This window comes from Saccharothrix ecbatanensis, from assembly GCF_014205015.1.
Lineage (GTDB): Bacteria > Actinomycetota > Actinomycetes > Mycobacteriales > Pseudonocardiaceae > Actinosynnema > Actinosynnema ecbatanense.
On sequence record NZ_JACHMO010000001.1, the window covers coordinates 6946569 to 7002355 of the forward strand.

Annotated in this window: 61 protein-coding genes and 1 pseudogene (2 of these 62 cut by a window edge); 13 read left to right on the forward strand and 49 right to left on the reverse strand. The window is 70.5% G+C overall.

The genetic code is table 11. From position 1 onward, the window contains the following. The 12 genes from nuoH to F4560_RS29945 form a co-directional block, all read right to left on the reverse strand. Positions 1–646: the 5' portion of an NADH-quinone oxidoreductase subunit NuoH gene (gene nuoH / locus F4560_RS29890; RefSeq protein ID WP_184925682.1), read on the reverse strand. The gene continues 680 nt to the left of window position 1, outside the view; only the first 646 of its 1326 coding nucleotides appear in the window; its start codon is at positions 644–646; its stop codon lies off the left edge, out of view. Next, entirely contained in the window at positions 643–3132 is a 2490-nt protein-coding gene (locus F4560_RS29895) for an NADH-quinone oxidoreductase subunit G (protein WP_184925685.1), read from the reverse strand. Before F4560_RS29895 ends, nuoH begins: the two co-directional genes overlap by 4 nt. Next, positions 3129–4448, reverse strand: coding sequence for an NADH-quinone oxidoreductase subunit NuoF (gene nuoF / locus F4560_RS29900; RefSeq protein ID WP_184925688.1), 1320 nt, complete (start codon positions 4446–4448; stop codon positions 3129–3131). The genes F4560_RS29895 and nuoF overlap by 4 nt, the downstream gene beginning before the upstream one ends. A 14-nt stretch (positions 4449–4462) precedes the next feature. Next, the gene (gene nuoE, locus F4560_RS29905) at positions 4463–5248 is read right to left on the reverse strand and encodes an NADH-quinone oxidoreductase subunit NuoE (protein ID WP_184925690.1); all 786 of its coding nucleotides are present in this window, start codon (positions 5246–5248) and stop codon (positions 4463–4465) included. Next, positions 5245–6615, reverse strand: coding sequence for an NADH-quinone oxidoreductase subunit D (locus F4560_RS29910; RefSeq protein ID WP_184925693.1), 1371 nt, complete (start codon positions 6613–6615; stop codon positions 5245–5247). Before F4560_RS29910 ends, nuoE begins: the two co-directional genes overlap by 4 nt. Beyond that, entirely contained in the window at positions 6612–7352 is a 741-nt protein-coding gene (locus tag F4560_RS29915; protein ID WP_184925696.1) for an NADH-quinone oxidoreductase subunit C, read from the reverse strand. The genes F4560_RS29910 and F4560_RS29915 overlap by 4 nt, the downstream gene beginning before the upstream one ends. A 7-nt stretch (positions 7353–7359) precedes the next feature. After that, positions 7360–7908 (reverse strand): NuoB/complex I 20 kDa subunit family protein, encoded by a 549-nt coding sequence (locus tag F4560_RS29920; protein ID WP_033436649.1) that lies wholly within the window; start codon positions 7906–7908, stop codon positions 7360–7362. Between the two features lie 14 nt (positions 7909–7922). Then, positions 7923–8288 (reverse strand): NADH-quinone oxidoreductase subunit A, encoded by a 366-nt coding sequence (locus tag F4560_RS29925; protein ID WP_033436648.1) that lies wholly within the window; start codon positions 8286–8288, stop codon positions 7923–7925. Between the two features lie 378 nt (positions 8289–8666). After that, positions 8667–9944, reverse strand: coding sequence for a geranylgeranyl reductase family protein (locus F4560_RS29930; RefSeq protein WP_184925700.1), 1278 nt, complete (start codon positions 9942–9944; stop codon positions 8667–8669). A gap of 121 nt (positions 9945–10065) precedes the next feature. Then, complete coding sequence (locus tag F4560_RS29935; RefSeq protein ID WP_184925705.1) at positions 10066–10815, reverse strand: demethylmenaquinone methyltransferase; 750 nt, start codon at positions 10813–10815, stop codon at positions 10066–10068. 280 nt (positions 10816–11095) lie between these two features. Further along, positions 11096–12205 carry a glycosyltransferase gene (locus tag F4560_RS29940; protein ID WP_184925708.1) on the reverse strand — a complete coding sequence of 370 codons (1110 nt, stop codon included), beginning with the start codon at positions 12203–12205 and terminating at the stop codon, positions 11096–11098. A 31-nt stretch (positions 12206–12236) separates the two neighbouring features. Next, entirely contained in the window at positions 12237–13367 is a 1131-nt protein-coding gene (locus F4560_RS29945; RefSeq protein ID WP_312869557.1) for a glycosyltransferase family 4 protein, read from the reverse strand. 116 nt (positions 13368–13483) lie between these two features. On the opposite strand from F4560_RS29945, the gene F4560_RS29950 reads away from it, so the two are divergent. Then, complete coding sequence (locus tag F4560_RS29950; RefSeq protein WP_184925711.1) at positions 13484–14308, forward strand: inositol monophosphatase family protein; 825 nt, start codon at positions 13484–13486, stop codon at positions 14306–14308. 271 nt (positions 14309–14579) lie between these two features. Here F4560_RS29950 and F4560_RS29955 read toward each other — a convergent pair whose 3' ends face one another. The 8 genes from F4560_RS29955 to F4560_RS29990 all read right to left on the reverse strand — a co-directional run bounded on the left by F4560_RS29955 (position 14580) and on the right by F4560_RS29990 (position 19967). After that, on the reverse strand, positions 14580–15104 hold the full coding sequence (locus F4560_RS29955; RefSeq protein ID WP_184925713.1) for a hypothetical protein: 525 nt from the start codon (positions 15102–15104) through the stop codon (positions 14580–14582). A gap of 42 nt (positions 15105–15146) precedes the next feature. Beyond that, positions 15147–15767 (reverse strand): hypothetical protein, encoded by a 621-nt coding sequence (locus tag F4560_RS29960; RefSeq protein WP_184925716.1) that lies wholly within the window; start codon positions 15765–15767, stop codon positions 15147–15149. 18 nt (positions 15768–15785) lie between these two features. Continuing rightward, positions 15786–16820 carry a 1,2-phenylacetyl-CoA epoxidase subunit PaaE gene (gene paaE / locus F4560_RS29965; protein WP_184925719.1) on the reverse strand — a complete coding sequence of 345 codons (1035 nt, stop codon included), beginning with the start codon at positions 16818–16820 and terminating at the stop codon, positions 15786–15788. Further along, positions 16820–17311 (reverse strand): 1,2-phenylacetyl-CoA epoxidase subunit PaaD, encoded by a 492-nt coding sequence (gene paaD, locus F4560_RS29970; RefSeq protein WP_184925721.1) that lies wholly within the window; start codon positions 17309–17311, stop codon positions 16820–16822. The genes paaE and paaD overlap by 1 nt, the downstream gene beginning before the upstream one ends. Further along, positions 17305–18192 carry a 1,2-phenylacetyl-CoA epoxidase subunit PaaC gene (gene paaC, locus F4560_RS29975; protein WP_184925730.1) on the reverse strand — a complete coding sequence of 296 codons (888 nt, stop codon included), beginning with the start codon at positions 18190–18192 and terminating at the stop codon, positions 17305–17307. Before paaC ends, paaD begins: the two co-directional genes overlap by 7 nt. Further along, complete coding sequence (gene paaB / locus F4560_RS29980) at positions 18189–18473, reverse strand: 1,2-phenylacetyl-CoA epoxidase subunit PaaB (RefSeq protein WP_184925733.1); 285 nt, start codon at positions 18471–18473, stop codon at positions 18189–18191. The genes paaC and paaB overlap by 4 nt, the downstream gene beginning before the upstream one ends. Positions 18474–18546: 73 nt before the next feature. Further along, complete coding sequence (gene paaA, locus F4560_RS29985; protein WP_184925736.1) at positions 18547–19479, reverse strand: 1,2-phenylacetyl-CoA epoxidase subunit PaaA; 933 nt, start codon at positions 19477–19479, stop codon at positions 18547–18549. 41 nt (positions 19480–19520) lie between these two features. Continuing rightward, on the reverse strand, positions 19521–19967 hold the full coding sequence (locus F4560_RS29990) for a DUF3592 domain-containing protein (protein ID WP_376775358.1): 447 nt from the start codon (positions 19965–19967) through the stop codon (positions 19521–19523). 63 nt (positions 19968–20030) lie between these two features. On the opposite strand from F4560_RS29990, the gene F4560_RS29995 reads away from it, so the two are divergent. Then, a complete protein-coding gene (locus F4560_RS29995; RefSeq protein WP_184925742.1) occupies positions 20031–21260 on the forward strand; it encodes an isochorismate synthase in 1230 nt (409 codons plus the stop codon). A 69-nt stretch (positions 21261–21329) separates the two neighbouring features. On the opposite strand, the gene F4560_RS30000 is transcribed toward F4560_RS29995, so the two are convergent. Next, positions 21330–22826, reverse strand: a complete 1497-nt coding sequence (locus F4560_RS30000; RefSeq protein ID WP_184925745.1) for a M1 family metallopeptidase — start codon at positions 22824–22826, stop codon at positions 21330–21332. A 59-nt stretch (positions 22827–22885) separates the two neighbouring features. Next, positions 22886–24508 carry a 2-succinyl-5-enolpyruvyl-6-hydroxy-3-cyclohexene-1-carboxylic-acid synthase gene (gene menD / locus F4560_RS30005; RefSeq protein ID WP_184925748.1) on the reverse strand — a complete coding sequence of 541 codons (1623 nt, stop codon included), beginning with the start codon at positions 24506–24508 and terminating at the stop codon, positions 22886–22888. Positions 24509–24670: 162 nt separating this feature from the next. Here menD and F4560_RS30010 point away from each other — a divergent pair, with 162 nt between their 5' ends. From F4560_RS30010 to F4560_RS30025, 4 genes are all read left to right on the forward strand, one after another. Continuing rightward, a complete protein-coding gene (locus F4560_RS30010) occupies positions 24671–25582 on the forward strand; it encodes a 1,4-dihydroxy-2-naphthoyl-CoA synthase (RefSeq protein WP_184925751.1) in 912 nt (303 codons plus the stop codon). A gap of 5 nt (positions 25583–25587) precedes the next feature. Beyond that, the gene (gene menE, locus F4560_RS30015) at positions 25588–26652 is read left to right on the forward strand and encodes an o-succinylbenzoate--CoA ligase (RefSeq protein ID WP_184925753.1); all 1065 of its coding nucleotides are present in this window, start codon (positions 25588–25590) and stop codon (positions 26650–26652) included. Positions 26653–26779: 127 nt separating this feature from the next. Further along, positions 26780–27976 carry a DUF8814 domain-containing protein gene (locus F4560_RS30020; RefSeq protein WP_184925755.1) on the forward strand — a complete coding sequence of 399 codons (1197 nt, stop codon included), beginning with the start codon at positions 26780–26782 and terminating at the stop codon, positions 27974–27976. Positions 27977–28042: 66 nt separating this feature from the next. Continuing rightward, entirely contained in the window at positions 28043–28915 is an 873-nt protein-coding gene (locus F4560_RS30025) for a 1,4-dihydroxy-2-naphthoate polyprenyltransferase (protein WP_184925757.1), read from the forward strand. Between the two features lie 3 nt (positions 28916–28918). Here the strand turns inward: F4560_RS30025 and F4560_RS30030 are convergent, their stop codons facing one another. Further along, positions 28919–29866, reverse strand: a complete 948-nt coding sequence (locus tag F4560_RS30030; protein WP_184925759.1) for an NAD-dependent epimerase/dehydratase family protein — start codon at positions 29864–29866, stop codon at positions 28919–28921. 70 nt (positions 29867–29936) lie between these two features. On the opposite strand from F4560_RS30030, the gene F4560_RS45010 reads away from it, so the two are divergent. Further along, positions 29937–30380 carry a MarR family winged helix-turn-helix transcriptional regulator gene (locus F4560_RS45010; protein WP_221483687.1) on the forward strand — a complete coding sequence of 148 codons (444 nt, stop codon included), beginning with the start codon at positions 29937–29939 and terminating at the stop codon, positions 30378–30380. A gap of 7 nt (positions 30381–30387) precedes the next feature. Here F4560_RS45010 and F4560_RS30040 read toward each other — a convergent pair whose 3' ends face one another. Both F4560_RS30040 and cds1 read right to left on the reverse strand, forming a co-directional pair. Next, a complete protein-coding gene (locus tag F4560_RS30040) occupies positions 30388–30786 on the reverse strand; it encodes a hypothetical protein (protein ID WP_184925761.1) in 399 nt (132 codons plus the stop codon). 72 nt (positions 30787–30858) lie between these two features. Then, entirely contained in the window at positions 30859–31908 is a 1050-nt protein-coding gene (cds1, locus tag F4560_RS30045; RefSeq protein WP_312869562.1) for an L-cysteine desulfhydrase Cds1, read from the reverse strand. Between the two features lie 68 nt (positions 31909–31976). Between cds1 and F4560_RS30050 the strand changes: the two genes are divergently transcribed. The 3 genes from F4560_RS30050 to F4560_RS30060 all read left to right on the forward strand — a co-directional run bounded on the left by F4560_RS30050 (position 31977) and on the right by F4560_RS30060 (position 33637). Further along, the gene (locus tag F4560_RS30050; protein ID WP_184925765.1) at positions 31977–32969 is read left to right on the forward strand and encodes an ADP-ribosylglycohydrolase family protein; all 993 of its coding nucleotides are present in this window, start codon (positions 31977–31979) and stop codon (positions 32967–32969) included. Positions 32970–33032: 63 nt separating this feature from the next. Further along, complete coding sequence (locus F4560_RS30055) at positions 33033–33341, forward strand: PadR family transcriptional regulator (RefSeq protein ID WP_184925768.1); 309 nt, start codon at positions 33033–33035, stop codon at positions 33339–33341. Beyond that, on the forward strand, positions 33338–33637 hold the full coding sequence (locus F4560_RS30060) for a hypothetical protein (protein ID WP_184925771.1): 300 nt from the start codon (positions 33338–33340) through the stop codon (positions 33635–33637). Before F4560_RS30055 ends, F4560_RS30060 begins: the two co-directional genes overlap by 4 nt. Before the next feature lie 116 nt (positions 33638–33753). Here F4560_RS30060 and F4560_RS30065 read toward each other — a convergent pair whose 3' ends face one another. Beyond that, positions 33754–34014 carry a DUF4229 domain-containing protein gene (locus tag F4560_RS30065; RefSeq protein ID WP_312869563.1) on the reverse strand — a complete coding sequence of 87 codons (261 nt, stop codon included), beginning with the start codon at positions 34012–34014 and terminating at the stop codon, positions 33754–33756. Positions 34015–34025: 11 nt separating this feature from the next. Further along, entirely contained in the window at positions 34026–34493 is a 468-nt protein-coding gene (locus F4560_RS30070; protein ID WP_184925774.1) for an Lrp/AsnC family transcriptional regulator, read from the reverse strand. A 169-nt stretch (positions 34494–34662) separates the two neighbouring features. Here F4560_RS30070 and F4560_RS30075 point away from each other — a divergent pair, with 169 nt between their 5' ends. Together F4560_RS30075 and F4560_RS30080 are read left to right on the forward strand one after the other, a co-directional pair. Beyond that, entirely contained in the window at positions 34663–34881 is a 219-nt protein-coding gene (locus F4560_RS30075) for a BldC family transcriptional regulator (RefSeq protein ID WP_376775359.1), read from the forward strand. Positions 34882–34933: 52 nt separating this feature from the next. Next, on the forward strand, positions 34934–35116 hold the full coding sequence (locus tag F4560_RS30080; protein WP_184925776.1) for a hypothetical protein: 183 nt from the start codon (positions 34934–34936) through the stop codon (positions 35114–35116). 63 nt (positions 35117–35179) lie between these two features. On the opposite strand, the gene F4560_RS46315 is transcribed toward F4560_RS30080, so the two are convergent. The 4 genes from F4560_RS46315 to F4560_RS30100 all read right to left on the reverse strand — a co-directional run bounded on the left by F4560_RS46315 (position 35180) and on the right by F4560_RS30100 (position 40085). Next, entirely contained in the window at positions 35180–36652 is a 1473-nt protein-coding gene (locus tag F4560_RS46315; protein ID WP_184925779.1) for a nucleotide-binding protein, read from the reverse strand. Between the two features lie 147 nt (positions 36653–36799). Next, the gene (gene ccsB / locus F4560_RS30090; RefSeq protein ID WP_184925781.1) at positions 36800–37756 is read right to left on the reverse strand and encodes a c-type cytochrome biogenesis protein CcsB; all 957 of its coding nucleotides are present in this window, start codon (positions 37754–37756) and stop codon (positions 36800–36802) included. Further along, the gene (gene resB, locus F4560_RS30095; RefSeq protein WP_184929476.1) at positions 37756–39249 is read right to left on the reverse strand and encodes a cytochrome c biogenesis protein ResB; all 1494 of its coding nucleotides are present in this window, start codon (positions 39247–39249) and stop codon (positions 37756–37758) included. The genes ccsB and resB overlap by 1 nt, the downstream gene beginning before the upstream one ends. A 50-nt stretch (positions 39250–39299) precedes the next feature. After that, positions 39300–40085, reverse strand: coding sequence for a cytochrome c biogenesis CcdA family protein (locus F4560_RS30100; protein ID WP_184929477.1), 786 nt, complete (start codon positions 40083–40085; stop codon positions 39300–39302). A 248-nt stretch (positions 40086–40333) separates the two neighbouring features. Between F4560_RS30100 and F4560_RS30105 the strand changes: the two are divergent. Further along, positions 40334–41278 (forward strand): annotated as a pseudogene (locus F4560_RS30105) (M64 family metallopeptidase); the annotation flags it as partial. Positions 41279–41331: 53 nt separating this feature from the next. Here F4560_RS30105 and F4560_RS30110 read toward each other — a convergent pair. From F4560_RS30110 to F4560_RS30195, 18 genes are all read right to left on the reverse strand, one after another. Beyond that, the gene (locus tag F4560_RS30110; protein WP_184925784.1) at positions 41332–41910 is read right to left on the reverse strand and encodes a TlpA disulfide reductase family protein; all 579 of its coding nucleotides are present in this window, start codon (positions 41908–41910) and stop codon (positions 41332–41334) included. Continuing rightward, positions 41907–42515, reverse strand: a complete 609-nt coding sequence (locus F4560_RS30115) for a histidine phosphatase family protein (protein WP_184929478.1) — start codon at positions 42513–42515, stop codon at positions 41907–41909. The genes F4560_RS30110 and F4560_RS30115 overlap by 4 nt, the downstream gene beginning before the upstream one ends. 17 nt (positions 42516–42532) lie before the next feature. Then, positions 42533–43822, reverse strand: a complete 1290-nt coding sequence (gene hemL / locus F4560_RS30120; protein ID WP_184925786.1) for a glutamate-1-semialdehyde 2,1-aminomutase — start codon at positions 43820–43822, stop codon at positions 42533–42535. 11 nt (positions 43823–43833) lie between these two features. Continuing rightward, positions 43834–44493, reverse strand: a complete 660-nt coding sequence (locus tag F4560_RS30125) for a hypothetical protein (protein WP_184925790.1) — start codon at positions 44491–44493, stop codon at positions 43834–43836. Beyond that, positions 44490–44939 carry a transport-regulating membrane protein Mce1N gene (gene mce1N / locus F4560_RS30130; RefSeq protein WP_184925793.1) on the reverse strand — a complete coding sequence of 150 codons (450 nt, stop codon included), beginning with the start codon at positions 44937–44939 and terminating at the stop codon, positions 44490–44492. Before mce1N ends, F4560_RS30125 begins: the two co-directional genes overlap by 4 nt. Then, positions 44939–45520: a hypothetical protein gene (locus tag F4560_RS30135; protein ID WP_184925795.1), complete on the reverse strand. Its 582-nt coding sequence runs from the start codon at positions 45518–45520 to the stop codon at positions 44939–44941. Before F4560_RS30135 ends, mce1N begins: the two co-directional genes overlap by 1 nt. Positions 45521–45598: 78 nt before the next feature. Continuing rightward, the gene (locus tag F4560_RS30140) at positions 45599–46000 is read right to left on the reverse strand and encodes a hypothetical protein (protein WP_184925798.1); all 402 of its coding nucleotides are present in this window, start codon (positions 45998–46000) and stop codon (positions 45599–45601) included. Further along, the gene (locus F4560_RS30145; protein ID WP_184925800.1) at positions 45997–46497 is read right to left on the reverse strand and encodes a hypothetical protein; all 501 of its coding nucleotides are present in this window, start codon (positions 46495–46497) and stop codon (positions 45997–45999) included. Before F4560_RS30145 ends, F4560_RS30140 begins: the two co-directional genes overlap by 4 nt. 75 nt (positions 46498–46572) lie before the next feature. After that, positions 46573–47190, reverse strand: a complete 618-nt coding sequence (locus F4560_RS30150) for a hypothetical protein (RefSeq protein ID WP_184925803.1) — start codon at positions 47188–47190, stop codon at positions 46573–46575. A gap of 43 nt (positions 47191–47233) precedes the next feature. After that, positions 47234–47800: a hypothetical protein gene (locus F4560_RS30155; RefSeq protein WP_184925806.1), complete on the reverse strand. Its 567-nt coding sequence runs from the start codon at positions 47798–47800 to the stop codon at positions 47234–47236. Next, positions 47797–48774, reverse strand: coding sequence for a porphobilinogen synthase (hemB, locus tag F4560_RS30160; RefSeq protein ID WP_184925809.1), 978 nt, complete (start codon positions 48772–48774; stop codon positions 47797–47799). Before hemB ends, F4560_RS30155 begins: the two co-directional genes overlap by 4 nt. Positions 48775–48838: 64 nt before the next feature. Next, positions 48839–50371, reverse strand: a complete 1533-nt coding sequence (locus F4560_RS30165; RefSeq protein ID WP_184925811.1) for a bifunctional uroporphyrinogen-III C-methyltransferase/uroporphyrinogen-III synthase — start codon at positions 50369–50371, stop codon at positions 48839–48841. A gap of 14 nt (positions 50372–50385) precedes the next feature. Beyond that, positions 50386–51339: a hydroxymethylbilane synthase gene (gene hemC / locus F4560_RS30170; RefSeq protein WP_184925814.1), complete on the reverse strand. Its 954-nt coding sequence runs from the start codon at positions 51337–51339 to the stop codon at positions 50386–50388. Next, the gene (locus tag F4560_RS30175; protein ID WP_184925817.1) at positions 51336–52658 is read right to left on the reverse strand and encodes a glutamyl-tRNA reductase; all 1323 of its coding nucleotides are present in this window, start codon (positions 52656–52658) and stop codon (positions 51336–51338) included. The genes hemC and F4560_RS30175 overlap by 4 nt, the downstream gene beginning before the upstream one ends. A gap of 34 nt (positions 52659–52692) precedes the next feature. Further along, positions 52693–53478: a redox-sensing transcriptional repressor Rex gene (locus F4560_RS30180; protein WP_312869564.1), complete on the reverse strand. Its 786-nt coding sequence runs from the start codon at positions 53476–53478 to the stop codon at positions 52693–52695. A 247-nt stretch (positions 53479–53725) separates the two neighbouring features. Further along, entirely contained in the window at positions 53726–55225 is a 1500-nt protein-coding gene (locus F4560_RS30185; RefSeq protein ID WP_184925820.1) for a molybdopterin-dependent oxidoreductase, read from the reverse strand. Positions 55226–55362: 137 nt separating this feature from the next. Next, positions 55363–55599 (reverse strand): glutaredoxin family protein, encoded by a 237-nt coding sequence (locus F4560_RS30190; RefSeq protein WP_184925823.1) that lies wholly within the window; start codon positions 55597–55599, stop codon positions 55363–55365. 5 nt (positions 55600–55604) lie between these two features. Continuing rightward, positions 55605–55787 carry the end of an AMP-binding protein gene (locus tag F4560_RS30195; protein WP_184925825.1) on the reverse strand. The gene runs 1308 nt beyond the window's last position, so only the last 183 of its 1491 coding nucleotides appear in the window; the start codon falls outside the window, past its right edge — the gene reads right to left on this strand; the stop codon is at positions 55605–55607.

Genomic DNA, 55787 nt, shown 5'->3' on the forward strand with positions numbered 1-55787 from the left:
CGCCGACCATCGCCACGACGAAGATCAGGAAGCTGACCGGCAGCAGGTAGAAGAACCAGCCGCCGCCCTGGGCGTCGACGATGGCCGCCGTCGACAGGGACTGCGAGTGCAGGATGACCGCGAGGATCGACAGGCCCATCGCGATCTCGTAGGAGATCACCTGGGCGGCGGCGCGCAGCGCGGCCAGCAGCGGGTACGGCGAGCCGGAGGCCCAGCCGGCCAGCACGATGCCGTAGACGCCGAGCGACGAGCAGGCCAGCACGACCAGCACGCCGACCGGCAGGTCGACCAGCTGGAGCGCGGTGCGCTCGCCGAAGATCGAGACCTCGCCGCCGAGCGGGATCACCGAGAAGGCGACGAACGCGGGGATGCAGGAGATCACCGGGGCGAGGAAGTACACCCACTTGTCCGCCAGGACCGGCCGGATGTCCTCCTTGAAGGCGAGCTTCAGGCCGTCGGCGAGCGACTGGAGCCAGCCGTTCGGGCCGGTCCGGTTGGGCCCGGGACGCTGCTGCATCCGGGCCACCACCTTGCGCTCCCAGTTGATCATGAACAAGGTCATGACCACGAGGAACCCGAAGATGCCGACGACCTTGAGGAGGATCAGCCAGAGCGGATCGTCCACGAGGAGTTCAGCGGTGCTCATGCCTTGCCTCCAGCAGGCGCTGTGATCTTCTCGGCGGAACCCGCGACGACCGGGGACACCGCCACCACGGAACCGTGGCCGGCGACCAGGTTGCGCCGCACGGTGACCGCGCCCGAGTTGCCGGGCAGCCACACGACGCCGTCGGGCAGGTCGGCCGCCTCGACCGGCAGCACCACCTCGCCCCGGTCGGTGGCGACGGTGATCTCACCGCCGAGTTCGACGCCGAGGTTTCGCGCGGTGGCCTCGGACAGCTTCGCCACCACCGGACGGGCGGTGCCGGCCAGGTTCGGCTCGAAGTCCTGCAGCGAGCCGTTGTCCAGCAGCCGCCGCCAAGTAGCGAGGACCGCTTGGCCCTGCTTGGGCTGCGGCAGCAGCGGCGCGGGCACGGTCGGCGCGGTGGCGCTCGCGGTCTGGACGCCGAGCCTGGCCAGGTCGGCCGCCGCGGCGGCCGGGGTCTGGGTGAACAGGTCCGCGTCCATCTCGACGGCCAGCGTGTCCAGCACCCGGCCGTCCGGCAGCGCGCCGGTGCCGTCGATCGTGGTGGTGAACGCGCGGGTGCGGCCTTCCCAGTTCAGGTAGCTGCCCGCCTTCTCGACCGCCGGGGCGATCGGGAGCACCACGTCGGCGTGCGCGGTGACCGCGCTGTGCCGCAGCTCCAGGCTGACCACGAAACCGGTGAAGTCCAACGCGCGTTCGGCCAGTTCCGGGTCCGGCAGGTCGTTCGGGTCGACACCGCCGACGACCAGCGCGTCCAGCCCACCGCTCGCGGCGGCGGTCAGGATGCCCGTGGTGTCGCGGCCGGCCGTCTCGGGCAGCGTGCCGGGCTCCAGGCCCCACACCCGCTCGACCTCGGCGCGGGCGGCGTCGTCGCCGACCAGGCGTCCACCCGGCAGCAACGTCGGCAGCAGGCCCGTCTCCAGGGCGCCCCGCTCGCCGGCGCGGCGCGGGATCCAGGCGACCTTCGCGCCGGTCCGCTCGGCCAGTGCGGCGACCGCGGAGAACAGGCCGGGCACCTCGGCGGCGCGTTCGCCGACCAGGATCACCGCGCCCGGCTTCGCCAGCTCGTCCACCACGTCGGCGGCGTGCTCGGGCAGCGCGTTCAACGCGGCGGGCTCGCCACCGGGCACGCACGCCAGCAGCACGCCGTTCGTCTTCTCCACCGCGGGCGAGGTGAACTGGCCCAGGTGGAAGACCTTGATCCGGTTCTTGCGGGCCGCCTTGCGCAGCCGCAGGAACACGATCGGCGATTCCTCTTCCGGCTCGAACGCGACCAGCAGCGCGGCCGGCGCGGCCTCGATGCCCGCGTACGTCACGCCGCCGTTGTCCGGGTTCGTGCCGAGGACCGAGCTGGTCAGGAACTCCAGCTCCTCGGCCGAGTGGGCGCGGGCGCGGAAGTCGACGTCGTTGGTGCGCAACGCGATCCGGGCGAACTTCGAGTACGCGTAGGCGTCCTCGACGGTGAGCCGGCCACCGGCCAGCACGCCGACGCCCTTGCCGTCACGCGCCTTCGCCAGGCCCTCGGCGGCGTACTGCAACGCCTCGGTCCACGACGACTCGCGCAGCTCGCCGGACTCCGGGTCGCGCACCAGCGGGCGGCGGATGCGGTCCTCGGCGGTGGCGTAGGCGAACGCGAAGCGGCCCTTGTCGCAGGTCCACTCCTCGTTGACCTCGGGCGCGTCGCCCGCGAGCCGCCGCTGCACCTTGCCGCGCCGCCAGTCGGTGCGGGTGGAGCAGCCCGACGAGCAGTGCTCGCACACGCCCGGCGTGGACATCAGGTCGAACGGCCGGGCGCGGAACCGGTACGCGGCGCTGGTCAGCGCGCCCACCGGGCAGATCTGGATGGTGTTGCCGGAGAAGTAGGACTGGAACGGCTTGTCCTGCGCCACACCGACCTGCTGCTGCGAACCGCGCTCCAGCAACTCGATGAACGGGTCGCCGGCGATCTGCGCGGAGAACCGCGTGCAGCGCTGGCACAGCACGCACCGCTCGCGGTCGAGCAGGACCTGCGTCGAGATCGGGATCGGCTTCGGGAACGTCCGCTTGTGCTCGTGGAACCGCGAGTCCGAGCGGCCGTGCGCCAGCGCCTGGTTCTGCAACGGGCACTCGCCGCCCTTGTCGCAGATCGGGCAGTCCAGCGGGTGGTTGATGAGCAGCAGCTCCATCACGCCCTGCTGCGCCTTGTCCGCCACCGGCGAGGTCAGCTGGGTCTTGACCACCATGCCGTCGGCGACCGTCATGGTGCAGGAGGCCTGCGGCTTCGGCATCGGCCGGCCGCCCATCTCCACCTCGACCAGGCACTGCCGGCACGCGCCCGCGGGTTCGAGCAGCGGGTGGTCGCAGAAGCGCGGGATGACCGTGCCCAGCCGCTCCGCGGTGCGGATCAGCAGCTCGCCCTTCGGCGCGACCACCTCCACGCCGTCGATCACGAGTTTGACGTGGCCCTCGGGGACCACGACCTCGGTGCTCTTCTCAGGCGCCATCGTCATGCGCTTGCTCCAGCCAAGACCTGAGAGTTCTTGTCGCAGAGAGCGAGGAACTCGTGCTTGAAGTACTTGATGCCGCTGGTGATGGGCGCCACCGCGCCGTCGCCGAGCGCGCAGAACGAGCGGCCCAGGATGTTGTCGCAGACGTCCAGCAGCGTGTCGATGTCACTGGCCGTGCCCTCGCCGCGCACCATCCGCTGGAGGATCTGCACCAGCCAGTAGGTGCCCTCACGGCACGGCGTGCACTTGCCGCACGACTCGTGCTTGTAGAACTCGGTCCACTTCATGACCGCCCACGGCACGGACACCGTCTCGTTGAAGATCTGCAACGCGGTGGTGCCGAGCAGCGAGCCCGCCTCGGCCGCGCCCTCGAAGTCCAGCGGGACGTCCAGGTGGTCGGCGGTGAACAGCGGGGTGGACGAGCCGCCCGGCGTCCAGAACTTCAGCGGGACGCCGTCCTTCATGCCGCCCGCGAGGTCCAGCAGTTCGCGCAGCGTGATGCCCATCGGCGCCTCGTACTGGCCGGGGCGCTCGACGTGGCCGGAGAGCGAGAAGATCTTCGGGCCGGGCGACCGCTCGCGGCCCATGCCGCGGAACCAGTCCGCGCCGCCGTTGACGATGTACGGCACGCTGGCGATCGTCTCGACGTTGTTCACCACGGTCGGCGACGAGTACAGGCCGGAGGTCGCCGGGAACGGCGGCTTGAGCCGGGGCTGGCCGCGCTTGCCCTCCAGCGAGTCCAGCAGCGCCGTCTCCTCGCCGCAGATGTACGCGCCGGCGCCGGAGTGCACCACGACGTCGAGGTCGAAGCCCGAGCCGAGGATGTCCTTGCCCAGGTAGCCCGCCTCGTACGCCTCGCGCACCGCCGCGTGCAGCCGGCGGATCACGTGCAGCACCTCGCCGCGCACGTAGATCGCGGCGAAGTTCGCCCGGATCGCGTACGAGGTGATGATGACGCCCTCGATCAGCGAGTGCGGGTCCGCCATCATCAGCGGGATGTCCTTGCAGGTGCCGGGCTCGCCCTCGTCGGCGTTGATGACGAGGTAGTGCGGCTTGCCGTCGCCCTGCGGGATGAAGCCCCACTTCATGCCGGTGGGGAAGCCCGCGCCGCCGCGACCGCGCAGCCCGGAGTCCTTGCACTGCTGGATCAGCTGGTCCGGGTGGGCGGTCAGCGCCTTGCGCAGCGCCGTGTACCCCTCCAGCTGCTCGTACGTCTTCAGCGTCCACGAACGCGGGGACAGCCAACGCTTCGTGAGGACGGGGGTCAGGGGTGCCGACGTGCTCGTACCGGCGGAGGCACCATTGGTTACAGCGGCCATGTCAGCTCCCCTACCTACTTCTTCTCCGGCAACGGCGGGAACTCCGCGTGCTCCGGCATGGCCGGCGCGGTCCACCCGCGGTCCGCGGCGATCTTGGCTCCGCGCACGGTCTCCGGCGCGGCCGACGGGCCGTCCAGGTCCGCGTCCCGGCCCTCGAAGAACCCGGCGAGCTGGAGCTCGGCCTGGCGGAAGTCGGTCAACGGGGCGCCGCGGGTCGGGTGCGGCTTCTCCCCCGACTGCAAGGACTTCACCAGGTCCAGCGCGCCGTCCGGCGTCTGGTTGTCGAAGTACTCGTAGTTGACCTGGAGCACCGGGCCGAGGTCGCACGCGGCCAGGCACTCGGCGTGCTCCAGCGTGATCGAGCCCGGCGCGCCCGGCTCGCCCGCGGTCTCCTCGTGGCCGACGTCCAGGTGCTCCTTGAGCTTCGAGTAGATCGCGTCACCGCCGAGCACCGCGCACAGCGTGTTCGTGCAGACGCTCACCAGGTGCTCGCCGCACGGGCGGCGCTTGTACATGGTGTAGAACGTCGCGACCGCGCTGACCTCGGCGTTGGCCAGGTCGAGCTGGTCGGCGCAGAACGTGATGCCGGCCTGGCTGACGTACCCCTCGACCGACTGCACCAGGTGCAGCATCGGCAGCAGCGCCGAACGCGACTGCGGGTAGCGCGCGACGATCGCCTGCGCCTTGTCCACGATCGACTGGTCGAACACGCCGGTGTCGACCGGGTTGTCGCTCACCAGCCGCTGCGTCTCGACGGGGTCCAGCGCGGAGGCCGCGTAGACCTCTTCGGAAGTGCTCATCGGTCACAACCACCCATCACCGGGTCGATAGAGGCCACCGATGCGATGACGTCGGCAATCATGCCGCCCTCGCACATCGCGGGCATCGCCTGGAGGTTCACGAAGCTGGGTTCGCGCACGTGCACGCGCATCGGCCGGGTGCCGCCGTCGGACACGACGTGGTAGCCCAGCTCGCCGCGCGGCGACTCGATCGGCACGTACACCTGACCCGCCGGCACGGCGAAGCCCTCGGTGACCAGCTTGAAGTGGTGGATCAGGGACTCCATGGACTGGCCCATGATCTTGCGGACGTGCTCCAGCGAGTTGCCCATGCCGTCCGAGCCGATGGTCAGCTGCGCGGGCCAGGCGACCTTGGCGTCCTCCACCATGACCGGGCCCGGCGTCAGGTTGTCCACGGCCTGCCGGACGATCTTCAGCGACTGGTGGATCTCGTCCAGGCGCAGCAGGTACCGGGCGTACGAGTCGGCGGCGTTCGACGTGGGGACGTCGAACTCGTAGTTCTCGTAGCCGCAGTACGGCTCGACCTTGCGGATGTCCCAGGGCAGGCCGGCGGAACGCAGGACCGGGCCGGTGATGCCCAGCGCCAGGCACGCGTCCACCGGCAGGAAGCCGACGCCCGCGAGCCGGTTGCGCCAGATCGGCTGGCCGGTCAGCAGCTTGTCGTACTGCGGCAGCCGGGAGTCCATCACCTTGATGAAGTCCTTGATCTTCTGCTCGGCGCCCTCGGGCAGGTCCTGCGCCAGGCCGCCGGGCCGGATGAACGCGTGGTTCATCCGCAGACCGGTCAGGAACTCCAGCAGGTGCAGGACCTCTTCGCGCTCGCGGAAGCCCGAGGTCATGGCGGTCAGCGCGCCGAGCTCCATGCCGCCGGTGGCCAGCGCCACCAGGTGCGAGCTGATCCGGTTGAGCTCCATCAGGAGCACCCGGATCGTCTGCGCCCGCTGCGGGACGGTGATGCCGAGCAGCTTCTCCACGGCCATGCAGTACGCGGCCTCGTTGTGCAGCGGGGCCAGGTAGTCCATGCGCGTCACGAAGGTGACGCCCTGCGTCCAGTTGCGGTACTCGACGTTCTTCTCGATGCCGGTGTGCAGGTAGCCGATGACGCTGCGGGCCTGGGTGACCGACTCGCCCTCCAGCTCCAGCACCAGGCGGAGCACGCCGTGCGTGGAGGGGTGCTGCGGGCCCAGGTTCATGATGATGCGCTCGTCACCCGCGGCCTCGGCCAGCACCTCGTCCCAGTCGCCGCCGGTCACCGTGTAGACGGTGCCCTCGGTGGTCTGGCGCGAGCTGGCGTCGTACGGGTCGCTCTGCCGGCCCGTGGCACTGGTGTCGGTGCCCGTGGTCACGTCGGAAAGCCGTTCGGTCATGAGTAGGACCGCCTCTGGTCTGGCGGGGGGATCTCCGCGCCCTTGTACTCCACCGGGATGCCGCCGAGCGGGTAGTCCTTGCGCTGCGGGTGGCCGTCCCAGTCGTCCGGCATGAGGATCCGGGTCAACCCCGGGTGGCCGTCGTAGACGATGCCGAACATGTCCCAGGCCTCGCGCTCCTGCCAGTCCGCGGTCGGGTAGACCGCGACCACGCTGGGCACGTGCGCGTCGTCCACGTCGACCGAGACCTCCAGCCGGACGCGCCGGCGGTAGGTCATCGACGTCAGGTGGTAGACCGAGTGCAGCCGCTGCGGCGCGTCGACGCCGTAGTCGACGCCGGACACCGAGCTGCACAGCTCGAAGCGCAGCGCCGGGTCGTCGCGCAGGATGCGGCACACCTCGACCAGGTTCTCGCGGCGCAGGAAGAAGGTGATCTCGCCGCGGTCCACGGTGATCTGCTGGACCGTGTCGGCGGGCAGGCCCTTCTCCCGGATCGCGGCCAGCAGCTCGTCGGCGACCTCGTCGAACCAGCCGCCGTAGGGGCGCTCGGACTGCGCGGCCACGTGGGCGGGCAGCCGCAGGCCGCCGAAGCCCGACGTGTCGCCGGTGCCGGAGATGCCGAACATCCCCTTGCGGGCCTTGCCCGCGACGATCGGCGCCTTCTCGGCGGCGCCGTTCGGCTCCAGGCCTTCCACGGCGCGCTCGGCGCTGGAACCAATGTCCCCTGGCTCGGTCATCGGATGCTCACTTCTTCGCAAAGCGCTCGGAGGACGGGATCAGGTCCGTGGTGTGGCCCGACGCGGCCAGCACCGAGGCCCGGTTCGGCCCGAGCGGTTCGTCCATGATCTTCGCGTGGATCTTGAGGATCGCGTCGATCAACATCTCCGGCCGCGGCGGGCAGCCGGGCAGGTACATGTCGACCGGCACGACGTGGTCCACGCCCTGCACGACCGCGTAGTTGTTGAACATGCCGCCGCTTGAAGCGCACACGCCCATGGCCAGCACCCAGCGCGGCTCGGGCATCTGGTCGTAGATCTGGCGCAGCACCGGCGCCATCTTGTTGGTCACCCGGCCCGCGACGATCATCAGGTCGGCCTGGCGCGGCGAGGCGCGGAAGACCTCCATGCCGAACCGCGCGAGGTCGTAGCGCGGGCCGCCGGTGGTCATCATCTCGATGGCGCAGCAGGCAAGGCCGAAGGTCGCCGGCCAGAGCGAGGACTTGCGGGTCCAGTTGACCAGCTTCTCCACGCTGGCGAGCAGGATGCCGTTCGGGAGCTTCTCTTCGAGACCCACTTCGATCTTCCCCCTCAGTTCCAGTCGAGGCCGCCGCGACGCCACACGTAGGCGTACGCGAAGCCGACCGTCGCGACGAACAGTGCGATCTCCACCAGGCCGAACAGGCCGAGCCGGTCCGCGGAGACCGCGAAGGGGTAGAGGAACACCATTTCGATGTCGAACAGGATGAACAGCATCGCCGTGAGGTAGTAGGCGACCGGCATGCGGCCACCGCCCACCACCGGTTGCGGCGACGGCTCGATGCCGCACTCGTAGGCGTCGAGCTTCGCCCGGTTGTAGCGGCGGGGTCCGATGAACGGCGCGGCCGTCACCGAGAACAGCGCGAAGCCTGCGGCGAGGGCGAACATCAATACGAGGGGGAGGTAAGGGTCCAGCACTCTCCGTCGTCCTTTCCTCGCGTCGCGGTGGTGGTGCACCGCCGACCGTTGCGCACCCTAAAGGGTGTTCTTGCGGCCTCCGGAGGTTAGGCACGCCTAACAATCCGCAGGTCGCTTGTGAAACACTTCACAAGGCATCACAGCTGGTTGTGAACTGATTCACAAGACCTGAGGGTCAGTGTAGAACGTCACAGAGAGGCGTGACGGGCACCCCCGCCGTAGGCCCTGACCTGGTCTTTTACGGTGCAGTTCAACAGTTGGCCGACGGCTGTGTGAACGGCGGCACACCGAAAACGAAACAGCGCCGCCCCCTGAGGGCGGCGCTGCGTCGGCTAGAGGCGGCCAGAGGTCGGCTAGGGGGCTCCTGGAGGAAGTTCGTTAGGCCGTTGGGGCGAGTTTTGTCGCGGCCGTGATGATGCGGTCGAACGCGTCGCCGTCCTTGGGGTCGTAAAGGCCCGCGAGGAGCTTCAGAACGAGCTTCATCAGGGTCTTGCGCGGCAGCCCGTACTTGGTGGCGGTGCGCATGATGATCGGGTTGCCGATCAGTTTGCTGAAGATGTTGCCGAGGCGGTAGTAGCTGCCCATGGCCTGTTCGATGTGGACCGGGTAGCCGCGCAGGGCCCGCTCCCGGCTCGCGCCCTGGCGGGCCAGCGCCTGCACGACGGTCTCCGCCGCGATCCGCGCCGACTCCATGGCGTAGCCGATGCCCTCGCCGTTGAACGGGTTGACCATGCCGCCCGCGTCGCCGACGAGGAGCAGGCCGTCGCGGTAGTGCGGCTTGCGGTTCAGGCCCATCGGCAGGGCCGCGCCGCCGATCTTGCTGGTGGCGTTCTCCTCGCGGAAACCCCACTCCTCCGGGGTTCCGTCGAGCCAGCTCCTGAGCAGCGCGCGGTAGTCCGTGGTGCCGTAGGCCTTCGAGGTGCTGAGGATGCCGAGGCCGACGTTCACGGTGCCGTCGCCCATGCCGAAGATCCAGCCGTAGCCGGGCAGCAGCACGTTGTTCTCGCGGTCCCACAGCTCCAGGTGCGACTCCAGGTGGTCGTCCTTGGTGCGCGGGCTGGCGTAGTAGCGGCGGACCGCGACGCCCATCGGCTTGCGGTCGTCCTTCTGGATGCCGAGGCTGAGCGCGAGGCGTGCGCTCACGCCGTCGCAGGCCAGGACGAGCGGCGCGCGGTAGGTGACCGGGGTCTTTTCCGGGCCCTGCTTGGCCGTGACGCCGACGACGCGGCCGTGCTCCACGAGCGCGCCGGTGACGTTGGTCTGCTCGTGCATCCGGGCGCCCGCGTCGACGGCGGTGCGCGCCAGCATGTCGTCGAAGTCCTGCCGTGGCCGCACCACGCCGTAGGGCGGGAACGAGGCCAGGTCCGGCCAGTCGAGCTCGAGCGTGACGCCGCCGCCGACCACCCGCAGACCGCGGTTGTGCAGCCAGCCCGCCTCTTCACGCATGTCGATGCCCAGGTCGATGAGCTGCTTGACGCCGCGTGGGGTCAAGCCGTCGCCACAGACCTTCTCGCGCGGGAAGGTGCTCTTCTCCAGCAGCACCACGTCCAGGCCCGCGCGTGCCAGGTAGGTGGCCGCGGTAGAGCCCGCAGGGCCCGCCCCGACCACGATCACCTCGGCGTCCTCGCCTGCCTTGCGGCGGCTGGGAGTCGTCATCCCCGCTCCTTGTGCATATGTTCACAAAGTCCACGGCGAGTCTACTGGCGGGCACCTGAGAGTGACGCCGGAGCGGACGGCCTGGACTTTCAGGTTGGTTCGGTGCTTCGGGATCTCGGGATCAGGCCGGCTTGTCGGCGGTCTTGTCGGTCGGCTTCTCGGTCGACTTGGTGGCCGGATTGCCGGTCGGCTTGGTGGCGCGGTGCAGGGCGACCAGGCCGCCGGTGAGGTTCATCCAGGCGACGTCCTCCCAGCCGGCGCGGGCCACGATCTCGCCGAACTCGCGCTGGTCGGGCCAGGTGCGCATGGACTCGGCGAGGTACTTGTAGGCCTCCGGGTTGGAGGACACGAACCGGCTGATGAACGGCAGGATCCACAGCAGGTAGCGCTTGTAGACGAAGCGGAACGGCCGGAATGTCGGCGTGGACACCTCGCACACCACCACCCGGCCGCCGGGGCGTACCACCCGGGCCATTTCGCGGAGGGCGGCCTCGGGGTCGTGGAAGTTCCGGATCCCGAACGACACCGTGACCGCGTCGAACGAGTCGTCCGCGAACGGCAGGCGCATGGCGTCGGCGGCGACCTTCGGCACCTGCCGGTGCGCTCCGGTCTGGAGCATGCCGAGCGAGAAGTCGGCCGCCACGCACCACGCGCCAGTGGCCGCGTACTCGACCGTGGAGACGGCCGTGCCGGCTGCCAGGTCGAGCACCTTCTCACCGGGCCGGGCGTCCAGGACCCGCCTGCTCCACTCACGCCAACGCCGGTCGAACCCCATGGTCATGACGGAGTTCGTGCGGTCGTACCCCTTGGCCACGCCGTCGAACATCTCGGCGACCTCGCGGGGGTTCTTGTCCAAACCTGCACGCGACATGCCGGAAGCCTAAGTGACCGCCCGCAACCCCACACTCCTCCCTCCCCGAACCCTGAGAACCCGCGAGTCGAACCTCCAGGCCCCGCGTGTCGAACGCTCAGGCCCCGTGAGTCCTACGTTCAGGACCCGTGAGTCCTACGTTCGCGACCCCCGAGTTCAACGCTCAGTACAAGATCGTTTGTTCTGAGCGTTGAATTCGGGGGTCCTGAACGTAGGACACGGTGGTCCTGAAGGTACGACTCGCGCGTTCTGAACGTAGGACTCACGCGGAGGGGGTGGGTTAGTGGGCGCGGAGGGCGGTGAGCATGCCGTCCACGGCGGCCTGCCAGGGGTACTCCTCGGCGCGGGCACGGGCGGCGGTGCGGCGGGTCGGTTCCGGGTCGTCCAGGAGAGCGTTCACGGCGCCCGCGAACGCCGGGGCGTGGTCGGCCACCGCGGCACCACAGCCGGGGCGGACGATCTCCTTCAGAGCGGAGGAAGCCGACACGACCACAGGAGTGCCGGAGGCCAGAGCTTCCAACGCTGCCAAGCCGAACGTCTCGTGCGGGCCGGGGGCCAGTGAGACGTCCGCCGTGGCGAGCAGGTCGGCGACCTCGGTCCGCCGGCCGACGTAACCCAGGAACGTCACCGGCAGCCCGACCGCACGACGTTCCAACGCCTCACGCCGCGGCCCGTCACCCGCGATCACCAGCCGCACGTTGTGCCCGGCCGCGTGCAGCTCCGCCGCCGTGTCGACGCTGCGCTCGACGTGCTTCTCCGGCGAAAGCCGCCCGCAGTGCACGAGAAGCGCGTCGGCGCCCCGCGCCAGATCCGCCTTCAACGACCGGTCGTGCCGGGTCGGGGTGAAAGTCAGCAAGTCCACCCCGAGCGGCACGCGAGCCACGTTCCGCGCCCCGATCCGGTCGAACTCCTCCCGCGCGAACTCCGTCGTGCACACCACCGTGTCGTACGAGGCTGCCATCCGGGCGTTCGCCCAGTCCGCACCCCGCCGCGCGAAAGCCTTCGGCAGCAGGAACTGCTCCAGCAACCGGTCCAACCGCTCGTGCGAGATCACCACGCTCGGCACACCACGAGCCGCCGCCCACCGGCCCATGCCGCGCAACGTCAACCGGTCGGACACCTCCAGCCGGTCCGGTTCGAGGTGGTCCAGCAAAGTCCGCACCCGCCACGGGTCGACCGCCCGGTACCCGCCCGTCCCGGGGATGCGCGGCGCGGGCAACGTGATCCGCCGGACGCCAGGCGACAGCTCCTCGTCGGCATGCGCCGCCCCCGGCACGACGAGCGTCACGTGATGGCCGTTGGCCGCGTAACCGCCGCCGAGGTGGTGCAACGCCGTGCGCAGACCACCGGAACGCGGGCCGTAGAAGTTGGCCAGCTGCACGATCCTCATGCGTGCCTGATCCTCATGCGTGCCCGAATTCTCATGCCGCACGACGCTCCGGCAGGTCCAGCACCGCCGCGTAGTGGCCGAGCAGCTCGTCGCACACGGCGGACCATGTGCGTCCACGCACCCAACGCCGAGCCGCCTGGCCGAACTGCCGCCGTCGCAACGGATCACTCAGCTCCACCACGGCTTGCCGGAGCTGCGCGTCGTCCGCGAACAGGTAGCCGGTGTTCGGCTGCACGAGGTCACGCGGACCTCCCGCGTCCGGCGCGATCACCGGCACGCCGCTGGCCAACGCCTCCTGAACCGCCTGGCAGAACGTCTCGTGCGGCCCCGTGTGCACGAAAACGTCGAGGCTCGCGTAGGCGGAAGCCAAGTCCACGCCGCTCTTGAAGCCGAGGAACGCGGCGTCGGGCAGGAGCTGCCGAAGCTGCCCCTCCTCCGGCCCTTCCCCGACGACCACCACCCGCACACCGGGAAGATCGCCCAGCGCCGCCAGCCGGTCCACCCGCTTCTCCGGCGACAGCCGGCCGACGTACCCGACGAGCAGTTCACCGCCCGGCGCCAGTTCGGCACGCAACGCGTCGTCCCGCCGATCGGGGTTGAACAACTCGACGTCCACACCCCGCCCCCACCGGTGAACGCGCGGCACGCCGTGCTGCTGGAGCGCTTCCACGGCCGAACTCGACGGCGCGAGCGTGCGGTCGGCCTGGGCGTGCAGCCGACGTGTCCACCGCCAGGCGGCGCGGGCGGTGAGGCCGAGCCCGTAGTGACCGGCGAACCCGGCGATGTCCGTCTGGTAGACCGCGACGGTCGGGATGCCCAGCCGCCGTGCCGCCGACACACCCCGTGCGCCCAGCACGAACGGGCTCGCCAAGTGCACGACGTCCGGCGCGAAATCGGCCAACGCGGTCAGCACCTTGCGCGTCGGCACGCCGACCGGCAGCGAACTGAGCCTCGGCAGGTCCACGGCGGGCACGCGGACGACCGGCGTGCCGAGGTGCTGGTCAGCGCCCGCGCCCGGTGCGACCACCAATGCCTGGTGACCGTGCGCTCTGAGGTGCTCCAGGACGCGGAGAACGGAGTTGGTCACCCCGTTGACCTGGGGTAGGAAGCTCTCGGTGACGATCGCGACGCGCACCAGGTCACCCTGCGGTGCGAAGGACACGCCGGCGTGACAGCTCAGCGAACGCCTGCCGAACTCCTCGCGTCGGGGTTGACGTTGGCCCTGGCTTCACCTTGTGTACGCATCATGGTCACTCAGTGCGGTGACACTAGGTCGGCATGACCGTCTTGTCGTCCCGACCCGCGCAGCCCGTCGATCCCGGCCTGGTGTCGATCGCGCTGGAGATAGCGGGGCGACTCGCCAACGACGCGTCCGACGTCATCATGGCAACGGCCGGACGTGGTGCGCGACCCGACGACGAAACGTCGCCGTTCGACTGGGTGACGGACACCGATCGGACGTTGGAGCGGCACACGCGGCGGGTGCTGATGGCCGAGTTCCCGGACATCCCGGTGTTCTGCGAGGACGTGGACGAGGACGTGGCCAGCGACGCCGAGTACCGCTGGGTGGTCGACCCGGTCGACGGGACGGCGAACTACGTGGCCGGTGTGCCGTGGTGCGCGTACAGCCTGGCGTTGGTGGACCGGTGGGGGCCGGTCGTCGGTGTGGTCGCCGATCCGTACCGGGCGCAGATCTACGCGGCGGCGCGCGGTCGTGGGATGCGGGCGAACGGCACGCCGGTGAAGCTGGGTGACCAGGCGGTGAGCTCGATCGTGTGCACGGAGATGACGCGGACGGGTCCGTGGCCGGGGATGGGCGAGTTCATCTCGCGGGCGGCGCTGGCGGGCACCGGTGTTCGCGTCCTGGGTTCGAAGGCGCTGGCCGTGGCGCAGGTGGCCTTGGGCCACGCCGCCGCAGCGGTCCTGCACAGCTACCACGAGTGGGACGTGGCGGGCGCGGTCGCGCTGGCGGTCGAGTCCGGCGCGGCAGTGCTGGACCGAAGAGGCGAGGACGACCCGTTGCCGGTGGACGGCCTGCTCGTGGCGATGCCGGAGGTAGCCGAAGAAGTCCTGGCCTGGTGGCAATCCTCCACCGCCCGTTAACCCGTTTGCCGGGTACTTGTTACGCGCAATCGAGTAGCCACCGCCGGGCCCAATAGGACCCGGAAGTGAACCCGGTTCACCGTCCGGACGGTCGGTTGCCGGGTTTCGCGCTGTTCAGGGCCGTTCTGAACGATGTCGGATCAGCGACGACCCACTAGTCCGTTTGCCCGATCCGATCACCTGCGGTAGAGTCACTTTTGCCAGGCCCAATAGGGCCTGGAAGTGAACCCGGTTCACCTCCCGGACGGTGGGTTGCCGGGTTTCGCGCTGTCTAGGGGACTTTCAGCTGGTGCGCCTCCTCCAGCAAACCCGCGACCCGACGTCGCCACTCCCCACCCGCGCCGTAGCTCCACGCGATGGCGTCACTGGCCCACAGCATCGGGTCTTCGTGGGCGCGGAAGTGCTCGTAGGTCAATTCGAAGATCTTGCGCTTCACCAAGGCCAAGGTGTGCCGGTCGTGGGCGTCCTGGTGCCCGCAGCTCTCCAGCACGAGCCTTGCCGCACTGATGTTGATCAAGTGGCGACCAGCGGCGGTAAGACAGGCGTGTCGGGCATCCCGGTCGTTCGCACCCTCGCACGCGAAGACCCGCGCCCGAACCCCGAGGTGGTGCAGGAGCGCGAGCACCTCCTTCCGCCGCGAGACGCTCTCCCTCTGGAAGTGCAGGCGGCGTTGACCGGGCTTCACCTTGCCGCGCAAGGCTGTGCGAACGCGGTCGAGGTCGCGGGGCAGTGCGATGACGACGGCGACCAGGTAGGTCGAGCCACGACGGGACTCGTCGAGGAATGCGTGCCACATGGCGAGATGATCTCAAGGAACTAGCGGACTACTGCATTTGGGCTAACTTGCGCCCAGGTGTGGGAGCTGTTGTTCGAGGACTTCGAGGTGGGAGCGCACCGCGTCCAGTGAGGTCTGGTCGAGCATTTGGAGAGCTACTCGGCCTACCTCGTCTTCGAACGACGTGAAGTCGCGGACGGCGGCGGACAGTCGTTGGGATGCCGGGTGGTTCTGGTCGGCACCGAGCGCGCGCGCCAGGTCGGCGATCCGGCGGACGGCCGTCAACTCGCCACCGAACTGTCCCGCGATCCGCTCCAGCCAATCCCGAGCCGGTGACGCGGGCACGGTCGCCACCGCCGCGTGAGCCCGCCGCACGGCCAACTCGCACCGGCCCACCATCGCGGCCCACCGGTCGTTCGGCGGGGGCGGCGGCGGGAGGGGTGGGGGTGGCGGGACGAACAACGGGAGGGCGGGGCGGGAGCGCCGGCGTACGGCGCCTACGACCACGCCGACGAGGGTGCCGGGGATGCCGCCCATCACCACGCCGACCATCCCCGAGGCGATTAACGTCCCGACCCACGAGGCGGCGGAGCCGTCGTTCGTCGACGACACCAACCCGACCATGAGCAAAACCGTCATCAGCGCCGTGCCGATGACGAAGCCCAACAGCGCCGCTCGTCCCATGGCGCCCAATGTGCCAGATCAGGCGTCGTAATCCACGGTTACAGCAGAGGTCACGGGCACGGACTGGCAGGTCAGCACGAACCCGGCGTCCACCTCACGCTGCTCCAGCGCGTAGTTCCGCCGCATCTCCACCTCACCCGACACGACCAGCGCCCGGCACGTCCCGCACACCCCGCCCTTGCACGCGAACGGCAGGTCGGCTCGCACCCGCTGCGCCGCGTCCAGGATCGGCGTGTCCGCCGGCACCGGCACCTCGGTCGTCCGCCCGTCCAGGATCACGGTCGCCGTGGCGGCGGCCGTCGGAGCGGACGACTCACGGCGCGGCGGGGGCGGCGGCTCGTCCACGTAGAACAACTCGTGGTGCACCGACGACGCCGGAACGTCCAAGGACGCCAACACGTCCTCCGCGTCCCGCACCAACCCGTAAGGCCCGCACAGCCACCACTGGTCGATGTCGGCCCACGGCACCACCATCCCGAACAACGCCCGCAGCTTCTCCGCGTCCAACCGCCCGCTGAACAGCTCGACGTCCCGCGGCTCCCGGGACAGCACGTGGACCAGCTGGAACCGCGCCGGGTACCGGTCCTTCAGGTCCGCCAGCTCCTCGGCGAACATCACCGTGTCCGCCCGCCGGTTCCCGTACAGCATCGTCACGCGCGCGCCGTCCGCCAGCACCGACGCGGCGATCGACAACGCGGGCGTGATGCCGGACCCGGCGACCACCAACCCGTGGTGGGACCCACCGGACGGCGTGAAGTTGCCCAACGGCGGCAGGACTTCGAGCACGTCACCGCGCTGCACCCGGTCCACCAGCAGCGTGGAGAACAACCCGCCGTCCACCCGCCGCACCCCGATCCGCAGCGGACCGCCGGCGGGCGCGCAGATCGAGTACGACCGCCGCTCGTCGCCGTTGCGCAGGGTCAGGTACTGCCCCGGGGCGAACGCGAAATCAGCGGCCAGCGACGGCGGCACCTCGAACGTCACCGCGACCGCGTCCGAGCACAACTGCTCGACCGACGCGACCGTCAGCTTGTGGAACACCGGCCGCGCCATCAGATCTCCTTCACGTGCTCGAACGGCTCGGCGCAGTCGGCGCACCGGCGCAACGCCTTGCACGCCGTCGACCCGAACCGCGACAACTCCGACGTGCGGAACGACCCGCAGCGCGGGCACGACACCCGCTGCGACGGCGGCGTCAGGTTCAACGGCACCGGGCCGGTCGAGCGCGGACCCAGCCGGGACGGCGGCGCGATGCCCGCCTCCCGCAGCTTGCGGAGCCCGTCCTCGCTGATCCAGTCCGTGGTCCAGGCGGGCGACAGCGACAGCCGAACGTCCACCGCCGCGAACCCGGCCGCCAGCAACGATCGCCGCAGGTCGGCGCCCATCTCGTCCAGCGCCGGACACCCCGAGTAGGTGGGCGTGATCGTCACCGACACCCGCCCGTCCTCCTCGGTCACGTCACGCAGCACGCCGAGATCGGCCAGCGTCAGCACCGGCAGCTCGGGATCCCGAACCCGAGCCGCAACCTCCAACGCGGTTACCATTTCGCCCCCGGCAACGACCGGTGCAGGTGCTGCATCTCGGCCAGCAGGTAGCCGAACGCCTCGGTGTGCACGCCGTCGCGCCCGGCCCGCCCGTTGACCCGCGCCGCGGGCACGTCCGCCGGACGCGTCAGCCCGGCCGCCGACAGCACGGTGTCCAGCACACCGTCCACTTCGGACCGCAGCTCGGCCGGGTCCACCGCGACACCGGCCAACCGCGTCTCCACCGGAGACGGCGCGAACAGCTCGTCCAGGAACGGCCACACCCGCTCAAGCCCCGCCTGCATCCGCTTGTGCGACTCGTCCGTGCCGTCACCCAGCCGCACGACCCACTGGGCCGCGTGGTCACGGTGGTAGGCCAGTTCCTTCAACCCCTTGGCCGCCACCGCCGCCAACACCGGGTCCGCGCTGCCCCGCAGCCGCGAGTACTGCGCGATCTTCCACGACGAGAACACCAGCAGCCGGGCCATGGTCGTGGCGAAGTCACCACCGGCGAACGGACCGCACTCGATCTCCGCCAGGTGCACGTTCAGGAGGTCGCGCTCGTCGCGCAGGAACGCCAGCGCGTCCTCGTCCCGACCCCCGCCCTCGACCTCACCGGCCCTGGTCAGCAGCAACCGGGCCTGGCCGAGCAGATCCAGCGCGATGTTGGCCAGCGCGACGTCCTCCTCCAGCTCCGGCGCGCGGGAACACCACTCGGCCAGCCGGTGGGACAGGATCAGCGCGTCGTCGCCGAGCATCAGGCAGTACGCCGCGAGGTCGGCGCGGTCGACGTCCGGCACGTCCCGGTCGACCCCGGCCAACGCCTCGGTGAACCCGGTGCCGAACGCCCAGTGCGTGTCCTCGTGGTCGATCAAGGACTCGTAGGCATTGTCGAAGCTCATAGGTGCGGCACGTCCTCGGGGATCTCGTAGAACGTGGGGTGCCGGTAGACCTTGTCCCCGCTGGGCTCGAAGAACGGGTCCTTCTCGTCCGGCGACGACGCGGTGATCGCCACCGCCGGCACCACCCAGATCGACACGCCCTCGTTGCGCCGGGTGTAGACGTCACGCGCGTTGCGGACGGCCATCTCGGCGTCCGGCGCGTGCAGCGACCCGACGTGCACGTGGTTCAACCCGCGCTTGCCGCGCACGAACACTTCCCACAGAGGCCAAGACGAGCTCATGTGCACACCTCGCCAAGGCTCGGCGTGACAAGAGCCCAGAACACTGTGTTGAATGATTCGCTCGCAAGCTCGCTCATGCCACACCTTCCCGCTCAACACGACGGGAGGCGTGCGCCGCAGCGGCCGCACGGACCCATTCGCCGTCCTCGTGCGCCTTGCGCCGGTGCGCGATGCGCTGCGCGTTCGTCGGCCCGTTACCCCCGACGACCTGCCAGAACTCGTCCCAGTCGGGCTGCCCGAAGTCGTGGTGCCCGCGTTCGGCGTTCCACTTCAGCTCGGGGTCGGGCAGCGTCACGCCCAGCTTCTCCGCCTGCGGCACGGACATGTCCACGAACTTCTGCCGCAGCTCGTCGTTGGTGTTGCGCTTGATGCGCCACTTCATCGACTGCTCGGTGTTGGACGACTCGGCGTCCGGCGGGCCGAACATCATCAGCGACGGCCACCACCAGCGGTCCACCGACTCCTGCACCATCGCGCGCTGGGCGTCGGTACCGGCCATCATCGTCATCAGCAGTTCGTAGCCCTGCCGCTGATGGAAGGACTCCTCCTTGCAGATCCGGATCATCGCCCGCGCGTACGGCCCGTAGGACGTGCGGCACAACGGCACCTGGTTGCAGATCGCGGCGCCGTCCACCAGCCAGCCGATCACACCGACGTCGGCGTAGGACAACGTCGGGTAGTTGAAGATCGAGGAGTACTTCTGCCGACCAGAGATGAGCATCCCGGTCAGGTCGTCCCGGTCCGCGCCCAGCGTCTCGGTCGCGGCGTAAAGGTACAGGCCGTGCCCGGCCTCGTCCTGGACCTTGGCCAGCAGGATCGCCTTGCGGCGCAGCGACGGCGCGCGGCTGATCCAGTTGCCCTCCGGCTGCATGCCGATGATCTCGGAGTGCGCGTGCTGCGCGATCTGCCTGACCAGCGTGCGGCGGTAGCCGTCGGGCATCCAGTCACGCGGCTCGACGCGCTGCTCGGCCGCGACCGTGCGCTCGAACTGTGCCTCCAGGTCCATACCCCGATGTTACACCTGGACGCGAAATTTGAGGAGAACTGTCACAACGACCGCTTGCGACCTCTCCTCAACCACCAGACCAGCGGGAACAGCACCACCCACAACGTGAGCAGGAACGTGCCGATCGGCAGCAACGCGAGCGTGGCCGTGCGTCCGGCGACCCTGGCCACCTCCGGGTCTGCGGTGTCGTACTCGATCCGCACCAGCTGCCCCGGCTCCAGCCCTTCGGGGTACAGCACGCCCTGCGCCGGGCTGTGCACGGCGCCGTCCTGCGTGGCGAAGCGCACCACCGTGCGCTGGAACGAGACGGACACCACCTCGGCGGTCGCCTTGCCCAGTCGCTTCTCGATCATCAGGTCGTCCCGCCAACACGCCGCCAGCAGAATCACCCCGATCAGGGTCACGACCGCGCCGAAGACCAGCAGCGACCGGCTGACCAGGAGCCGAGCCTTCGGTCGGGCGCCTGTCCGCACTGCGTCGTCCACCACAACTGAGGAGTCTAGGGCGGTCAACGCATCGAATCTCAGGGACGACTCCATACCCTCGAAGCCGTGACCTCAGCTCCAGCCTCGCGGACCCGAGAACGGCTGCGCGCGCACACCAGGCGCGCAGCGGGCTACGACCTGCTGGGCAGGCTGCCGGCTCCGACCGGCGCGCTGAGCTGGGTGCGGGACGGATCGGGCCTGGTCGGGTGGGGTGAGGCGGCCCGCTTCGAGGCGTCCGGGCCGGACCGGTTCGCGGCGGCGGACCGCTGGTGGCGTGAGTTCACCGACGAGCTGGACGTGGAGGACGACCTCGGCGTGCCGGGCACGGGCCCGGTGGCGTTCCTGAGCATGGCGTTCTCCGACCGGCCGGGGCACTCGGTGCTGGTGGTGCCGGAGGTCGTGGTCGGCCGCCGCAACGGGCGCAGCTGGACCACCACGATCGGCTCCGGCGGCCGGCGGCGGGTGGAGCCGGTGCGCAGGCCGTCCGAGGTGCTGTACTCCGACGGGCAGGTGTCGGTCACGGGCTACCGCGAGGCCGTGCGCACCGCCGTCGAGCGGATGCGGGCCGGTGACCTGGAGAAAGTCGTCCTCGCGCACGACCTGCTGGCGGTCGCGGACGTCGGGATCGACCACCGTTTCGTGCTCGAAGGCCTGGCCCGCCGTTACCCGGAGTGCTGGGTGTACGCCGTGGACGGCCTGATCGGCGCCACCCCGGAGCTGCTGCTGCGGCGAAGCGGGTCGGTGGTCGACTCACGCGTGCTCGCGGGCACGACGTGGCCGCACGACGGGATGTCCGACGACGAGCTGGCCGCCGCGCTGCTGTCGTCCGGCAAGAACCTCGGCGAGCACGAGTACGCGGTGACGTCGCTGGTGGAGACGCTGCGGCCGTTCTGCTCGACCATGTCGGTGGACGGCCCGTCGGTGCTGCGGCTGCCGAACGTCTCGCACCTGTCCAGCGACGTGATCGGGACGCTCAACGGCACGCCGTCCCTGCTCGCGCTGGGTGAGGCGCTGCACCCCACGGCCGCCGTCGGAGGCACACCGCGCGCGGAAGCCATCGCCATGATCGACGAGCTGGAGGGCATGGACCGGGGCCGCTACGCCGGTCCGGTCGGCTGGATCGACGGCAACGGCGACGGCGAGCTGGGCATCGCGCTGCGGTGCGCGCAGGTGGAGGGCCGCACGGCCCGCCTGTACGCCGGCTGCGGCCTGGTCGCCGAGTCCGATCCGGACTCCGAGGTGCGGGAGGCGCACGCCAAGATGCTGCCGTTCCGGGAAGCCCTCGAAGGCATGTGACCCACGGACGAAGACAGGGCCGCCCCTGGTGAGGGACGGCCCCGTGTTCTGCGTTGTAGCCAGTCGCACCTAGTGGTGGTGACCCGCGAGCAGCTCGTGCGTCTCCTGGATCTTCTGGAACGACTTCGGCTCGGTCAGCGTCGCGGCGCTCGCGGCGAACCCGGCCGCTCCCGGCGCGGCAGCCGGCTTGACCGGCGTGTACAGCCAGGTCTGGAACAGCTCGTCCAGCTGCTTGCCGGAGAGCTTCTCGGCGAACGCGATGAACTCCTCCGTCGTCGCGTTGCCGTTGCGCTTCTCGCTCGGCCACTGCTTGAGCAGGGTGAAGAACGCTTCGTCGCCGATCTCGCCGCGCAACGCGTGCACGGTCAGCGCGCCACGGTCGTACACGGCGCCGTGGAACTGGTTCGGCGCACCCGGGTCACCGGGCAGGACCTGCCAGAACGGGCTGTCGGCCGGGTACATGTTGTAGATGTAGTCCGAGTTCTCCTGGACCGTGCCCTCGCCGACGTGCTCCGACCACAGCCACTCCGCGTAGCTCGCGAAGCCCTCGTTCAGCCAGATGTCCTTCCAGCCCTGCACGGACACCGAGTCGCCGAACCACTGGTGCGCCACCTCGTGCGCCACGACGTAGGTGTTCGCGCCACGGCGGAAGAACGCGGTGTCGTACGTCGACCGGGTCTGGTTCTCCAGCGCGAAGCCGATGCCCGGCGTCACCACGCCGCCCTGCGCCTCGAACGGGTAAGGCCCGAACTGCGTCTCCAGGAACTCCGTCATCTCGGGCGTGCGCTCGATGCTCGCCACCGACGCGTTGTAGTCCGCGCCGAGCCGCTCCGAGTACGCGTTCAGCACCGGCTGGCCGTTCGGCGCGGTCGACTGGCGGATCTCGAACTGGCCGATCGCGATGAACGCCAGGTACGTCGCCTGCGGCTGCAAGCTGCGGTAACGCCACCGGGTCCAGCCGTTGATCTGCTGCGCGGTGCCGTTGAAGATGCCGTTGGAGATCACCTCGACGCCGGTCGGCACGGCCACCGACACGTCGAACCTGGCCTTGTCGGTCGGGTGGTTGTTGCTCGGGAACCACCACGGCGCGATGTCCGGCTGGTCGATCGCGAGCGCGCCGTCCGGGGTGCGCTTCCACGACGTGTAGCCGTCCACGGCGTAGGCGGAGGGCGTGTCGGAGTAGGTGACCACGATGGTCATGTGCGCGCCCTTGTGGAGGGTGCCGCGCGGGTCGACCACGAGTTCGCCGCCGGACTGCGAGAACTGGGCGACCTTGTTGTTGACCCGGACCGAGCTGACCTTCAGCAGGAAGTCGAGGTTGAACCGGCTCAGGTTCTGGGTGGACTTGGCCAGGATCGTCGTGGTGCCGGAGAGGTTGTCGTTCGCCGGCTGGTAGTTGAGCCTGATGTCGTAGTGCGACACGTCGTACCCGCCGTTGCCCGCGTTCGGGTAGTACGGGTCGCCGATGCCCGGTGCGCCCGGTTCGGCCGCCGTCGCCGTGCCGGCGAGCAGGAGCAGGGACGCCGCGGTGGCGGTACCGAGGGTCAGCTTGGCTCTCAGGGACATGCGGCGAAACTAGTCCGGCCCCCTGACGGTCTGTACCCCCGTCAGTAGGATTCCTCCGACTAGTGGAATGTGCTTGACACAGCGCCCTTCAACCGGGTGTGCAGATCGCGCAATTCGTTCCGCTCCGCCCGGATTTCCACCACCCTGATGCCCTCCGGCCGACCGAGTGCCCGCCGGAACTCGTCCGGTGTCCGGGCCAGGGTGTGCGGCACGTGGTGGGCGTTGCACAGCGCCTCCAGGTCGACGCCGTGCGGTGTGCCGAAGACGCGTTCGAAGGCGACCTCGTGCTCCTTCGCGCCCTGCTCCAGCAACGTGAAGATGCCGCCGCCGTCGTCGTTGAGGACGACGACCGTCAGGTCGGGCCGCGGCTCGTGCGGGCCGACGATCAGGCCGTTCGCGTCGTGCAGGAACGTCAGGTCGCCGATCAGGGCGTAGGTGGGGCCCTGGGCGAGCGCGATGCCGGCGGCGGTGGACACGCTGCCGTCTATGCCCGCCACGCCCCGGTTCGCGTAGGTCTGGATGTCGCGGCGCGGCGCGGCGACCAGGTCGACGTCCCGGATCGGGTTGGACGAGCCGAGGAACAGGTTCGCGCCCGACGGCAACGCGGCGACCAGGTCTCGGGCCACGTGCAGGCCGGTCGGCCAGGGCTCTTTCGCCAGGACGCCGTCCACCACGTCCGCGACGGCCTTGTCGGCGTGCTGCCAGGCGGTGAGCCAGTCGTCGTCCACCTCGTGCTCGCCCAGGGCCAGGTCGGTGGACGTGTGCGTGGCGGTGAACTGCGGGTCCGGCCAGTCGAGGTCGTCGGAGAGGGCGTGCACCACCGGTGTTCGGGCGATGAGCTTCAGCACGCCCCGGGAGAGGGTCGCCCGACCCACCACCACGACGGCCTGCGGCCTGAGGTGGTCGGGGAGTTCGCCCGCGTTGAGCAGGAGGCCGCCGTGGCGCAGGCCGTGGCCGGTGGGTTCGGCGGCCACCGGCCAGCCCGCGCGTTCGGCCAGTTCGGTGAGGTCGTGATCGGAGTCGCCGACGATCACCAGGGTGCGCGGGCCGAGGTGGTCGGCCGGGTGCAGGGAAGTGGTGGTGCGCGGGATGACGCGCGTCCACGGCATGTCGAACGGGCGGCCGTCCAGGGCCTCCGGCCAGTCGTCGGCCCGGTCGGGCACCAGTGGCTCGCGGAACGGCACGTTGACGTGCACCGGTCCCTGCTCGCGGGCGGTGGCGACGGCGCGGCAGATCAGGGAGCGCCACATGCCGTTCTGGTTCTCCCGGCACTCGGCGATGGGGAACTGGAGCGTGTCCATGCCGAAGATGCGCTGCTGGTCGACGGTCTGGCTGGCGCCCGTGCGGTAGAGCTCGACCGGGCGGTCCGCGGTGAGGGCGATGACCGGGACGCCCGCGTGCCTCGCTTCCAGCATCGCGGGGTGCAGGTTCGCCACGGCGGTGCCGGAGGTGCAGGTGACGGCGGTGACCTCGTTGCCGCCCTTGGCCAGGCCGAGGGCGAGGAAACCGGCGGTGCGCTCGTCGATGCGGACGTGCAGGGTGAGGCGTCCGGCCGCGGCGGCCTCGTGCAGGGCGAAGGACAGCGGGGCGTTGCGCGATCCGGGGCTCAGCACGACGTGCCGCACGTCGTTGCGGATCAGCTCGTCGACAAGCACCGTGGCCTGCGCGGTGGACGGGTTCACCGGGTCATTGTGGCGCAGTGCCCGATCAGGTGTTTCGCCTTGCTGAGCGAACACGTGTTCGGGTGATCGGAATCGAGCTCCCCGACCAGCGCCGACCCGTCCTTCCCGACCCGCCGGCAACCGGGCCGGCCCTCAGCTTCACCGCAGGCATATTGTCCGTGCGTGGCAGATCAGGACGTTTCCGAGCTGTTCGACCCCACCCGCTGGAAGCTGGTCGAGGGCTTCGACTTCACCGACATCACCTACCACCGCGCGGTCGACCAGGGCACGGTCCGCATCGCGTTCGACCGGCCCGACGTGCGCAACGCGTTCCGCCCGCACACGGTCGACGAGCTGTACCGCGCGCTGGACCACGCCAGGATGAGCTCGGACGTCGGGTGCGTCCTGCTCACCGGCAACGGCCCGTCGACGCGGGACGGCGGCTGGGCGTTCTGCTCCGGCGGCGACCAGCGGATCCGGGGGCGCAGCGGGTACCAGTACGCGTCGGGCGAGACGGTGGACACCGTCGACCCGGGGCGCGCGGGCAGGCTGCACATCCTGGAGTGCCAGCGGCTGATCCGGTTCATGCCGAAGGTCGTGATCGCGGTGGTGCCGGGGTGGGCGGCCGGCGGCGGCCACAGCCTGCACGTCGTGTGCGACCTGACGTTGGCGAGCGAGGAGCACGCGAAGTTCAAGCAGACCGACGCCGACGTCGGCAGCTTCGACGGCGGCTACGGCTCGGCGTACCTGGCGCGTCAGGTGGGCCAGAAGTTCGCCCGCGAGATCTTCTTCCTCGGCCGGACCTACAGCGCGGAGGACATGTTCAAGATGGGCGCGGTCAACGCCGTGGTGCCGCACGCCGAGTTGGAGGCGACGGCGCTGGAGTGGGCGAAGGAGATCAACGGCAAGTCGCCCACGGCGCAACGGATGCTGAAGTACGCGTTCAACCTGATCGACGACGGCCTGGTCGGCCAGCAGATCTTCGCCGGTGAGACCACCCGGCTCGCGTACATGACGGACGAGGCGGTGGAGGGCCGGGACGCCTTCCTCCAGAAGCGCCCGCCGGACTGGTCCGACTACCCCTACTACTACTGACCGCCATGATCACCGTCGATCGACTACGCGCAGCGCTCTCCGGTGGACCCGTGTCTGCGGCTCACCCCGATCTCCCGCTCCCGCCCCTCCAGGGGTGGGAAACCGAAGCGGCGCTTGCCGTTCCGACTTCGGGGTCCACCGGTGAGCCGAAGACCGTCCTGCTGAGCGCCGAAGCCCTCACCGCGTCCGCCGAACTGACGCACGCCCGTCTCGGCGGCCCCGGCACGTGGCTGCTCGCCCTCCCCACCACGCACATCGCCGGCGTCCAGGTGCTCGTCCGCTCACTCGTGGCCGGCGCCGAACCGGGCGTGATGGACCTCGCCACCGGCTTCCGCGCCTCCGGCTTCGCCACCGCAGCCGACGCCGTCCTCACCGCACCAGGCCGCCACTACACCGCCCTCGTGCCCACGCAGCTGGCCCGCCTGGTCGCCATCGACGGCCCAGGGCTGGCCGCGATCCGGGAGTTCGACGCCGTCCTCATCGGCGGCGCCGCCACTCCGCCCTCCCTCCTCGAACGCTCCCGCCGACTCGGCGTCCGGGTCGTCACCACGTACGGCATGAGCGAGACGTCCGGCGGCTGCGTGTACGACGGTCTGCCGCTCGACGGCGTGCACGTCCGGCTGGTCGACGGCCGGGTCGAGATCAGCGGCCCGGTGCTAGCCCTCGGCTACCAGGGCGGCGAGCGGTTCGGGGCGTGGTTCCGGACCGGTGACCTGGGCCAGGTCCGGCCCGACGGCACGCTGGAGGTGCTCGGCCGCGCCGACGACGTGATCATCAGCGGTGGGGAGAACATCGCTCCCGCCCGGGTCGAACGCGCGCTCACCGCCCAGGCCGGGGTGCGCGAGGCGTGCGTCGTGGGGTTGGCCGACCCGGAATGGGGCCAAGTCGTGGCCGCGGCCGTGGTGCCGGACGATCCCGCCTCGCCACCCGACGCGGACGAGCTGTGCGCGGCGGTCGGCGAGGCAATCGGTCGGTTCGCCATGCCGAAGCGACTCATCTTCGTGCTTGAGCTGCCCCAACGTGGTCCCGGCAAGGTGGACAGGAGGGCGGTCGCTAACACATTTGGGTGAGTTTCTGTCTTGTTAGCCGCCTTGTTGGTTGACAGCTAACTACTCCGGGCGATTGGCTCGGCACGCCGTGACACGCGGCCCTGCCGCGGTTCCCCCCGCACCGCGTGTCCGGACGAGGAGTGCTGCGATGACCAGGCGCTACCTGCTACCGCTCGCCGTCGCCACCGTCCTGACCGCCGGTCTGGCGGCGCCCGCCGCCGCCGAGGGTGACCGCGAGTGGACGGCCGACCTCTCCACGGTGAACGCCGACGACAACGGCGTCACCTCCCACCACGGCACGGTGCGCCTCGACCGCGCCGCGCCGACACCCGCCAGCGCGCGGGCCGCTGTGCGCACCGGGTTCCTGCAACTCGACCCGCGCACGTTCGACTCCCCCGTCAACGCCGTCGCCGCGACCGTGAAGAGCCACGTCCCCGCCGGCGCCGAACTCGCCGTGGACGTCCGCGGCGCGCTCGGCGACGACCAGTGGACCGAGTGGGTCGAGGCACGTCCGGAGGCCCCGGCCGTCCTGCCGACCGCGGTCACGACCGTGCAGGTCCGGCTGGCGCTGACGGCCGAGAAGGCCACCCCTGAGGTCAGCCGGGTCGACCTCAGGGCGTTCACCGCGCCGAAGACCGCCGACGTCGAAGCACAGGCGGCGGGCCGGTCCTACCGGATCTACGCGACCCGTGAAGGCCTTGTCGGCGGCACCACGGCCAACGGCCACGTGATCGTGAGCCGCGACCACTTCGTCGCCCTGCCGTCCCGCCGCGGCCTGTCCGCCAAGGGCACCGGCACGTACAGCGTGCGGGTGTGCGCGGCGAACGGCCGCTGCGAGTGGGCGCCGGTGTGGGACGTCGGCCCCTGGAACACGAAGGACGACTACTGGAACCCGTCGTCCACCCGTGAGATGTGGAAGGACCTGCCGCAGGGCAAGCCGGAAGCCCAGGCCGCGTACCAGGACGGCTACAACGGCGGTCGGGACCAGTTCGGCCGAGTCGTCGCCAACCCGGCGGGCATCGACCTCGCCGACGGCACGTTCTGGGACGGCCTGAAGCTGACCGACAACGCGTGGGTCACCGTCACCTACTCGTGGACCGGCTCGGGCCCGGCCGGGTACGTCCGCACGTCGGGCGACCCGCTTAACGTCCGCAGCGGCGCCACCTCGACGGCCACGCAGGTCGGCCTGGCCGCGAACTACGCCCAGGTGCGGGTCGAGTGCCAGGTCACCGGGCAGACGGTGACGGGCTCGCAGGGCACGTCCAACATCTGGTTCCGGATCGCGACGGGCAAGTACGTCGCCAGGGCGTACGTGTCGGGCGTCACGGGCGCCGGCGCCTGCTGATCAACCCGCGCTGAACAGGAGCACCCGGGAGCGGGTCCCCGATGACCATGTCGGAGGATGTCGGACATGGCCACAGTCGCCCAGTGGGTATCGGGGACCCGCCCCCGCACGCTGCCGAACTCGATCGCGCCGGTCCTGGTCGGCGCGGGCGCGGCGCACCACATCGACGGCTTCAACCTGACCTGGTCGCTGCTGGCGCTGGCGGTGGCGGTGGCACTCCAGGTGGGCGTCAACTACGCCAACGACTACTCCGACGGCATCCGCGGCACCGACGCCAACCGCGTCGGCCCGTTCCGGCTGGTCGGCTCGGGTGCGGCCAACCCCAAGTCGGTGCGCACGGCGGCGTTCGCGGCCCTGGGCGTGGCCTCGGTGACCGGCCTGGTGCTGATCGTCCTGTCCGGCCGCTACTGGATGGTGGCGTTCGGCGCGGTGTGCGTGGCCGCGGCGTGGTTCTACACCGGTGGCCGAAAGCCTTACGGTTACTCGGGTTTCGGCGAGCTGGCCGTGTTCCTGTTCTTCGGGCCGGCGGCGGTGCTCGGCACGCTGTACGTGCAGACCGGCGAGATCACCGGGATAGGGATCGGCGGCGCGATCGCGATGGGCGCCTTCTCCACCGGCGTGATGATCGCGAACAGCCTGCGCGACATCCCGACCGACATCCAAGCGGGCAAGCGCACGTTGGCGACCACGTTGGGGGACAAGGACTCCCGCCGCCTCTACGTGGCCCTGATCGCGATCCCGTTCCTGATCACGCCGGTGCTCGGGCTGCGCGTCCCGCTGGCCCTGATCGGCTTGCTGGCGCTGCCCCTGGCGATCCTCGGCGCCCGCCACGTCGTCATGGGCCGCAAGGGCCACGACCTGATCCCCGTGCTGCGCGACACCGGCCTGGCCATGCTCGTCTGGGGCATCGCCGTCCCCGCCGCGCTGTTCCTGGCCTGACGCTCAGCGCACGTTGCCCGCACGCAGCCAGGCGATGTACTCGGTGACGGCGCGTTCGGTGTCGTAGGCGGGCTGGTAGCCGGTGTCCTGGTGGATGCGGGTGATGTCGAGGTAGCTCGCCCGGCCCGTCCCGCCGGTGGGCAGGTCGACCCGCGCGTCCGGGACCACCTTCTTGATCGCGGCGATGATCTCGGCGTTGGACGTCGCACGACCGGCGGCGACGTTGTACGTGCGGTGGTTGAGCCGGTCCGCGAGCTGCAAGAGCGCGATGGCCCGGCCGCAGTCCTTCACGTAACACAGGTCGACCGCGTCCTCCGCGTACGCGCGCCCGTGAAGTGGGGAGAGGTCCGGCTTCGCGCCGTGGGCGGCAGCGTGGATCAGGGCGGGAGCGGCGAAGAACAACGCGCCGTGCGGCTCGCCCGGACCCCAGATGCCGGAGATGCGGTAGTCGACGACCTCGATGCCGGTGGCGGCGGCCAGGTGTTCGTTGAGCAGTTCGCCGATCTTCTTGAACCTCGGGATCAGGTGGGGTGACGTCATCGGCAACGGCATGTCTTCACGCAGCGCGCCCTCGGCGGCGACGCCCGAGTAGACGCCGATCGTGCTCGCGACGCCGACACGCGACACGCCCCAGGTCTGAGCGGCCTGGAAGATGTTGAGCAGCCCGCCGATCGCCTTGCGGGTGGCCTCCACGGGCTCGTCGGCGTTCGGCGGCCAGGGCATCGACCCCGCGAGGTGCACGATGCCGGTGATCTTGTGCCGGGTGCCGACGTCGAGCAACGCCGTCAGGTCGGTGATGTCGGCCTGTTCCACCGCCACCCGTTCGTCGGCGAGGTCGGCCGGCGCCTCTGCGGTCCGGCGTTGGACCAGCACACAGCCCTCGCCCATGTCCAGCAGCGCCCGCACGGTGTGGGAGCCGATGAAGCCCAGACCTCCGGTGACCAGGATCATCGTCGCACCTTCCTGTCGTTTGACTGATTATCAGTCCTACTGACGATCAGGCTAGCGATAGGATTGTCGGGTGGCAAGGGAAGACGGGCCAGGCCCGGAGTTGCGCCGGAACCTCGTGTACCTGCTCAAGCACGCGCACTTCCGGATGGCCGAGCTGACCGCGAGGGCGTTGACGCCGTACGGCATCGAGGGGCGCGAGTTGGGCGTGCTGCTGACCCTCGCCGGCGGTGAGCCGATGTCCCAGCAGCAGGCCGCACAGCGGCTCGGCATCGACCGCACGACGATGGTCGCGCTGCTGGACGCGTTGGAGGGCAAGGGCCTGGTGTCACGTCATCCGGACGCGGAGGACCGGCGGCGCAACGTGGTCGAGCTGACCGATGTCGGGAAGGACACCCTCCGCCGGGCGACCGAGGCCACCGACGAGGCCGAACGCGCGTTCCTCGCGTCACTCCACCCGCAGGCCGCCCAGCAGCTGCGGGACTCGTTGCGGACGATCGTGACGCAGCCGGACTAGAGACCGGCTACCAGGCGTCCTCGGTGAACGACATCGGTTCCTCGTCGTCACGCGGCTTGGGTTTGGGTGGCTCCACGCGGCGTTCTTCGCCACGGCACAGGGCGGCGAGCGTCACGCGGTCCGCTTCCAGGGCCGCTTTCACGCCACGGTCTTCGGCGGCCTCGCCCATCAGCACCTGACGCCAGCTCAGGTAGCCGCCCGCGATCCGCCGTTGCAACGCCTGGAGTTCCGGTGACGCCTCGTTGGACTTGGCGAACTGCATCACCCGCCGCACGTCCTCGGCCGACGGCTCGCGCTGCGGGTAACGCAGCTTCGCCGCCTCGCGCATCGCCTTCTCGGCGTCGGCGACCGACCTCGCCAGCACGTCCTCGGCCGTGAGCACCTCCGCCGTCCGCCACGCGCTCACCGCAAACCCCCTCCTGCACACCGATCACGCTGGGACGCACGACGCCCGCCGTGCGTTCCCGCACTACCCGAATCAACCGGACCAGTTGCCAGTGGACCGGAATCGGGTCAACGTGGCCAGGTGCGGCTCCAGGTCCATGTCCTGCGCGGCCACCCACGAGTCGTCGTAGTAAGTGTGCCCGTACCGCTCGCCGCCGTCACACAACAACGTGACAACGCTGCCGTGCAACCGGGACGCCCGCATCTCCGCGATCAACTGGAACGCGCCCCACAGGTTCGTGCCGGTCGACCCGCCGACCCGCCGACCCAGCACGTCCTCGACGTGCCGGATCGTCGCCACCGACGCCGCGTCCGGCACCTTGATCATCCGGTCGATGACGTTGCCGATGAACGACGGCTCCACCCGCGGTCGGCCGATGCCCTCGATGCGCGAGCCCCGCGTCCCCGTCAGCGCGGGATTGCCGTCACACCAGGCGTCGAAGAACACCGAGTGCTCCGGATCCACCACGGCCAACCGGGTCCGCAGCTTCCGGTAGTGGATGTACCGGCCGATGGTGGCGCTGGTGCCACCCGTGCCCGCCCCGACCACGACCCACTCGGGCTCCGGCGCGGCCTCCAACGACATCTGTTGGAAAACCGACTCGGCGATGTTGTTGTTGCCACGCCAGTCCGTCGCCCGCTCGGCGTGGGTGAACTGGTCCATGAAGTGCCCGCCGAGGTCCGCCGCGAGCCGCCGGGACTCGTCGTAGATCGCGCCCGGCTCGTCCACGAAGTGGCAGCGGCCGTCCTGGCGCTCGATCAGCTCCACCTTCTCCCGGCTGGTCGACCGGGGCATCACCGCGATGAACGGCAACCCGAGCAGCCGCGCGAAGTACGCCTCCGACACCGCCGTCGAACCGGACGACGCCTCGATCACCGGCGTGCCGCCGACGACCCAGCCGTTGCAGATCGCGTACAGGAACAGCGAGCGCGCGAGCCGGTGCTTGAGCGAGCCGGTGGGGTGGGTCGACTCGTCCTTCAGGTACAGGTCGATACCCCACTCCGGTGGGAGGGGGAAGTGCAGCAGGTGCGTGTCCGCGCTGCGGTTGGCGTCCGCTTCGATGATGCGGACGGCCTCGCACACCCATTCCCTGGTCCGGGAGCTACATCGGTCTACCGAAGTCGTCACGCCGGCACGATAACTTCTGCGACGTGACCTCACTTGCGAGCGGTTCCTTCCGCGGCAGCCTGCTGGCCGGCGCCGTCGGCGACGCACTCGGCGGTTCGATCGAGTTCGACCGGATCGACCGCATCAGGAACCGCTTCGGGCCATCGGGTCTCACCGACTACGCACCGGCTTACGGCAGGCTGGGCGCGATCACCGACGACACGCAGATGACCTTGTTCACGTTGGAAGGCCTGCTGCTGGCGAAGAAGCGCGGCAGCGACCCGGTGCACGAGGTGCGCGTGGCGTACGGGCGGTGGCTGCGCACGCAGGGCGGTCCGGACGTCAGACCCGATGGGTGGCTGCTGGACGTGCCGGAGCTGCACCAGCTTCGCGCGCCTGGCAACACGTGCCTCACCGCGCTCCGCTCGGGCGTGCTGGGCACCGTGAACACCCCGATCAACGACTCCAAGGGCTGTGGCGCGGTGATGCGGGCGGCTCCCGTGGCGTTGTGGTCGGACGATGTGCACGAGGTGTTCGACCTGGCCGCCGCCACCGGCGCGCTCACCCACGGCCACCCCAGCGGCTACCTGTCGGCGGGCGTGCTGGCGGTGCTGGTGCAGCAGGTGCTGGCGGGCGTGCCGCTGCTGTCGGCGATCGACGTGGCCCGCGCGGAGCTGGTCACGTGGGACGGTCACGAGGAGCAGCTGAGCCTGCTGGACCTGGCGGTGGAGCTGGGCACGGGCGGTGTGCGGCCGACGCCGGAGGTGATCGAGACGGCGTTGGGCGGCGGCTGGGTCGGCGAGGAGGCGTTGGCGATCGCGGTGCTCACCGCGTTGGCCGCGCGGAACCTGGCGGACGGGTTGCTGCTCGCGGTCAACCACTCCGGGGACAGCGACTCGACCGGCGCGCTGTGCGGGAACCTGCTGGGCGCGCGGGACGGCGTGGAGGCCGTTCCCGAGCACTGGCTGAGCGATTTGGAACTCCGTGACGTGCTGGAACGCCTGACTGACGAGGCGGTGGAGGCGTTCACCGGGTGACCTGACGGACGAGCACGTGTCGAATCGGTGGACTTCCTTAATCTACATAGGTAGACTGGAGCCGTGGAACCACTCGGACGCATCGGAGGGGCCACGGTCGACGTGCTGGGAGTGCTGATCGAGAGCGACCAGCCGCGCTGGGGCCTGGAGATCATCAAGCTGACCGGACGCCCGTCCGGCAGCGTCTACCCCCTGCTCGACCGCCTGGAACGGGCCGGGTGGGTCACGTCGTCCTGGGACGACGACAGCGAACGCCGCGGCCCGCGCCGCCGGATGTACGTGCTCACGCCCGGAGGCGCCCGAGAGGCGGCCAAGGTGTGCGCGAAGAAGGCCAGGCCCGTGCCCGCCACCCGACCGGAGGTCGCCCGATGACCCGACTCGCCCTCGCCGTGGTCCGAGCAGCCGCAGTGTTGCTGCCACGTGCGCAGAGAGACCGTTACCTGGAGCAGTGGCGGGCGGATGTGGAAGGTGCTCGTGAACTCGGCCTGAACCCGCTGGGCGTGGCGTTCGGCGCGATCCGCATCGCGAACCGGGAACGGGGGCCGGTGATGCTGCCGATCGGCCCGTTGGCGCTGGCCCTGCGCCTGCGTGAGAGCACGAAGTTCGGCGCGGTGCTGGCCGTGATGCTGCTGGCGAACCTCGGCGGGGCGATCCTGCTGGTGATGTAGCCGGCCGGGGCAGCTGGGCGGCGGGCGGGCGGCCCGGAGACGGCTGGGCGGCAGGTAGCCAGGCATGCCCGGCGGCTGGGCGGCCAGGCGTGCCCGGCGGCTGGCCAGGCAGCTAACTAAGCAGCGCCATCGCCGCGCAACTCGGCGCGCAGCTTCTCGCGTTCAGCACGCCGCACGGCCTGCTTTTCCTCAAGCCCCTGCGCGACCCGCGTCCGCAGCCCGCGGAACACGAAGAGTGACAGCGGCAGAGCCACCACCACGCCCACGGCCAGGGCAACGAGCAGCGGCACGTTGACGAGCACGAGCAGCGCGGTGACCGCGGCGACCATGCCCAGGCGCGCGCCGATGTAAAGCGTCACATCACGACCCAGGTGCACGGTTAACCAGGTTACGCGTCGTCCGCGGGGCCGACCGCCGCGGTGTTGGGACGGCCCTCGAACCGGGTGGACAGCACGACCGTCGTGCGCGTGCGCGCGACCCCCTGGATGCGCCGCAACCGGCCCAGCGAGCGCTCCAGGTCGTCCACCGTGGCGACCCGCACTTTGACGATGAACGACTCGTCGCCCGCCACCCGGTAACACGACTCGACCTCGACCAGCTCGGCCAGCGCCAAGGCCAGCTCGTCGTCGTCCGCCGTGTCCGTGGGGTGGATGCTGACCAGCGCGGTCACGCCGAGGCCGACGGCGCTCGGGTCGACCACGGCGTGGTAGCCGACGATCACACCGGTGGATTCCAGCTTGCCGACCCGCTCGTGCACGGCCGAGGCCGACAGGCCGACCTTGCGTCCCAGGTCGGCGTAGGTTGCCCGACCGTTCTCCCGCAGGGCGGCGATGATCTGGCGATCAAGAGCGTCCACCGGTCACAGGGTAGGCCCAAGGTCGTCCGCGCACGCCTCGGGCGGCATGTCCGAACCGCGCGCTTCGTCCCTTACTACCTCTTTACCATCACCCAAGCGTTCGAGTACCCGACGGGTGGGATGCCACGATGCGTCCGGTACGTCTGTTCGCCACCGGGGAGGATTGACTGTGACCGTGACGCAGGGACACCAGGGGGAACGGCTGCTCACGCCGGGTGAGGTCGCGACGTTGTTCCGGGTCGACCCGAAGACGGTGACCCGCTGGGCGACCGCGGGCCGCATCGGCTCGATCCGCACGCCGGGAGGCCACCGCCGGTTCCGCGAGTCCGAAGTCCAACAGCTCTTGACACAGCTGACCACGGAGGCGACCGAACCGGTCCGGCGTTGAGGACGTACACCTCCAGGACACGGGTAATCTCGTGGCAAAGGAGGTGGCGACCATGATCTACCTGCTCGCGATGATCGGTGCGCTCACCATCGCCGTGCTGCTGTGGCGTGCGTTCGGACCGAACCGGGTCGAGACCGCCCCCAGTCGTCGTCGCACGTTGGCACCGGACGACGACCCCGACTTCCTGCGCAAACTCGGTGAAGAGCGCAAGAAGAAGCCGGACGACGAAGAGTGACAGCGAAGGGGCCTCAGCGAGTGAGGCCCCTCGTCGTGCGCGGTACTGGTTGTTCGGAAAGGGCTAGTTGTTCGGGAAATCGTCCGCCACCGTGGCGGCGAGTTCCAGCAGCGCCAGCCGGGTGTCCGGGCCGAGCTTGTCCAACTCGATTTCCGCGCCCTCTTCGAGGTGCGTGTCGAACGGGATCCGCACCACGGCGCGGCAGCGCTGGGCGAAGTGCGCGGCCAGCTTGTCCAGGTCGACCTTGCCGGAGCCAGGGCGCACCGAGTTGATGACCGTGATGGACTTCGCGACGAGGTCGCGGTAGCCGTGCGCGTCCAGCCAGTCCAGCGTCGCCGCCGACGTCTGCGCGCCGTCCACCGAGCCGGACGAGACCAGCACCAGCGAGTCCGCCTGGTCCAGCACGCCCTTCATCGCCGAGTGCATCAGACCGGTGCCGCAGTCGGTCAGCACGATGTTGTAGAACAGCTCCAGCAACGTGACCGTGCGCAGGTAGTCCTGGTCGCTGAACGCCTCCGACACCGCCGGGTCCTGTTCGGACGCCAGCACTTCGAGGCGGCTGGGCGACTGCGAGGTGTACGCGCGGACGTCGCTGTACCGGGTGATCTTCGAGGCGTCGCGCAGCAGGTGCCGCACGGTGGCCGTGGTCTCCCTCGGCACCTTCAGCGCCAGCGTGCCGCGGTCGGGGTTGGCGTCCACCGCGATCACGCGGTCGCCACGCAGCGAGGAGAACGTCGAGCCCAACGTGGTCGTCGTGGTGGTCTTGCCGACGCCGCCCTTGAGGCTCAGCATCGCGATCTTGTAGCAGCCGCGCAGGGGCTGGTTGATCCGGGCGATCAGCTCACGCCGGCGCAGGTCGGCCGGGCTCTCGCCGAGGTTGACCAGACCACCGGTGACCGAGTGCACGGTCTTGCGCCAGCCGGACTGCGGTGGGCGCTTCGCGCGCTTGATCAGCTGCTGCGAGGACATGTCGTTGGCGTTCGCCCGCTGGGGCTGCGCCGTGCCCTGCGGCTGGACGCTCTGCGGGAAGTTGTTGGGGAACCCGCCCGGGTACTGGTGCGGTCCCGACTGGTGCGGTCCCGACTGGCCGGGCGCGGGGTACGGGCCGGACTGGCCACCCGACACCTGGTACGCCCCCGACTGGCCCGAGACCTGGTAGGCCCCGGACTGCTGACCGGAAACCTGGTACGCGCCCGACTGCTGACCCGAGACCTGGTACGCGCCGGACTGCGCCGGGAACCCGCCGGACGACGGACCGGTCACCGGGCCGGACTGCGACGGGTCGACGTACACCGTGCCGGGGTCCGCGTACTGCGGGTCCGGGTATTGGGGATCGGCGTACTGGGGCTCGGCGTACTGCGGGTTGGCATGCTGGGGGTTGGCATGCTGCGGGTTGGTGTGCTGGGGGTCGCCGTAGTGGGCGCCCGATCCCGGCTCGACCTGGTAACCACCCGACTGGTTCGGGTTGGGCTGCTGCCCGTCCGCTCCGGCCGGCTGCTGCCACGACGGCTCAGGATTCTCGTAGCGACCGGTCACCGCTGGGGTCCTCCCTGAGCAAAGCGGATCGAGACCTCCCCGACCCCACGCGTCCGACGGTAGTCGGCGACCAGTGGTTCCATGACACTGGGTGTGTGCGCCCACCCACCCACGCGGCGAGGGCGCACGACACGCGTAAGTGATGGTCTACGGCGAGCCGACGCCCGCGTACGAGTGCAGCCCAGTCGTTACGAGGTTGATGAAGAACAGGTTGAACACGGTCAGCGAGAAGCCGAGCGAATTGATCCAGGCGGCGGGTCGGCCACGCCAGCCGGCGGTGGCCCGCGCGTGCAGGTACGCCGCGTAGACGACCCACGACACGAACGCCACCGTCTCCTTCGGGTCCCAGCCCCAGAACCGGCCCCACGCCGCCTCGGCCCAGATCGCGCCGCAGATGATCCCGATGGTGAACAGCGGGAACGCGAACACCGTGCTGCGGTAGGCGAGCCGGTCCAGCACCTCGGAATCAGGCAGCTTGCGGAACCGCGCGCGGCCCGAGGACTTGAGCAGGTACAGCACGCTGGCCACACCGGGCACCAGCAGGATGCCGCTGGACACCGAGATCACCGAGACGTGCACCACGAGCCAGTACGACTGGAGCGCGGGCTGCACGGGCGCGGCGTCGGCGTACAGGACGGTGCCGCCGAGGAACATCAGGATCACGATCGGCACCAGCACGAACCCGCCGAGCCGGCGCACCGGGAACATGCGGGACAGCACCAGCCACGTCACCACGGCCGCGAGCGTCAACAGCGAGCCGTACTCGTACATGTTGCCCCACGGCGCGCGCTCGGCCGCAAAGCCGCGCAGCACCAGGGAAGCGAGTTGCAGGGCGGCGCCGAGGACGGTCAGCGCCGCGCCCATGCCGCCCATGCGTTCGGCGCGGGACACCTCCGGCTTGGTCACCAGACCCGGCGTCCACGTGCCGTCGGCCTGCGTCCCGCCTGCTTTGGTCCCGCCGGCCGCGACGAGTTCGCGTTCCCGGGCCTTCACGGGCCGGGCGAACGCCGCCTCGCACAGGTACAGCACCGCGGCGAAGAAGTAGATCGCCACAGCGGCGCCGTAGGTCCAGTCGCTGTACGTCGCCAGGGTCGCGGTCGGCATCAGCTCTCCTCCTCGTGGGCGAGCAAGTCCCGGGACACCGAGGTGAACTCCTCGCCGTATCCGGCCTGATCAGTGCGTGCGAGGCCGCCGACCTCGACAACGGTACGCCCGTCCTCCTGCGGGGACGCCCGCACCCAGACCCGGCGGCGCTTGATGCTCAGCGACACACCCAGACCCAGGATGACGAGCACGGAGGACAGCAGCACCCAGATCTGGGTGGGGTCGTGCGACACCTGCAACGACACCCAGTCGCGGACGCCGTCGAAGCGGATCACGGTGCCGTCGTCGAGCGTCAGCTGCTCGCCCTGCCTGAGGTTCTTCCGGGCGACCTTGGCCAGCTTGCCGTCCGTCACCATCTTCTGGTCGATGGCGAAGATGGACTGGCCGCGGCCGGAGTCGGTGCCCAGGTCGCCGCGGTAGACGTCGATCGCCACCGCCGGCTCGTTCGCCGCGGGGAAGGCCGAGTCCAGCAGTTCGCCGCGGAAGACGGCGGTCGGCGCGAGCAGGCCGGTGATCGCGAGCTGGCTCTTGCGGCGCTGCTCGGCGTCCGGCACGTCCGGCGGATCGAACTTCGTCGCGCCCTCGGACGCGAGCGTGACGTCGTTGACCGGCCGCCACTGGGTGGCGCCGTTGCGGATCTGACCGTTCGGGAAGGTGACGGTGAACAGCGGCGTGTAGCCGTGGCCGAGGAGGTAGAGCCGGTCGCCCGCGGTGCGCAGCGGGCTGTTGACCTCCAGCGGGTACGGCCGCCAGGTGCCGGTCTCCAGGTCCGCGCCGGACTGGTACTGGATGTCCGCGCGGAAGCTCTCGGCCTGGCCGCTGTGCAGGTACGTGGCGTCGAAGTCGTCCACCCGCACGCAGAACTGGTTCAGCTGCGTGCCGTCCACGCGCAGACCGGGCCGGAACGTGTCGTAGTTGTAGACGCCCGAGTTGCAGAACTGGCCGCCGTTCGCCTGCACGATGACCTGGCCCTCGTAGCCGAGCATCTTGCCCAGCGCGAACGCGATCAGCAGGCCCAGCAGGGAGAAGTGGAAGACCAGGTTGCCGGTCTCGCGCAGGTAGCCGCGCTCGGCGCTGATCGTGCGGACGCCGTTCTCCTCCTCGGCGGTGACCTTGCGCCAGCCCTTGAGCCGCCGTTCGGCGTGCTCGATCACGGCCTGCGGGCTCGCCGTCGTGTCCGCCGTGGCGTGGTGCGGCATCCGTGCCAGGTTGCGCGGGGTGAGCACGGGCTTGGCCCGCATCTGCTTGAAGTACTCCCAGGTGCGCGGCAGCAGGCAGCCGACCAGGGACACGAACAGCAGCACGTAGATCGAGGAGAACCAGATGCTGGCGTAGACGTCGTAGAACTGGAGGTCGTCCAGGAACCGGCCCCACCAGCCGTTGTTCGCGATGTACTCGTCGACGCTGCGCGGGTTCAGCGACCGCTGCGGGAGCAGCGCGCCCGGCATCGCGCCCAGGGCGAGCAGGAACAGCAGGGTCAACGCGGTGCGCATGGCCGTGAGACCGCGCCACGTGTTGCGCAGGAAGGCGAGGACGGCTCTCACTACAACGGCAGTTCTAGGTCGGTGATGAAGGCGTCGCGCAGCCAGGCCACGAAATCGCCCCACAGGCCGGTGACCAGGGCGACGCCCACCGCGATCAGCAGCACGCCGCCGAACACCTGCACCTGGCGGACGTGCGCGCGGAGCCAGCCGGTGGTCCGGACCGCCCAGCGCGCGCCCATCGCGATCAGGATGAACGGCAGGCCGAGGCCGAGGCAGTAGGCGAGCACCAGCACCCCGCCGCGAGCGGTGATCGAGCCGATCTCGGTGCTGCGGGTCAACGCCAGCACGCCCATCAGCGTCGGGCCGATGCACGGCGTCCAGCCGAGCGCGAAGACGCCGCCCAGCAGCGGTGCGCCGAGCAGACCGGCTCTGGGGGTGCGGTGCACGCGGACGTCCCGCTGGAGGGCGGGGACCAAGCCGATGAACACCAGGCCCATCGCGATCGTGATCACGCCGCCGATGCGCTGGAGCAGGTCGCCCTGGAACCAGAACAGGTCGGTCAGGCCGAGCACCACGAACGAGGTCAGGGAGAACACGATCGTGAAGCCGAGCACGAACAGCAACGCGGCGCCAACGACCCGCCAGCGGCCGGTCTTCCGGCCTTCACCGTCAGCGACCGCGGGCGCTTCCGCTCCGACCAGGCCCGCGAGGTACGCGAGGTAACCCGGGACCAGCGGGACGACGCACGGTGAGGCGAACGAGATCGCCCCGGCGAGCATGGCCACCGCTGTCGCGAGCAGGATCGGGCCCGAGGTGGCCAGATCGGTCGGGTTCACGTCGTTCAGGGTAGGTAAACCCCACTTGACGCTCGGCACCGGCATCTGTGTTGGATGCCACTGCTCCGCAGATGGCGGCTCGGTCGCCCGGAAGTCGATCGTTCGCGCCTCATTTCCCGACGATCGAAAAGCGTGATCGCCGCGAAATGAGCCGCGAACGATCGACGCGACCTCGCGGGGCGCTACCCGATCGGGTGGCGATTTAAACCCAACCATCCACCCTTGTGGGTGATCACCCCACTCCATAGCGTGACGCCATGCGCGCACACCGGCTCGCCCTGCCCGTGCTGGCCGTCGCCTTCGCCGTCGTCGCCGTGCCCCTGCCCGGCGACGCCGCGGAGCCGTCCGCGCCGTCCGCGCCGTCCGCGCCGTCCGAGGTGGAGTGGGTGGAGGTCTTCTCGCCCGACGGCACGATCTCCCGCACACCGGTCCCGCGCACGGTCGAAGCCGCCGCCGAACCGGCCGACGTGGCAGCCGACGTCGTCCCCGTCCAGCAGACCGGCGCCCCCGACCAGCGGTTCGACCTGGTGTTCGTCGGCGACGGCTACACGGCCGCCGAACTCGACGCCTTCCACACCCACGTGGTGGACAAGTGGACCGAGCTGGCCGCCGTGGAGCCGTTCAAGTCCTACCGCCAGTACTTCAACGTCTGGCAGGTGAACGTCGTGTCGAACCAGTCCGGGGTGGACCACGACCCGACCCTCGGCGCCGACCGCGACACCGCCCTGGACATGGGGTTCTGGTGCCAGGGCCGGGACACCCAGACCGAACGCCTGCTGTGCGTGAACCAGACCAAGGCCACCCAGTTCGCCGCCCTCGCACCCCAGGCCGACCAGGTCATCGCGCTCGGCAACACGGCCAAGTACGGCGGCGCGGGCGGCGGGGTGGCGACCGCGGCCGGTGCGAACGACCAGGCCGGGCAGATCGCGGTGCACGAGTTGGGGCACTCGATCGGCGGGCTGGCCGACGAGTACGACTACCCGTACGACCGGTACAGCGGCGGCGAGCCGACCGAGGTCAACGTCACCGCGGACCCCACCGGCGCGAAGTGGTCCGCCTACCTCGGCCGGACGTCACCGGACGGCGGCGTGGTCGGCGCGTTCGAGGGCGCCCGCTACTACCTGACCGGCCTGTACCGGCCCACCGACAACTCGATCATGCGCACGCTCGGCCGCGAGTTCAACCTCGTCGGCCGGGACGCCATGGTCGACGCGTTCAAGGAGAAGGTGCCCGAACTCGCCGGACCGGAAACCGGCTACGCCTCCGCGGCCAGCTCCTTGACCAGCGGCAACAGGTCGGACGCGATCACGGTGCCGAGGAACGCCGCCGCCACCCGGTGCTGCTTGTCCAGCACGAACGTGGACGGCACGGTGTTCGGCGGCAGCCCGCGGAACGCGAGCATCGCCCGCCCGGACTCGTCGTAGATCGACGGGTACGACAGCTTGCGGTTGGTCATGAAGTCGCGCGGCGACTCGGTCGAGTTCTCCTTGACGTCGATCCCCAGCACCTGCACGCCCAGCGGCCCGGTCTCGTCCTGCACCTTCTGGAGCTCCGGCGCCTCCGTGCGGCACGGCGGGCACCACGCGCCCCAGAGGTTCACGACGACGACCTTGCCCTTGTAGTCGTCCAGGGAGATCGTCTCGTCGTCCTTCATCAGGCTCGGGCCGGTCAGTCCCTTGATGCCCTTGCGCTCGTCGCCGTCGTAGCGGAGCTTCGTCTCGCCGTTGGGCGCCACGAGCTGGAACTCCGACCCGACCACCGGCTCGTCCCCACCGGACGTGCAGGACGTGACCAGCAACAACACCGCCACCAGCGCCGCTTGGACCGCTCTCATGCCCCGGTCACCCTCGGGTTCGTCGCGCCGACCGGTTCGGTGTAGACCACCCGCACCAACTGCTCGCCCTCGAACACCAAACTGGTCAACGACGCCAGCGAGCACTCCCGTCGACGCGGGTCGTGCCACATCCGCTTGCCCTCCAGGAACCGCCGCAACGTCCAGATCGGCAGCTGGTGCGACACGCACACCGCCTCGTGGCCCTCCGCCTCCGACCGGGCCCGCTGCACCGCGCCGAGCATCCGGTGCGCGATCTCCAGGTACGGCTCGCCCCACGACGGCCGGAACGGGTTCACCAGCTTCGGCCAGTGCTTCGGCGAGCGCAGCGCGCCGTCCCCGACGGCCACCCGCAGGCCCTCGAACTGGTTGTCCGCCTCGATCAGCCGCTCGTCGGTGGCCAGTTCCAGCCGGTGCGAGTCGGCGATCGGCGACGCGGTCTGCTGGGCCCGGTCCAGCGGTGACGCCACGACGTGCGCGATGTCGTGGTCGGCCAGGTGCTCGGCCACCGTCAGCGCCTGCTTCTGACCGCGTTCGGACAGCTTGAACCCCGGCAGGCGGCCGTACAGGATGCCCGTCGGGTTGTGCACCTCGCCGTGCCTGAGCATGTGGATGACGGTCCGGGTCACTTTGTCGCCTCCGCAGCGGCACGGGCGGCGTGCGGCATCGCGTCTGCGATCACCTTGAAGTCGTCGTCGGTCATGGCCGCGTTGACGAACCACGCCTCGTAGGCGCTCGGCGGCGGGTACACGCCCCGGTCCAGCAGGGCGTGGAAGAACGGTGGGAAGCGCCACGTCTCGGCCGCCTGCGCGCCCGCGTAGTCCGTGACCTCGTCGTCGGTGAAGAACACGCTGACCAGGTTGCCCGCGAACTGCACGCGGTGCTTCACGCCCGCGTCGGTGAGGGCGGCGGTGAACAGCGCGCCGAGGCGGGTGGCGTTGGCGTCGAGGACGCGGTAGACGTCGTGGGTCGCGGCACGCAGCGTGGCCAGGCCGGCGGCCACCGCGACCGGGTTACCGGACAGCGTGCCCGCTTGATAGACCGGGCCCGCCGGGGCGAGCTTCGCCATCACGTCGGACCGGCCGCCGAACGCCGCCGCGGGCAGGCCGCCGGACATCACCTTGCCGAACGTGTAGAGGTCGCCCGCGACGTTCTCCAGGCCGTACCAGCCGGAGTAGGACACGCGGAAGCCGGTCATGACCTCGTCCATGATCAGCAGCGCGCCGTTGGCCCGGCACAGTTCCTTCAGCTCGGCGTTGTGCTTGGGCGCGATCGCGCCCATGTTGCCCGCCGCGGCCTCGGTGATCACGCACGCGATCTCGCCGTCGTTCTCGGCGAACGCCTGCCGGACCGCCTCGATGTCGTTGTACGGGAGCACCAGCGTGTCGGCGGCCTGCGCGCCGGTGACGCCCGGCGAGGTGGGCAGGCCGAGCGTGGCCACGCCGGAGCCCGCCTGGGCGAGCAGCGCGTCCACGTGGCCGTGGTAGCAGCCGGCGAACTTGACGATCTTGCGGCGCCCGGTGAACCCGCGGGCCAGCCGGATCGCGCTCATGGTGGCCTCGGTGCCGGAGTTGACCAGCCGGACCTGGTGCACGGGGTCGACCCGGCCGATGATCTCCTCGGCCAGTTCGATCTCGCCCTCGGTGGGCGTGCCGAACGACAGGCCGTGCACGGCCGCGTCCCGGACCGCCCCGACCACGTCCGGGTGGGCGTGGCCGAGGATCATCGGGCCCCACGACGACACCAGGTCGACGTACCGGTTGCCGTCGGCGTCCCACAGGTGCGGGCCCTCGCCGCGGACCATGAACCTCGGCGTGCCGCCGACCGAGTGGAAGGCCCGGACCGGGGAGTTCACGCCACCTGGGATGACCGCCGCCGCGCGCTCGAACAGTTCCTGGGATCGCGTCACTGTCACGGGGTCCAGTCTCACACGTCGGGTTCTTCGACCTGCTTCCGACCACGGGTGCGGACCGCGAGCACGGTCTGGCGGATCGCGTCGAGCAGCAGCACGCCGGCCACCGTGACCAGGCCGACGGACCCGCCGATCCAGTTGCCCTTGAACCGGGTCGACTCCAGCGGCGGCTGATCGGGCACGGGGAAGCTGTAATGGACGACACCCCGGTTCCAGCACCACACGGCGGCCGGCACGAGCAGCGCCACCAGCACCACCTCGCCCACCGCGATGAGCGCGCGCTTCGGCTGGTGCAGCGTGGGCTCGCCGGTTTCCTGCTCGGTCTCGGTGTCGGTGTCGGTGCCGACGGTGGCCGCAGTCACGCCGGTCAGCTTCTCATGTTCCCGGCCCTCCTGCTCCGGGCCGGGCCGGGCCAGGTCGCCGCGCTCCGAGTTCGCGTACTCCGGGCCGGCCGGCTCCGGGGCGGCCGGCTCCGGGGCGGCCGGCTCCGGGGCGGCCGGCTCCGGGGCGGCCGGTGCCGGGGCGTCCTGCTCAGGGGCGGCCGGGTCCGGGGCGTCCTGCTCCGGCCCGCGTCGCTCGGGGTTCACCTGCTCCGCGCTCTCCCGCGCCGAACTGTCCCGCTCCGAACTGTCCCGCTCCGGGCTCTCCTGCCCCCGACCCACCGCGCCTGTCACCGGCCGTCAGCGCCCTTCAGCTCCAGCAGTCTCGCCATCCCGGTCCGCAACGCCTCCGCGTCCCGCGCCCAGCCCATCACCACCGTGCCGTCGACCAGCCGGATCGGCACCGCCTCCGTGCCCCGAGGCAGGTCCCAGCCACCGCCCAGCACCTTCACACCCGCCCGGGGCTCCACTCCGTCGACCGACTCGACGTCCCCGATCGCCAGCTCCTCCCGCCCCTGGTGCAGCGCGACCGGCGTCAGGCGCACGGCGTACAGCCGCCGTCGTCCCTGCACCCACAGCATCGTGGGCAGGAAGAACCCGAGCGCCACCACCGACCACAACAGCGGCCGGAACGTGCCGGTCAGCCCCTCGACACCCACACCGAGCAGCGCGAACACCGGACCCCACAGCAGTGGCCACCAGGACGCGCCCGACTCGGCGTACAACGTGGGCTGATCCACTAGCCGAGGTTCCCCGCGAAGTAGTGCCGGGTGCCCGGCAGGAAGCTGCACACCGCCGCCACCGTCGGCAACACCAGCCGCGACACGATCACCACCCACGACAACGCCTCGGCCCCGCCGTCCCGGGCCGCGACGATCGCGGCGGCCAGCGCGAGGACGCCGATCACCATCGACCCGCCGACCAGGGCGAGTCGCGCGTGGTAGCTGCCGCCCATGAACGCCACCGCGCCCAACACGCCGCCGATGCCGAGGCAGCCGGTGAAGAACAACGTCATCACCGTGCCGAACCCGTTGAACCCGTCCTCCGCCAACGTCCGCAGCACCGTGCCCACCGGCCACGACAACGCCGCCAGCAACCAGAACACGAACGCCACCACGACCACCCGTGGCCGGACGATCGCCGTGGTGAACTGGTCGACGTTGCGCATCGGGCCGGGGAACTGCGGGCCGGGGTACTGCGACGGACCGGGGTACGACGGCTGCTGTCCGGCCCGGGGGTAGTCCACCGGCCGCATGGACTGCCCGTACTGGTCGAAGGGCTGCTGCCCGTGCGGTTCCGGCCCGTGAGGCGGCTGGGTCATCTCGTCACCAGCCCAGGGGCGCGTGATCTCGCAGGGCGAGCGGAACGGGTCCGTTCGGACATGGGCATCTCCGCGGGTTCAGTGCTGCTTCACCCACTGTGCCGTACCGGGGAGCCAGGTGAGGGCCAAACCGACAGCGATCAGCAGCAACGTCACCAGGTTCACCGCACTCGCCCCCGGCAGCACGATCCACAGCACGTGCAGCACGGCCACGCCCGTGAGCACACCGCGAGCCCACCGCCTGCCCAGCTTCAGCAGCCAGCCGAACAAGCCGTAGCCGAGCGCGAAACCGATCGCGACGACGGTCAACTGCGACAGGAGCCCGGTCACGTTCGCCGGGTCGTCGCCGGCGCGGACGGCCGACTCCTCCAACGAGCCCCGCCGTAACCACAGGTAGATGTTGGTCAGCAGGCCGAACGCGCCCAGCGCGAACCACACGCCGACCGCACCGCGCACCACCGCCGGCGGCTGCCCGGTCATCCGGCCTTCTTGACCGCGTCGAAGTACGCCTTCGAGCCGGGCAGGTACAGGGTGACCACCGCGCCGGCCACGACCAGCGCGATGACCAGGCTGAACTCGGGCATGGCGAGGAACATGCTGTACAGGAACACGACCGGCGTCATCACGGTCAACGCGACGCGGGTCCAGCTGCGCCCGGTCCGGCTCTTGACGGCGAAGAACACGATCAGGCCGCCCACGATCAGCGCGCCGATCAGCACGATCATCAGGAGACCGGTCGCACCCGCCTGGAGCTGCTCCTCGGTGAAGTCCCGGTCGGTGCTGGCCTGACGGGCGCTTTCGACCAACGCGTCGCGCTGGGTCAGCAGGAACAGGGCAGACGCGAGAAGCAGCCCGGCGGCCGTCATCCACAGCCAGAAGGACAGCGTCAACTCCCTGGGCCGCGTCAAGGCGGGCTCCGGGGACGGATCGGCCCAACTCCCTGGCGGCGGGTTCTCGGGGTCCTGAGGGGTCGTCACGACTGGGAACGCTAGGGCGGGTCCGGTGTGCTGTCCACCACGACAGGCGGTGGACAGCACACCTGTTACCTCAGGTCAGCTCGCCTTGAAGTAGTAGTTCGAGTCCGACTTGAACATGAAGACGATGGCGCCGATGACCACGGCCAGCGACACCACCACGAACAGCAGCGAGATCACGCCGAAGGCGCCGAGCGAGAGCAGGATGCCGACGAGCGCGAGGCTGAGCAGGTTGCCGATGATGGACAGGCCACCCAGCACGGTCAGCAGGATCCGGGCCCAGTTGGCGCCCTTGCGCATCTGCATCACGACCACGATCCACAGCACCGCGAAGATCAGGCTCACGATCGTCCCGCCGGAGCCCGACGCCACGCCCGTCTGGCTCTCGATGTCCGAGGAGATGACGAAGGTGATCACGTTGCTCAGGATGCCGATGCCCGCCGCGACCAGCCACAGCATGAAGGCGGTGTCGACAGACTTCGGGCGCGCGGGCGCGTTGAGCTCGCTCTGGCTCAACGGCGGCGCGGCCGGCGGGTAACCGCCCTGCTGGGGATAGCCACCCTGTTGGGGGTATCCGCCCTGCTGGGGGTAGCCGCCCTGCTGCGGGTGGCCGGGCTGCTGCGGGTAACCGGGCTGCTGGGGCTGCCCGCCCTGGTTGTAGCCGCCCTGGTTGTAAGGGTCGTTCGGATTGGTCATGCGACGGACGGTAGGCGGGGTGCGGCGCTCCGTCGACCGGAAATCACAATCCGTTAGCTACCTGTGGTGGCTTTACGCTGACCGAGTGCACTGATCTGAAGTACCCGGCAACTGATGGCCGGTACATCAGCACGATGACCGCCGCGTCGATGACCATCGTGATTCCGCTCAGCACCAGGACGATCGGGCTCACGGTGAACTCGGCCAACGCCATCCCACCCGAGGCGACGGCGAGCAGCTGCAACAGGCCGAAGGCGACCCCGATGCCCGACAGCACGGTCAGCACGATCCGCGCCCAGTTCCGCCCGGCCGCCATCTTGTTCGCGAACAGGGCGTAGACCAGCACGAACGCGATCGCCAGCAGCACCCCGAACCCGATCGCGCCGGTCACCGCCGCGTCCAGCTCGTCCTGGCCGGCCTTCATCCCGCGCTTCACCAGGTCGTCGCGCAGCATCCTGATCAGCATCTCCCGGTCGGAGAGCTGGTACAGGAAGCGGCCCATGCCGATCACGGCGCTGAGGATGAACAGCCACCGGGCCAGGTCGATCAGCTTCGGCGGCGTCGGCTTCGGCGGCTTGGCGCGCTTCCCCGACGTGTTCGGCGTGGTCATTCCCGGTCCAGCCAAGCGGCGGCTTCCACGGCCCAGTAGGTGAGCACGACGTCGGCGCCCGCACGGCGGATCGACGTCAGCATCTCCAGCACGGTCCGCTCGCGCTCGATCCAGCCGTTGCGGGACGCGGCCTCGACCATCGCGTACTCACCGGAGATCTGGTACGCCGCGACCGGCACGTCCGAGATCTCGGAGACGGCCTTGAGCACGTCCAGGTACGGCAGCGCGGGCTTGACCATGACCATGTCGGCGCCCTCGGCGAGGTCCAGCGCGACCTCGCGGAGCGCTTCACGGGCGTTCGCCGGGTCCTGCTGGTAGGTCTTGCGGTCACCCTTGAGCTGCGAGTCGACCGCCTCGCGGAACGGGCCGTAGAGCGCGGACGCGTACTTGGCGCTGTAGGCCAGGATGCCGGTGTCGGTGAGCCCGGCCTCGTCCAGCGCGGTGCGGATGAACCCGATCTGGCCGTCCATCATCCCGCTGGGGCCGACCACGTGGGCGCCCGCCCGCGCCTGGGCCACGGCCATCTCGCCGTAGACCTCCAGCGTGGCGTCGTTGTCGACCGCGCCGTCCGGCGTGAGCACGCCGCAGTGGCCGTGGTCGGTGAACTCGTCCAGGCAGCAGTCGGACATGAGGACGGTGGAGTCGCCGAGTTCGTGGCGGAGGTCGCGCAGGGCGGCGTTGAGGATGCCGTCCGGGTCGGTCGCGCCGGAGCCGACCGCGTCCCGTTCGGCGGGCACGCCGAACAGCATCAGCCCGCCGACACCGGCCTGCACCGCCTCGACCGCGGCTTTGCGCAGCGACTCGCGGGTGTGCTGGACCACGCCGGGCATGCTCTTGATCTCGACCGGCGCGTCGGCGCCTTCCCTGACGAACATGGGCAGCACGAGCTGCCGGGGGCGCACGGTCGTCTCGCTGACCAGGCGGCGCATGGCCTGCGTGGTGCGCAGCCGGCGGGGACGGTGGGCTGGGAACACGGTGGTACTCCCTGGAACGAGGTCGGGGCCACCACGAAGGCGACCCCGACTCACTTCGAGCTTCTTACGAACGGCGCAAGCGCTTGGTCTTGCGCGGTGGCGGCAGAGCGCCTTCGGCACGCAGCCTCGCGGCGTGCTGCGCCAGGGCGTCCACCAGGGCCGGGACGTTGGCGTCCTCCGGCTGCACGTCGACCCGGAGGCCGAACTCGCGTGCCGTCTCCGCCGTCTGCGGGCCGATGCACGCCACCAGTGTGCGCGCGTGCGGCTTGCCCGCGATGCCGACCAGGTTCCGGACCGTGGACGACGAGGTGAAGCACACCGCGTCGAACCCGCCGGACTTGATCATCTCGCGGGTGTCCGCGGGCGGCGGGGCGGCGCGGACGGTCCGGTAGGCCGTCACGTCGTCGATCTCCCAGCCGCGTTCGCGCAGGCCGGCCGCCAGGGTCTCGGTGGCGATGTCCGCTCGCGGGAGCAGGACACGATCCACCGGGTCCAGTATGTCGTCGTACGGCGGGAAGTCGGCCAGCAAGCCCTCGGAGGACTGCTCGCCGCTGGGCACCAGCTCGGGGATGATCCCGAACGAGCGCACCTTCGCCGCCGTCGACTCGCCGACGCAGGCGATCTTCACGCCGGAGAACGCGCGGGCGTCCAGGCCGAACTCGCGGAACTTCTCCCACACGGCGCGGACGGCGTTGGTGGAGGTGAAGACGACCCACTGGTAGCGGCCGTCGACCAGGCCCTTCACCGAACGCTCCATCTGCGCCGGGCTGCGCGGGGGCTCGACCGAGATGGTCGGGACCTCCACCGGGATGGCGCCGTGCGAGTGCAGCCGGTCGCTCATCGCGCCCGCCTGCTCCTTGGTGCGCGGCACCAGGACCCGCCAGCCGTAGAGGGCTCGCGACTCCCACCAGGAGAGCCTCGCGCGGCCGGCGACGGCGGCTCCGACCGTGACGACCAACGGGCCGCCCAGGTCACCGGCGTCGGCGGCCAGCGAGGCCAGCGTGGTGTCGATCGTGCGCTGGCCGAAGCCAGTGCCGTCGCAGGTCACCGCGACCAGGGTCTGCGGCGCCAGGCCGTGCTCCACCAGGGAGGACGCGGCCTCGGCCAGGTGACCGCCGGTGGCGTGCAGCACGAGCGTGCCGGGCGCGGACGCCAGGCCTGCCCACTCCACCACGCCGCGGACGTCGGCTTCGGTGTGCACCGCGCCCAACGCCACGCCGGCGTAGGCGGGCACCGCGGTGCCGGCGGGCACGCCGGGCACCACGTCGAACGCGATCGTGGTGCGGGAGACGGCCTGCGCCTCCTTCACCACCGAGTCCAGTGTCAGCGGGTCACCGGCCACGAGGCGGACCACGGCGTGGCCGTTCTTCGCTTCGGCGACCAGGTCCTTCGCCACGTCGGCGGGGTCGCCCACGGCGGGTCGGACCTCGACGCCGTCGGGTACCAGCGCCACCACCTCGGCCGGAACGTCCGGGTCCGTGACCACGAGCTCCGCCTTGTGGAGCAGGTCGCGGGCCCGGACCGTGAGCAGCCCGGTGTCGCCCGGACCTGAGCCGACGAACGCGACTCGGCCGGGGGTCTTGCGTGCGCGGGTCATCAGGGCACTCCCCATCAACTACGCCCCGCCGGCGACGCGGTGGCGTGGCCGGAGAGGTCGAGCAACTCGGCGGCCAGCGCGCGGCCGAGTTCCTCTGCTGCGGTCAAGTCACCGGTGGCGGACGCACGGAGGAGGTCTCCATCCTCCGTCGCCATGACCCCGCGCAGCGACAGTCGGAGAACGACTCGCGTCGACCCGTCCGCGTCTTCAGCGAGGTCTTCCACCACATCGGCCAGTGCGCCGACCGGCGCGCTGCAACCAGCTTCGAGCGCGGCCAACAAAGCGCGCTCGGCGGCGACAGCGGCCCTACTGGCCGAATCGTCCAGAGTGGACTGGAGGAGGTGCTCGGTGTCGACGTCGTCGACCCGGCACTCCACCGCGAGGGCGCCCTGTGCGGGCGCGGGGAGCATCTGGATGGGCTCCAGGGTTTCGGTGATCTCGGCGGTGCGGCCCAGGCGGGCCAGACCGGCACGGGCGAGGACGACGGCGTCCAGCTCACCGTCGGCCACCTTGCGGATCCGGGTGTCGACGTTGCCCCGGATGGGGACCACCTCGATGCCCAGGCCAAGTGCGTCGAGCTGCGCGGCGCGGCGCGGCGAGCCGGTGCCGACCTTGGAACCGGTCGGCAGCTCGCCCAGGGTCAGGCCGTCCCGGGCGACCAGCGCGTCGCGCGGGTCCTCACGGGGCGGCACGGCGGCCAGCGACAGGCGCGGGTCGGGGGCTGTGGGCAGGTCCTTGTACGAGTGCACGGCGACGTCGATCTCACCGTTGGCCAGCGCGTCGCGCAGCGCCGAGGTGAACACCCCGATGCCGATCTCGGCGATGGGTGCGGACGAGCGGTCGCCGGGGGTGGAGATCGTGACGATCTCCACGTCCGCGCCTGCCTCGCGCAGCGCGTCGGCCACGTGGCCGGTCTGCGCGAGCGCCAGGGCGCTGCCGCGGGTGCCGATCCTCAGGGTGCGGTTCACCGCTTCTCACCTTTGGGTTGCGTCGAATGGGGTGTGCTGACGGCGGACGGCGCCTGTGGGTCGAGCCCGAACAGCTCGCGCAGCGCCTCGGCGTAGCCGGCGCCACCGGGCGCCGCGGCCAGCTCCTTCACCCGCACCGTGGGGGCGTGCAGGAGCTTGTCCACCACCCGGCGCACGGTCTTGGTCAGCTCGTCGCGCACCGCGCCGTCCAGCTCGGGCAGCCGCGAGTCGAGCCTCAGCAGCTCGGCGTCCACGACCTCGGCGGCCCGCTTGCGCAGTGCCGTGACGGTCGGCGTGACCTCGGCCGAGCGCTGCCCGGCCAGGTAGGCGCGGACCTCCTCGGCCACGATCTCCGCCGCGCGCAGCGTGTCCTGCCCGGTCGGGGCGGCGGACAACCTGCGCTGGAGGGTCTCCAGGTCGACCACGCGGACGCCGTCGAGCAGCGTCGCGGCCTGGTCGACGTCCTTCGGCAGGCCGAGGTCGCAGACGACCAGCGGCCGGTGCGGCTCGCGTTCGCCGATCAGCTCGGCGCCGATGACCGTGCCGACCGAGCCCGTGCAGGCGAACAGCACGTCCGCCTTGGCGATCTCGTCGGCCAGGTCTTCGAGACCCGTTGACGTGGCGTCGACGCCGTCCGCGCGCAGGGCCGTGGCCAGGCGTTCGCCGTTGGCGGCGGTGCGGTTGGCGATGACGACCTCGCCGATGCCGGCCCGGCGCAGGTGCGCGGCGGCCAGGCCGCCCATCGAGCCCGCGCCGACGATCAGTGCCTTGCGCCCGTCGAGACCGCCGAGGGCGTCGGCCGCGTCGGCCAGCGCCTCGGAGACGACGGACGCGCCGGCGTGGTCGATGTCGGTGTCGGTGTGCACGCGCTTGCCGACCCGCAGCGCGCGCTGGACCAGCTCGTGCAGCGTGCGGCCGACCACGCCCGCCTCGTCGGCGGCGTTGTACGAGTTGCGCAGCTGGCCGAGGATCTGGGCCTCGCCCACCACCATCGAGTCCAGGCCGCCGGCCACCGAGAACAGGTGCTCGACCGCGGCGGCCGAGTAGTGCACGTACAGGTGTTCGAACAGCTCGGCCGGTTCGGCGCCCGCCTGGCGGGCCAGCACCTCGACGACCTCGTTCATGCCGCCGTGGAACGTCTCGACGACCGCGTACACCTCGACCCGGTTGCAGGTCGACAGGAGCATCGCCTCGGACACGCTCGGCGCCGCCAGCAGCTGGTCGAGGACCTTGCGGCGGTCGGCGTCGGCAACCGCGACGCGCTCCAGCACGGGAACCGGGGTGGTCCGGTGGGACAGCCCGACGACAAGAATGCTCATGCCGTCACCACCGATCGGCTCACTACCCGCACGATCACGGGCGAATCACCACCCCGTCCACACCGATGCCGTTGACCACGTCGCCGGCGGCCTCGTCAGCCCGTCGCGCCACGTGGAACGACAGGATCTGCATTTCGACCGCCAGGTCGACCTTGCGCACTTCGACGTAGTCCGGCACTTGGAGCACGACGGGTGCGAAGTTCAGGATGCACTGGACTCCGGCGGATACCAAACGGTCGCAGACCGCCTGAGCTGCCTGCGGCGGTGTCGCGATGACGCCGATCGACACTTCGCGTTCCGCGCAGACCGTCGTGATCTCGTCGATGTGGTTGACCGGTATGCCGCCTACCGGCACTCCCGTCAGATCCGGGTCGACGTCGAACAGCGCGGCGACCGGGAACCCTCGGCTCGGAAAACCGCCGTAATTCGCCAGCGCGTGACCAAGATTACCGATCCCGACCACCGCGACCGAGTGCTTGCGGGTGAGGCCGAGGATCCGCTCGATGTGACCGACCAGCACCTCGACGTCGTAGCCGACGCCGCGCGTGCCGTACGAGCCGATGTAGGAGAGGTCCTTGCGGAGCTTCGCCGAGTTGACCCCGGCCGCACCCGCCAGTTCCTCGCTGGAGATGGTCGTCACGCCCTGCTCGACCATGCCGGAGAGGACGCGGAGGTAGACCGCGAGCCGTGCCACCGCCGCCTCGGGAATCGCGCGTGCCCGCTCCCGGACGTCGACGGGCGCTTCCGGGCCGTTCTCCCGCGGGCGAGCCTCTCCTGGGCGGGTCACGACACCGTCACCCTCGCCCCGCTGAGCCGCCACGCTGGTACTCCTCGACATCCGTCGCACTGACCCGCCGGGCACCTTCACCAGCGGTGTGATGGACCCACCGTACCGCTTGTGAACGCTTGCACAAAGTTGATGGGCCGGACCCCTGCCTGCGGCGTCGGCTCCGGGAACGGCTTTGCGGCGCCCCATGGACATCCCCCCGGTGAAATGGGGACCGGGCCTCCCGGGTGGATACGGGGCCACGTCTCACGTTGGGGTGAATCCGGCGGGTCCGGGCGTGTCATTCGACGGTGAAGAAGACCGAGTGCCAGCCGGTCGCGCCGTCCGGCAGCGGGTCGAGGCGTGCCTGGGGCTGGGTGGAACCGGACTTGTCGGTGGCACGCGACTCGATCGTGTGACCGCCCGGCGGTAGATCGAGTTCGACCCGCCACATCCGCCAGGTCGAGTCGCTGACGTCGGCGGACAGCGTCGTGGCCCGCCACGGGCCGTTGTCGACCCGCACCTCCACCTCGGCCACGCCGGTGGGCTGGGCCCACGCCACACCCGTCGCCACGACCCGGCCGGACACCTTCGACTGGCGTCGGGGGCGGTCGATCCGGGACATCACCTTGACCGGCGCCTCCCGCGCCCACTGGCGTTCCAGCCAGTACGCCCGCCGGTCGGCGAACGTGGTCAGCTCCAGGTCGACGACCCACTTGGTGGCCGAGACGTAGCCGTACAGGCCGGGCACGACCAGCCGGGCCGGGAAGCCGTGCTCCACCGGCAGCGGCTCGCCGTTCATGCCCAGCGCGATCAGCGCGCCCCGGTCCCGCTCCAGCACCACGGCGGTCGGCGTGCCCGCCGTCCAGCCGTCCGCGCTGGTGGAGAACAGCTGGTCCGCGTCCGGGTGCACGCCGGCCTCCATCAGCACGTCGCGCAGCGGCACACCGACGAAGTTCGCGGTGGAGATGTACCGGCCGCCGACCTCGTTGGACACGCAGACCAGCGTGACCGTGCGTTCCACCAGGTCACGCCGCCGCAGGTCGTCGTAGCGGAGGGTCAACTCGCGGTCGACCATGCCGTGCACGCGCAGCACCCAGTCCTCGGCGCGCACCCTGGGCACGCTCAGCGCCGTGTCGATCCGGTAGAAGTCCTTGTTCGGGGTGATGAACGCGGGCGTGCCCTCGGCGGCGAAGTCCGCGTCCGCCGGGATGGCCGGTGCAGATGCGAAGGGCTTGAGGTCGCCGACGGCCCTCCGGGACGCCTCCACGTCCACCCGGCCGCCGATCAGCTGCCCGGTGAGACCTGCCAGGCCGGCGCCCACGGCTGTCGCGCCGGACGCGATGAGGAACGTGCGCCTGCCGTCGACGGTCGGGGTCTCCGACGCCTTGGCGTGCAGCCACCGGAAGACCACGACGCCGGCGACCAGGCTCGCGATCGGGGCGAGGACGCCAAGTTGTCCCAGGTCGGGCCGGTAGAGCACGGCTCCGACGCCGAGCAGTCCGATCACGACCGCAAGGACCGTGCCGGGCCGGGGCGAACGGCGGGACAGGAGCCCGGCGGCCGTGGCCAGGGCAACGAGGACCACCGCCATGCCGAGGAGCAGCACGAGCTTGTCGGCGGTGCCGAACGCACGAATCGCAAAGTCCTTCACGGCGCTGGGCGTGAAGTCGATCGCGGTGTTGCCGACGGCGAGGAACGGTGAGGCCGACGGCCCGACCAGCCCGGCGACGAGGTGCCCGGCGGCGAGCGCGGCGGCCACGCCGAGGAGTCCGATGAGGGCGGCGGTCCAGCGGTTCATGGCTCAATTCGACACCTGAAGAGGGCCGGTGCGCCGATTCCGTAAGCGCCCGGTAATCGCACCCGGTCGATCAGCCCCCGCCAAATCCGCACCCCGCCCGGTGCCCAGTGCTCGGCTGACCAGTGCGCGGCTGGTGTTCAGCGCAGGGCGGCGCGCAGCCGGTCCTCCTCGACCGACCAGTACCCGTGCTCCTCGCCGTCGACCAGGATCACCGGCACCCGGTCGCCGTACTCGGCGCGCAGCTCGCGGTCCGCGTCGACGTCCTGGACCTCCCACGGCACGCCCAGCTCGCCGCAGATCCGTTCCAGGTCCGCTTTGGCCTGCTCACAGGCATGGCAGTCGACCCGGCTCATCAAGGTGACGTGGTGGCTCACGCCGTTCAGGCTAGGGGTTGCCGCAGCCTCGACCGCGCCAGCTTCCCGGTGGGCGAGTGCGGCAGGGTGGTGGCGAACTCGACCACCGTCGGCACCTTGAACTTCGCCAGCCGTCCGGCGCAGTGGTCCTTCACCGCCTCCTCGGTCACCTCGGCGCCCTCGACCGGCACCACCACGACCTTGACCGT

Excerpts from the sequence above, each read along its gene's own strand:
- paaB (WP_184925733.1), bottom strand. The coding sequence starts at position 18,473 with ATGAGCTCGTCTTGGCCTCTGTGGGAAGTGTTCGTGCGCGGCAAGCGC.
- F4560_RS29895 (WP_184925685.1), bottom strand. The coding sequence starts at position 3,132 with ATGACGATGGCGCCTGAGAAGAGCACCGAGGTCGTGGTCCCCGAGGGC.
- F4560_RS29930 (WP_184925700.1), bottom strand. The coding sequence starts at position 9,944 with ATGACGACTCCCAGCCGCCGCAAGGCAGGCGAGGACGCCGAGGTGATC.
- F4560_RS30175 (WP_184925817.1), bottom strand. The coding sequence starts at position 52,658 with ATGAGCATTCTTGTCGTCGGGCTGTCCCACCGGACCACCCCGGTTCCC.
- F4560_RS29915 (WP_184925696.1), bottom strand. The coding sequence starts at position 7,352 with ATGACCGAGCCAGGGGACATTGGTTCCAGCGCCGAGCGCGCCGTGGAA.
- F4560_RS29940 (WP_184925708.1), bottom strand. The coding sequence starts at position 12,205 with ATGAGGATCGTGCAGCTGGCCAACTTCTACGGCCCGCGTTCCGGTGGT.
- F4560_RS29950 (WP_184925711.1), top strand. The coding sequence starts at position 13,484 with ATGACCGTCTTGTCGTCCCGACCCGCGCAGCCCGTCGATCCCGGCCTG.
- paaC (WP_184925730.1), bottom strand. The coding sequence starts at position 18,192 with ATGAGCTTCGACAATGCCTACGAGTCCTTGATCGACCACGAGGACACG.
- paaD (WP_184925721.1), bottom strand. The coding sequence starts at position 17,311 with ATGGTAACCGCGTTGGAGGTTGCGGCTCGGGTTCGGGATCCCGAGCTG.
- F4560_RS30020 (WP_184925755.1), top strand. The coding sequence starts at position 26,780 with ATGACCAGGCGCTACCTGCTACCGCTCGCCGTCGCCACCGTCCTGACC.
- F4560_RS30115 (WP_184929478.1), bottom strand. The coding sequence starts at position 42,515 with ATGCTCAGGCACGGCGAGGTGCACAACCCGACGGGCATCCTGTACGGC.
- F4560_RS30150 (WP_184925803.1), bottom strand. The coding sequence starts at position 47,190 with ATGACCAATCCGAACGACCCTTACAACCAGGGCGGCTACAACCAGGGC.
- F4560_RS29955 (WP_184925713.1), bottom strand. The coding sequence starts at position 15,104 with ATGTGGCACGCATTCCTCGACGAGTCCCGTCGTGGCTCGACCTACCTG.
- resB (WP_184929476.1), bottom strand. The coding sequence starts at position 39,249 with ATGCGCACCGCGTTGACCCTGCTGTTCCTGCTCGCCCTGGGCGCGATG.
- F4560_RS30080 (WP_184925776.1), top strand. The coding sequence starts at position 34,934 with ATGATCTACCTGCTCGCGATGATCGGTGCGCTCACCATCGCCGTGCTG.
- F4560_RS30060 (WP_184925771.1), top strand. The coding sequence starts at position 33,338 with ATGACCCGACTCGCCCTCGCCGTGGTCCGAGCAGCCGCAGTGTTGCTG.
- menE (WP_184925753.1), top strand. The coding sequence starts at position 25,588 with ATGATCACCGTCGATCGACTACGCGCAGCGCTCTCCGGTGGACCCGTG.
- F4560_RS30110 (WP_184925784.1), bottom strand. The coding sequence starts at position 41,910 with ATGAGAGCGGTCCAAGCGGCGCTGGTGGCGGTGTTGTTGCTGGTCACG.
- F4560_RS29910 (WP_184925693.1), bottom strand. The coding sequence starts at position 6,615 with ATGACCGAACGGCTTTCCGACGTGACCACGGGCACCGACACCAGTGCC.
- F4560_RS30025 (WP_184925757.1), top strand. The coding sequence starts at position 28,043 with ATGGCCACAGTCGCCCAGTGGGTATCGGGGACCCGCCCCCGCACGCTG.
- nuoF (WP_184925688.1), bottom strand. The coding sequence starts at position 4,448 with ATGGCCGCTGTAACCAATGGTGCCTCCGCCGGTACGAGCACGTCGGCA.
- F4560_RS30155 (WP_184925806.1), bottom strand. The coding sequence starts at position 47,800 with ATGACCACGCCGAACACGTCGGGGAAGCGCGCCAAGCCGCCGAAGCCG.
- F4560_RS30140 (WP_184925798.1), bottom strand. The coding sequence starts at position 46,000 with ATGACCGGGCAGCCGCCGGCGGTGGTGCGCGGTGCGGTCGGCGTGTGG.
- F4560_RS30185 (WP_184925820.1), bottom strand. The coding sequence starts at position 55,225 with ATGAACCGCTGGACCGCCGCCCTCATCGGACTCCTCGGCGTGGCCGCC.
- F4560_RS30165 (WP_184925811.1), bottom strand. The coding sequence starts at position 50,371 with ATGACCCGCGCACGCAAGACCCCCGGCCGAGTCGCGTTCGTCGGCTCA.
- ccsB (WP_184925781.1), bottom strand. The coding sequence starts at position 37,756 with ATGCCGACCGCGACCCTGGCGACGTACAGCGACTGGACCTACGGCGCC.
- paaA (WP_184925736.1), bottom strand. The coding sequence starts at position 19,479 with ATGGACCTGGAGGCACAGTTCGAGCGCACGGTCGCGGCCGAGCAGCGC.
- F4560_RS30030 (WP_184925759.1), bottom strand. The coding sequence starts at position 29,866 with ATGATCCTGGTCACCGGAGGTCTGGGCTTCATCGGCTCCCACACCGTG.
- F4560_RS29935 (WP_184925705.1), bottom strand. The coding sequence starts at position 10,815 with ATGTCGCGTGCAGGTTTGGACAAGAACCCCCGCGAGGTCGCCGAGATG.
- F4560_RS30000 (WP_184925745.1), bottom strand. The coding sequence starts at position 22,826 with ATGTCCCTGAGAGCCAAGCTGACCCTCGGTACCGCCACCGCGGCGTCC.
- nuoE (WP_184925690.1), bottom strand. The coding sequence starts at position 5,248 with ATGAGCACTTCCGAAGAGGTCTACGCGGCCTCCGCGCTGGACCCCGTC.
- paaE (WP_184925719.1), bottom strand. The coding sequence starts at position 16,820 with ATGGCGCGGCCGGTGTTCCACAAGCTGACGGTCGCGTCGGTCGAGCAG.
- F4560_RS29960 (WP_184925716.1), bottom strand. The coding sequence starts at position 15,767 with ATGGGACGAGCGGCGCTGTTGGGCTTCGTCATCGGCACGGCGCTGATG.
- F4560_RS30135 (WP_184925795.1), bottom strand. The coding sequence starts at position 45,520 with ATGACCCAGCCGCCTCACGGGCCGGAACCGCACGGGCAGCAGCCCTTC.